Genomic DNA, 57,671 nt, shown 5'->3' on the forward strand with positions numbered 1-57,671 from the left:
ACACGGGCAGATAATGCCTGCTCACCATTCCGCAAGTCTCCTTCGCCCCACAATATCTGACCGGCCTCCAAGCTACGTTCCAAAGGTGGTTCCTGAATGCGGATAATTTCCCACTCACCTACCAAATCTTCTTTAGTGAAAGAGCGCGGAGCAGTACCCGCATAGCGTTCGGGAGAAACCACGGGCCATCCATTCACAGTAAAGAACACTTCACGCACATGCAGATCCATCAAATGGTTCTGAGGAGAGAGACGTCCCTGGTGAGCCATAAAATAACGGCCGTCACCGGCATCAATAAGACCGCAATGAGCCGTTCCCGCCCATCCCGGATGATTTTCGAAGCGATAAGGAGCTGTCAATATGGGAACATTATTCGTTGTATCTTTTATATCCTCTCCATAGAAATCCACAAAAGGTCCTTCGGGAGAATCGGAATAAGCGACACGTACATTATAGGTAGTCATCAACGGATCGTAGGATGTAAACAGATAATATTTGCCAAGTTCCGGCTGATACATGATTTCCGGCGCTTCCAAGTTGTCTTTCCGGTAATTGGCCCGGCGTGCTATCAAGTGCCCATGATCCTCCGACTGCTTAGTCATTCCTGTTTCGGGATTCAGTTCCACACAGTACAGACCGCCGAAATAAGAGCCATAATGCATCCACCACTTTCCGGTTTCCGGGTCCTCAATAACAGAAGGATCTATGGCATTCATCGCATCCCCTTCCCCTGTCTTGACCACACACCCTTTCTGTATCCAGGGACCTTCGGGAGAATCCGACTCGGCCATACCGATATAGGATGTATTCCTGCCGAATGCCGATACACAATAATACAAACGATAAATACCCTGATAAGGCATCAGGAAGGGAGCCCAAATGTTAGTCGCCCCTTTTCCCTCCGCCTGACTATGGACCCATTCTATAGCCGGAGCAGGTATTTCGGGAAAGGCCCATCCCACAAAATCCCAATGTACCAGATCTTTTGATTTGCGTACCTGGATAAAACCTAACGGTACATTCTTCTCTTCCGCCTCTTTCCGGTTCTCGGCAAAGATAGCATCAGTGGAATACATATAATAGGTATCCCCTATTTTTTTACAGGCCGGATCGTGTACATTATACGTTCCCCACTGCTTGTAATTTTCCATAGACGAAAGGGCGGTATAATCATCCACCCAAGGATTCGGTGAAGGAACAGGCACGAAAGCCGTAGGTGCATTGCATGATACCAATGCCCCTACGACCAACAGGCCTAAACCAACCAACCTATTTATTATTAACCTCTTCATGTCCATGAATAATCTTTGAGGAAAAAATTGCTGTTCCATAGTATTTTGTTTATTATATGACCATTTGCTAATGTACTAATTTGTCAATGGCCATGTGGCATATAGCGCAGCCAATCGGCACATTGACACATTGACTAATTATTATTAATGCAAATATAGCTGCAACCAAAAGCTCGCCAGGTGGACAATATCGCTTAAAGGGTGGACATTTGTACAGCAGAGGGATAAAAATGATTTGTTTGTTTTTAAGGAAAAACGAAAAGGTATATCTTTGTTTCCATAATGGTATATTCTTACGTCATTAATGAACTACACACTATGAAAAGACATTCTTTGCTATTTGCTCTGTTCATCTTTCTGTCGAGCCTGTCTATACAAGCTGAAGGGACCGCCGGAAAATGGTCCGAACGCTATAACGTCACCGCTATTACGATGGATGAAGGACTTCCTCACAACTTCGTGGACGATATATTGAAAGACAGCCAGGGCTTTTTATGGATTGCCACCCGTGGGGAAGGAATCGCCCGTTATGACGGTTATGAATTTACCGCCTTCAATATGGGAAGCACCCACACCAAACTACGAAGCAACTTCATAAACAAACTGTGTGAGGATAACTTCAAGCGTATTTGGGCTGTCAGTGAAATGGGTATTGACATATTGGATATACAAACCATGCAGACTGTACAAGTCGCTGATACGAAAGACAAACTTATTTCACTGTGCAACCGCCCCTCCCATCTCATTCTCCATAGCAAAGCGGGAAATATTTGGGTTTGTTCGGAAAACAATTTATTCAAAATTACCTTTGGCAAACAAGGAAATATAAGACAGATCATTAAAATATGCGAAGTGCCGGCAGGAGAATCCATCCGGACTATTTGTGAGGTGGAAGACTATCTTTGGATAAACTACAAAGACGGTATCTACCGCATCAAAGAATCGGCTATGGAAGTACAGGAACCCACATTCATTTCATCTGCCCTGCAATTACCCGGTGTGTCCATACAAGTAATCTGCCGGAAAGAAAATGAAATTTGGATTGGCAGCGCACAAGGCCTTTTCCGATACAATATGGATACGGAACTGATGAAGCATTATATGTACGATCCGAATGACAACAACTCGCTTTCCCAAAACTTTATCACAGACATAGCAGAAACAGGAGAACATACCATGCTGGTTGCCACCCTAAAAGGTATAAACCTTTATAATGCGTTGACAGACAATTTTGAGCGGATAAATAAAGATACCGGAGAAGGAGAAATTGTACAAAACACATTGAACTGTGACTTCGTAAACTGTCTGCTGACCGATGGTGACATTATCTGGGTAGGAACCGAAGTGGGAGGGCTGAACAAGATGAGCCGCCGGATGCTGTTGGTACAAAACTATTATCATATTCCCACCATTCCCGGAAGTCTTTCCCAAAATCCCGTCAATGCCATTTATGAAGACCCGTCGGGTGTTTTATGGGTAGGAACCGTAGAAGGAGGTTTAAACCGGCGGGCTCCCGGCAGCAACACTTTTGAACACTATACCACTGATGCACCCGCCCACCTAAGCCATAATACCGTCAGTTGTTTTACCAGCGATAACGATGGAAGGCTCTGGATAGGAACCTGGGGAGGAGGCATAGGATGGATAGACATGAAAAATCCGCAGAACAAACAATTCCACCACATAGAAATACCCGAATACGGAGACTTCTCATGGGGATGGGCCGGAAGTATCTGCTATGACCACTTGAATAATGCCATCTGGGTGGGAACCAGTACCAATATCTATGTTTACGACTTGAAAACACAAACGCTCACCGAACCATTCAAGGGTATGAACCTAGGTGGAATTGAAGGCTGTACAGGATACTATATAGATAAGGATAACCACCTGTGGCTGGGACTTACAGAAGGACTTTGCCGAATAGATCTAAGCAGTTTGAAAGCCCCCAGACTGATTTATCAACTCTGGAGGATCAAGCTGGACGAACCGGAATCAAAGTTGAAGGAAAGGGTAACCTACATCACCCAGTCTAAAGACGGAACCCTATGGATAGGCAGCAACGGATATGGTTTCTACAAATCCTCACCAACAGAAAACGGAGAATATACCTTCCGCTCCTTCACCACCGAAGACGGACTGATAAACAACAGTGTCCGCTGCATATCGGAAGATAAAGAAGGGTATCTTTGGATTACCACCACCAACGGACTCTCCCGCTTCAATCCTAACAACAACAGCTTCTTCAACTATACCCGGAAAGACGGACTATTATCCAACCAGTTCTATTGGAACGCAATATGCCGTGCCGCCAATGGAGATTTGTATGTAGGAAGTACTAAAGGGCTGTCTGTAGTCAAACCGGTCATAGACACAAATCCCAAGGAGGCTGTTCCTCTGGCATTCACCCATGTTCGTGTGGCCAATGAAGAACGATTGTACACAAACGGCACCCTACAGTTACACGAACGCGACAAATCTCTCTATATTGAATTTGCCGCACTGGATTATGATGCATCGACATTCGCCAATTATTATTACCGCTTGAAAGGATTTGACGACAAATGGATAAAAGTGCCGGCCAACAGGCGACAAGCCGCCTATACCAACCTGCGTCCCGGCAACTATACTTTCGAACTGCGTTATGCCCCCGACGACAAACAATGGCTGGAAGAAATGGCAGAACTCCACATTGCCGTATCACCTTATTTCTATAAAACCATCTGGTTCATTCTGTCCATATTGGTTCTTCTATCTTTCCTTATATATAAGGTATTATCATGGAGGCTTCGTTCGTTAAAAGAACAACAAGAAATGCTCCACATCAAAGTAGAGGAACGTACCCGTGAACTGGAAGAACAAAAAAAACTGCTTTCCACTCAGGCAAGCGAGCTCTATCGTCAAAACCAACTATTGAAACAGCAAAACGAAAAGATAACCAAACAAAAAGGGCAACTGATACAAATGTCAAAGAAAGTACAGGAATTGACGGTTGACAAACTCGCCTTCTTCACCAATATCACCCATGAATTCCGTACTCCGTTGACATTAATCGTAGGACCTATAGAAAGGGCATTGAAACTAAGCTACAATCCTCAAGTCATTGAACAATTACATTTTGTGGAGCGCAACTCAAAATATCTGCTCTCACTGGTCAACCAATTAATGGACTTCCGCAAAGTAGAATCAGGGAAAATGGAAATTGTCCGCAACCCGGGCAACTTTGCCAAGTTACTCAATGAACTGCTGGTTCCCTTCGACGCATATGCATCCGAAAGAGGAATAACCATCGAACGTCGTTTCCGCCTTCCTTCATGTGAAATCATGTACGATGAGGATGCCATGCATAAAGTGATTGTCAATTTGATAGGAAATGCTTTGAAATTTACCCCCAAAGGAGGACAAATTACCATCTATGCCACCCCCTTCCGCCAGGAAGAGCAGGAAAAGTTGTTCATCTGTATCCGGGATACGGGGCCAGGACTGCCCGAAGAAGAGATAGACAAAGTATTCAACCGCTTCTACCAATCACAAAACAAGACGCATTCCTCTATCAACGGACAAAGCGGGACCGGAATCGGCCTCTATCTATGCAAACGAATTGTCCAGTTGCATGGAGGTTCAATTTGTGCCAAGAATAATCAGAGCAAAGGATGTTCTTTCCGTATTTTACTTCCTTTGCAATATGCCGATGCAGACAGTCTGCCCGCACCAACAGAGCAAGTTAAAGAACCGGTAGAATCTCCGCTGGCCTTGCAACCTGCCACCAATGGAAAACTGACGATTCTGGTAGTAGAAGACAACAAAGATATGCGCGCCTATATCCGTTCCATTCTGGCCGAATATTATAACGTGCTCGAAGCATCCCAAGGTGAAGAAGCATTGACTGTGCTCCAATCCCAGAACGTGGATTTCATAGTCAGTGACTTGATGATGCCTGTCATGGATGGTATGGAACTGTCCCGCCGGGTAAAATCCAATTTCGCCATCTCACATATCCCCTTCCTGATGCTCACAGCCAAAACATCCAACGAATCGCGCATCGAAAGCTTCCGTATAGGTGTAGACGAATACCTGCTGAAACCATTTGATGATACTTTGCTGCTGGCCCGGATATCCAATATACTGGAAAACCGCAAACGTTTCCAACAAAAGTTCTCATACAGTATGGATGTGGATGCACTGAATATCGAAAAAGAATCCAGTGACAAGAAATTCCTGGACAAGGCGATGCAGATTGTGAAAGAAAACTATAAGAACTCCTATTACGAAATAAGCGATTTCATCGAAGCAATGGGGGTAAGCAAAAGTTTGATGAACAAAAAAATGCAAAATCTGACGGGACAGTCTGCCGGACAATTCATGCGTAACTACCGGCTGAATCTTGCGCGGGAACTTATTATCCGTAACCGGCTGACGCACAATATGAACATATCCGAAATAGCATACGAAGTGGGATTCAATGACCCCAAATACTTCACACGCTGCTTTACAAAACATTTCGGAACAACACCCAGTTCGATGATGGAGAATGGAACCGACTGACTTATTCCAGAGCGTAAAATGAACGGATTGTATACCATAAATGCTCCGTTTTTCTACGCTCTCACCTCGCTAAATAAATTATCTTTGCTCTACATTATAATAGCATATTTAATACCCATGAAAAAACAATTTATGACTTGGCTGCTTGCCATCACTACAATGTCAGCTTTTGCCCAACAAGCTACAGTTACAGGACCCGATTCCTTTTTGAAAGTAAATGTATCCGTAAAACAGGGTATCCCCGTTTATTCCGTTACCTATAAGGACAAGACCATCCTGGAAGATTCACCTTTAGGTTTCATTGCCAATGTGGGGGACTTCAGCCGAGATATGACTTTCACCGGACAAAAAGAGAATAAAATAGATAAGACCTATACACAAGACCGTATCAAACAATCACAAATTCATTATCAAGCCAATGAACTTACATGCACCTTTACCAATAAAGAAAAGAAAAATATAAATATAATATTCCGCGTAAGCAACAACGATATTGCTTTCCGCTACGAAATGCCCAAATATGGCGATACGGGAAGCATCGTGATAGAAAAAGAAACTACCGGTTTTGACTTCCCCTCCTTCACCACTACTTTCCTGTGCCCGCAAAGTGACGCCATGATAGGTTGGAAACGTACCAAGCCCAGCTATGAGGAAGAATATAAGGCTGACGCTCCTATGAATGTACGTTCACAATATGGGCACGGTTACACATTTCCTTGTCTGTTCCATGTAGGAGAAAATGGCTGGGCACTTATCAGTGAAACCGGAGTAGACAGCAAATACTGTGGTTCACACCTGAGCGATGCCACCGCCGACGGACTTTATACCCTCGCTTTCCCCATGCCCGAAGAAAACAACGGTAACGGTACGGCATCTCCCGGTCTTGCATTGCCCGGTTCCACTCCTTGGCGTACTATTACTGTAGGCGAAAACCTGAAGCCCATTGTAGAAACAACGATTCCATGGGATGTCGTGGAACCTCTTTACCCAACGGAGCATACATACCAAATGGGACGCGGAACCTGGAGTTGGATACTTTGGCAAGATGGCAGCATCAATTTCGACGATCAGAAAAAATATGTAGATCTTGCTGCCGCCATGGGATATGAATATGTATTGATAGACAACTGGTGGGATACCAACATCGGCCGTGAACGTATGAAAGACTTCATAGACTATGCACACAGTAAAAATGTAGATGTATTTTTATGGTATAGTTCCAGCGGCTACTGGAATGATATAGTGCAAGGTCCTACCAATTACATGGACAATCCCATTATCCGTAAAAAGGAAATGAAATGGCTGCATAATATAGGAGTAAAAGGAATCAAAGTAGACTTCTTCGGAGGTGACAAGCAGGAAACCATGCGTCTGTACGAAGCCATCCTGAGCGATGCGGATGATAATGGACTGATGGTCATTTTCCACGGCTGTACCCTTCCTCGGGGATGGGAGCGTATGTATCCTAATTATGTAGGAAGCGAAGCCGTGCTCGCATCGGAAAACCTGATTTTCCAACAACATTTTTGCGATGAAGAAGCGTTTAATGCCTGTCTGCATCCATTTATCCGCAACACCATCGGTTGCATGGAGTTTGGTGGCACATTCCTCAACAAACGCCTCAACCGCAACAATGACGGCGGAAACATACGCAAGACCACTGATGTATTCCAACTGGCAACAGCCGTTTTATTCCAAAATCCTATTCAGAATTTTGCGTTGGCGCCTAATAACCTGACCGATGCCCCCCAAGTTTGTTTGGATTTCATGAAGCAAGTTCCCACCACATGGGACGAAACAAGATTCATTGACGGCTATCCGGGCAAATACGTAGTACTGGCACGTCGGCATGCCGATAAATGGTACATAGCCGGAATCAATGCACAAAAAGAACCGCTGAAATTAAAGTTGAACCTTCCCATGTGTACTAAAGGAGATAAAGTGATGCTTTATCAGGACGATAAAAAACTAAATCCTCACGCTGAAGAGATAACATTAAAAAAGAATGATGAAGTCAGCATTACGATGCAGGCGGAAGGAGGATTTTTACTTGTGAAATAATTCCTTTCAGAGAATTTTATTTGTATTTTATCCCTTATGTAGCCGGACAGTCCTTCACCAGGTTGTCCGGCTACATGACTTTATATAAAAAAAGCCTTCTCCTAAGCCTATCTCACCACCCCCAAAAGACGCAAACTATAAGCGGAATAAATACATTTTTTCCATTATCCATTCGTCCACCCTATAAAACCGTTTGTCCACCCCTGTTTACGGTGTAAATTATACTTTTGTCATGCAATCGGTGCTCAATCTTTCGGAAGAGAACCCTGCTTTTAAAGTCTAATCCTAATCTTAAATATTATGAAGAATAGCTCCAGCATATTTATAAACTCTGTGGTTTGTCTACCTAGAGTATTCAACATTGGATTGTACAATAATCCAACATCTCAATTCAATACATCAGCAACAATTTAATCTACTAATTTAATACTTAAAAAAATGAGGAAACATTTATTATTTTCCGTAATGCTTAGTCTGTGTGCTATGGGTGGCATGATGGTGTATCCCACACCTGCTATAGCTACCGTGGCACAATCTCCGGCTATCAAGGTTCGCGGTCAAGTTATCGATGAACAAGGTGAGCCCTTGACTGGAGCTACTGTCAGAATTAAAGGAGGACAAGGTGGAACCATTACCGATGTGGACGGAAACTTCCAACTGGAGGTTGCCGGAAACGCTATCCTTTCGATAAGCTATGTAGGCTACAAGGAACGCGAAGTAGCTGTTCGTAACCGCGCTATCATTGAAGCCATCCAATTGCAACCCGACAACCAGATGCTGGAACAAGTTGTTGTCATAGGTTATGGCACACAAAAGAAATCCGATTTGACCGGTTCTGTAGCTGTAGTAGACACGGAAGCCTTGAAACAGACATCCCATTCCAATATCTCCACCATGCTCGAAGGTAAAGTATCAGGCGTACAAGTCACTTCCGACGGGCAGCCCGGTGCCGACCCTACCGTCCGTATCCGTGGCGTCGGATCTTTTGGTGACACTTCTCCTCTTTATGTTATCGATGGTGTCCCCATGGGTACTTCCATCCGCGATTTCTCTTCAAACGATATTGAAACCATCCAAATTCTGAAGGATGCATCGGCTGCTGCCATTTACGGTTCGCGTGCAGCCAACGGTGTGGTCATCATCACTACCAAACGCGGTCAGAAAGACCAACCGCTGAAAGTAGACTACAATGGGTACGTAGGTATGGACTACATTCCCAGTAGTGTCTATGACGTAATGGATGCCGACCAATACAGCCAGTACATCGGTCAGGCATGCGCCAACTCCAACACTCCGCTGCCCGGCGGTTACAAGCTGGACAGTACCACCGGAAAATATCATTTCCAGGATAACACCAATACCAACTGGTTTAAAGAAGTGTTCAAAACAGGTATCCGTCAAAATCACAATGTGAACCTCTCCGGTGGCGGTGCCCACAATACTTATAACGTTTCATTAGATTACTACAACCAGAAAGGTACACTGGAAGGCGCCGGTCCCAACTACGAACGTTACACGGCGCGTGTCAACAACACGATGGACACCAAATTCATCAAGTTCCATACCAGCCTGGTTTACTCTCACTCCGATCAAGACAACATGGGTTTGTCAAACGCTTCCGAATACGTTCAAGGTCTGTATGGAGACGTAACCAACATACTGCGTGGTACTTTGCTGATGCAACCCACCATCAAAGCCTACGACAACTCTACTTGGGTACTTGACAATCTGGTAGGGATCGCCAATAACTTCAACTATGACTCTTATGGTTATGGTGTTTACTACGACACCGTACATGGTGACATTTCAGCTTCCAACCCCTTGCTGGTCAATAACCTGTTAAAGCGCAATACCCGTGTAGACCGCTTTGTAGGAACAGCCTCTGCCGATGTGGATCTCCTGAAAATGATCGGTATTGACAGCAAAAACCACAAGCTCAACTATAAAGTCAATCTCTCTTACAGCAAAACCCATTGCAAGGACTTCACCTGGATTCCTGCATGGGTACAGAGCAACCGTGTCTATCTGGCCAAAAGCAACGAACGTCTCACCAAAGCTACCCGCTCTTATGCCGATGCTTTGATTGAAAACGTGCTGACTTATGATGCCACCGTCGGCAAACACCATTTTAACCTGGTAGCCGGCCAGACTTACGAAGAAGAAAACACCGACTTGCTGACAGGCTGGGGCGTCAACTTCACCGAGCCTTACTTCCTGCAACTCCAGAATGCCGCCAACACTTACGCTGAAAGCTTCGAATACAAACACACCCTCCTATCCTACATCGGGCGTATCAACTACAACTACGACGAGCGTTATCTGTTCTCGGCAACCGTGCGCCGCGACGGCAGTTCCCGCTTGTCCCAAAATATCCGTTGGGGCACCTTCCCCTCTGTTTCTGTGGGATGGCGTTTCGACAAGGAGTCTTTCTTCCCCTTCAACAGAAACATTGTCAACATGTTCAAGGTACGTGCCAGCTATGGCGAGCTCGGTAACGAAAACATTGGTGAATACATGTATCAGGCTGTAATGGCACGTAATAACATGACTTATAGCTTTGGCAACACGCCCATCACCGGTTCTGCCATTTCCACTTTCGTAGACAACAACCTTTCTTGGGAAAAGAAGAAAAGCTACAACGTGGGTATCGACCTCGCCTTGTTCAACAACCGTCTGGAATTCACTGCCGAATGGTACAAGAACACCAGTGAAGACCTGCTTTATGCTGTTCCCGTTCCCGAACAAGCCGGTGTATCCAATACCACCGTAACAATGAACGCCGCTTCGATGAACAATTCAGGTTTCGAATTTGCAGCTACTTACCGCAACCGAGACCACGACTTCAAGTATGAAGTGTCGGCTAACTTAAGTACTGTCCGTAACCGCGTAACCTCATTGGGCTTCGGTACCGATTCATACATCTCCGGCGCCTACATCACCAACGTAGGTGAAGAGATCGGCAAATTCTACGGATGGGTTTATGATGGCATCGCCCGCACACAAGCTGACTTGGACAACCATGCCACACAAGAAGGCGCCCAAATTGGTGACTGCCTCTATAAGGACGTAAGCGGTCCCGACGGAAAGCCTGACGGAAAGGTAGATGCCAATGACCAGGTAGTATTGGGCAGCGGTATGCCTAAGATCAATTTTGGTTTGAACGCCCGCTTCGAATACAAACGTTTCGACCTGAGCATCGCTACGTTCGGTGCACTCAACTATCATGTTAGCGACGACATCCACAACTCTCTGAACTCTTGCTATGGCTGGGGCAACAAAGACGTAGCCATGCTCGACGCCAATCGCTTCAGCGAAGACGGCAGCACCTATCTTTCCAGCGTACCACGTACCTATGTCACCAACAGTGCCAGCCTGGCCTGGAACGATCTCTTCAGCGACCGCAAAATTCAGAACGCAGCTTATTGGAAAATTGCCAATATAGAACTGGGCTACAACTTCCCCAACGAATGGTTTGGCAAATACGTATCGGATGTACGTTTCTACGTGTCGGCACAGAACCTGCACACCTTTACCGGCTACAAAGGTTACAATGTGGACTATGCAGGAGGTACCTTCACACCGGGATATAACTTCTGTTCTTATCCTACCGCACGTACCTTCATGTGTGGCGTTCATTTCACTTTCTAATCACTAAAAACATAACAATATGAAACTCAATAAATATGCATTGGTTCTCTTTTTGGGATTAGGCACATTGACTTCTTGCAATGATAATTTGGAGCTGTTAAATCCCAACCAGCAAACCTCAAACACATTCGGTTTCAATGCCGATGATTTGGAAGAGAGCGTTATTGCCGCCTATAACCATATCCGTATGGAAGGTTCTTACGCCCGTGTAGGCTACACCATTGATGTGTGTCGTGGCGATGAAGCCTGGAATTCATCACAAGTATGGTATCTGCCTTTCGATGACCTGAATGCGGAAGTAACCTCGGACATCACGTGGTGGCCCTGGCGCGAATGGTACTACACCGTTAATGTATGTAATTTTGCCATTTCCCGTTGCGATGAAGACAACAGCCAGCTTTCCGAAAAAATGAAACGCATCAAAGGACAAGTGCTCTTCCTGCGCGGTCTGTCATACTACAATCTGGTTGGTTATTACCAGAACCCGCCCCTCATCACAGATTATGCCACCTACTCTTCATTGGATGGACTTTATACCGGCAACAGCACCTATGATGCCGTGCTGGACCAAGTGGAAAGTGATTTCAAAGAAGCCATGGAATTGTTACCCTCACGAGATCAAGGTGGCGAATGGGAAAAAGGACGTGCCACCTGTGGTGCCGCAGCCGGTTACTATGCCCGTGCGCTCATGGTACGCCATAAATTCAAAGACGCCCTTACTGTACTGAAAGACATTATCGGCAAAAAATATGGTACTTATGAACTGATGGATAACTATGGCGACAACTTTCGTGAAGGTCCTGCCTATGAGAACAACAAGGAAAGCCTTTTCGAAGTGCAATTCCTTGACTTAGAATCACAAGGAACCGACGACGAGTGGACTCCGGTGAACACCAGCCCGAATGCCACCCAAGGTTCGGCCATCGAGAGTAACTTCGCTCCCGGCAATTATGGCGGTTGGGCCGACATTTCGGCTTCCCCCTGGCTCTACCATCTCTTCAAAGCAGAACGTACTACTGACGGCAAACTCGACCCGCGTCTGTACTGGACCATCGGTACTTACGAATCCGATTGGGAAGACTTTGAATATGGCAATGTAGCTTATACGAGCAAACTTACAGCCACCGACAACATCGTAACCAACAACACATACGGTGGTCTACCCATCGCCAAGTTCACAAACCTCCGTACCGGACTCTATAGCACCGTTATTACAGGTTTACACGATGGAATCAACTTGCGTCTGATGCGCTACTCCGACGTGCTGCTCCGTGCTGCCGAATGTGAAAACGAAGTCAACGGCCCCACACAACAGGCCATCGACTGGATTAACGAAGTACGCAACCGCGCTGACTTGCCCGATCTGGAACTGGCTGACTTCCCTACAGCCGACAAACTCTTCGAGCAGATTGCCAATGTGGAGCGTCCGAAAGAATTTGGTTGTGAGTTCGGACGCGGATTCGATCTTATCCGCTGGGGATTCTTCTATAAGAATGATCGTTTGCAACAACTTAAGGAGCACAGTGTCGTACGCCGTTCTGTAACCGGAACCAAAGATCCTGTAGACTACAACGATATCGCAACCGACTCCGAACTAAAAAGTTCTTTTGACACCTACTTACCCGGGCACGAATTTCTGCCCATCGTACAACAGTTGTTGAACAAGAACCCTAACCTAAGTGGTAACTCTGCCAACTTTAGCACGGACAACTCTACTTATTTCAGTGAGAACGGATGGACTGTTCATCCGGTGGTTGACTTAAGCAAATAAACAAACCTATTAAAATGTAAGACAATGAGAATACTCAATAAATTAGTATACGCTTGCTGTTCCATCGCCTTCGGGTTGATGGCATTGCCAAGCTGCGAGGGTGGCGAGCTGTATGATGTTAACGCCCCTGACTGGATTTCCGAGAAAGTGGACTCCATAGCAAATTCAAAGAAAGATCCGGAAGAAGAAGTGCTGGAGGGCATGCAGGAAGATGTCTACTCCTTCGGTAATACGGACTACACCTCCGGTTTCTGGACAGCTTTCTCCAAGTATTACGTCGTGCCCGATGGTCAGAAGTGGCATGGAGTGTTCAACCTCAACATCAACCCTGCCGACAATACCTATTATAAAAACTTCGCCCTAGTCATTACCAATGACGCAGACCGCGGAGGTGAAGGATACACGGAATATGGCGCTTATCGTTTTGATACCACAAACGATACTTTGGCCTATAACTCCCAATGGGGTTCCCATCTCTTCTTCAAATACACCTCCAGCACACTGATGCTGTCACCCGTTGACAATCTGGACGAAACTGTACAGAAATTGGGCGGCAAAGTAACACTCACCGTAGACCGCACCAATGAAAATGCCTTCTCTATCAAAATCCAGAACGCCTCGGCAACCAAAACCTACAAACAGCCGTACAAGTTACCCAATCTGAATGCAGACGCGAGCAATACCAACATCCGCTGCTTCCTGGTACCCGAAGGCTCTTACATCAACTTCTTGCAATCGAACATCGTTCCTATCGGCGGCCTTACCTCTGCCGAAGACAAGAATCCGCTCTCGATGGTACTGCAAAATGTACCCGATCAGGTCAATGCCGGCACCTCACTCGAAGAAGCCGTAGCCGGGATTACTGCCATCGTCAGCTTCGAAGAAGGGGTGACTAAGACCGTAACCGCAGAAGAACTCCAGTTCACTGCCATCCCCAATATGAACGAACTGGGCACGAAGACACTGGTAGTCATCTACAACAAGACCTTCAAGGGCGAGAATTGCAACCAGCCGGTGGTGGCCAATGCTACGTTTGAAGTAGTGGAAAAAATTGTATCCATCCAAGTGACGGCTCAACCTGCGCACACGCAGTATTACTATTATACTTCGGCAGCAACGGAAACGATGACCGACCGTACGCTGGCATTCCTTCCCGAAGGATTGGAAGTAACGGCTACTTATGCCGACGGAAGCACAAGAGTAGTAGACAACGCCAAACTCCATTTCTCTGCCATTCCTGCCAAAGCCGGTACGCAGACCGTAACCATTACTGCCGACGAAGTTACCGCTACCGTAGAAGTCAAAGTTGCCGAATCTGTGGTTGCCGCTGTGAGCAACTCAGCCGGTATCATAGGAGCCGAAGACAATTCAACGGGTTGGTGGACTGTCTTTTCTGACAATTTCAACGTGCCGGCAGGTGAAACCAGATCCATCAGCTTCACCAATTACACCAGCCAAGCTAATAACTGGAGCAACTTCGCTATCGTTCTCCGCAAAGCCGATCTTGCCGAATATGCAGTGGTACGCGCCGACAACTATGGATGGGGTGCAGGATACGATGGAAATGCCAGCCTCGTTCACAACGGTACACAAGGCGACTGGGCTGCTTGGCTTGCCGATATGAACGGAGCCAAAGTCACCGTCTACGTGACCAATTGCGGCAATGGTACAGCCGACATTCAAGCAGTAATGAAAGGCACTTCAGGTACTTCCTATGCCCAATACTATTTAGGGATCAACAAATTGGATATGAACGACTTGAACTTCGCTTTAACGATTGAAGGCGGCCATCTCGTCTTCTAATCCGAATCAGTAATCACACAAGCCATGCCGTTTTCCTCAGGAAGAAGCGGCATGGTCTTTAAACTATCAACAGATGAAAAAACTATTACCATTGTGGATGTTCTTGCCAATATTCCTTGTTTTAGCCGCTTGTTCTGACAACAGCGAAGATATAGACCGCTATTATGCAACTGTAAGTACTCCGAAAGTAACTACAACCACACCCACCTCGTTGACCGTCACCGCATCGGTTACAGGTGATCTGAACCAAATAGTCAAGAAAGGCTTCTGTTACAGTGCAGCAGCTTCCGTACCGACTATCAAAGACCACGTGGTGGATGCCGATGAGAATTTCAGTGCCTCCCTCTCAACCTTGACCTCCGGTACCTCCTACTATATCCGTGCATACGTCTACTGTGACAGCCGTTATGTCTATTCAGAGGTGGTCACGGCCACCACAGAAAGCTTAAGCTTAGACGATGAACTCAAGAATTACGTGGCCCCCACCTACTCCGATGACTATACCTCGATAAGTGACTGGAGCAAACGCTCTCAATGGAATCTTGCCAACGTACACGACCCCTCGGTTGTATTGGCCGAAGATGGTTATTATTACATGTATCAGACGGATGCTTCATACGGCAACGTCCACACCGCAGGCGGCCACTTCCACGGTCGTCGCTCCAAGGACCTTGTCAACTGGGAATACCTCGGCGGTACAATGAAGAACCTGCCCGAATGGGTAGTGCCCAAGCTCAATGAAATACGAAAAGAAATGGGACTTGCCGAAATCAATCCTAATGTTAATGACTTCGGCTATTGGGCTCCCGTAGTACGCAAGGTAAAGAACGGCCTCTATCGCATGTACTATTCCATTGTCTGCCCCGGCACACTCAACGGTGCCAACACCTGGTCGGAGCGCGCCTTTATCGGCCTGATGGAAAACAACGATCCCTCCAACAACGACGGATGGGTAGACAAAGGCTACGTCATCACCAATGCTTCCGACAAAGGACTTAACTTCAACGTGAAGCCGGATGATTGGGCCAATTGCTATTATAAATGGAATGCCATCGACCCCTCTTATGTCATCACGCCCGAAGGCGAGCACTGGTTGGTCTACGGTTCATGGCATAGCGGCATAGCCGCTCTCAAGCTCAATAGCGAAACAGGCAAGCCTGCCGAAACTTTGGGCCAACCTTGGGCTACAGGCCAAGCACCTGCCGAGTATGGTCAGTTGATCGCCACCCGCCAGACAGGTAACCGCTGGCAAGCCAGTGAAGGTCCCGAAGTCATTTACCGCGATGGCTACTACTACCTCTTCCTTGCCTACGACGCTCTCGACGTGCCCTATAACACCCGTGTGGTCCGCTCGAAAAGCATCACCGGTCCCTACGTGGGCATTGACGGCAAAGACGTGACCGCCGGTGCCGATGCACTGCCCATAGTGACTCATCCCTATAAGTTCAGCAAAGGCTACGGCTGGGTAGGCATCGCCCACTGCGCTATCTTCGACGATGGCAAAGACAACTGGTTCTACGCCTCACAAGGCCGTCTGCCTAAGGATGTTCCGGGCATCAACGCCAGCAACGCCATCATGATGGGGCACGTACGCAGCATCCGCTGGACGAAAGACGGTTGGCCTCTCGTAATGCCTGAACGCTACGGAGCCGTTCCCAAGGTAGCCATCACCGAAGAAGAATTGCCCGGCAATTGGGAACACATCGACCTTACATACAAATATGGAGAGCAGAGAACTTCAGCAACAATGACTCTCGCCGCCGACCACACTATCACCGAAGGTATCTGGAAAGGCAGTACGTGGAGCTATGATGCCGCCCAACAGATTCTGACTGTCAACGGAGTGGAACTTTATCTGCAACGCGAAACCGACTGGGAAGCCAGTCCGCGCACCCATACCATCGTCTATGCCGGCTATGCCAACAACAAGACGTATTGGGGAAAGAAGTCCAAATAAACATTCCCGCTCCGCACGCAAACTTCATATAGAAACACCACCACTGCCCCGTAAAACAACACCAAGGTTTATGAGGCAGTGGTCCTGTTTTACAAATCAATAGCAGAGATTAAAGATCATAAACAGAAACAAGAGAAACCTATTTCATGAAAAGGAAAAAGAGTTAGGTTCCCTAATCTCCATACAAAAAATCATCATTCTGTTCTTTTACATTCAAAGACAACCTACTTTTATTTATTACCATAAATCTCTATCCTTTAAACCAACAAACACCATTTGTAGACAAGCAGAGGACATCAGCATCAGATTTTTTGTTAATTATTAGCCAAATACACACTTTAATTTATAACTTTGCAATTCTAATAGAATGAATTATGGAAAATAAACTAACCATTTACAATACATTAAGCCGTCAAAAGGAACTTTTCGTTCCCTTGCATGCCCCTCATGTAGGTATGTATGTATGCGGTCCTACCGTATATGGCGATGCCCATTTAGGACACGCACGCCCCGCCATCACGTTCGATATCCTGTTCCGTTATCTTACCCATCTGGGATACAAGGTACGTTATGTCCGTAACATTACCGATGTCGGTCATCTGGAACACGATGCAGACGAAGGCGAAGATAAAATCGCCAAAAAGGCCCGTCTGGAGCAACTGGAACCCATGGAAGTAGTGCAATATTACCTCAATCGCTACCACAAGGCAATGGAAGCCTTGAATGTACTTCCACCCAGTATCGAGCCACATGCATCAGGCCATATCATTGAACAGATAGAACTGGTAGAAGAAATTCTGAAAAACGGCTATGCTTATGAAAGTGAAGGTTCCGTTTATTTCGATGTAGCAAAATACAACAAAGACCATCATTACGGCAAACTGTCCGGCCGCAACCTGGACGATGTGCTGAACACCACCCGCGAGCTGGACGGTCAAAGCGAGAAGCGCAATCCTGCCGATTTCGCCCTGTGGAAATGTGCACAACCCGAACATATCATGCGCTGGCCCAGCCCGTGGAGTAACGGATTCCCCGGTTGGCATTGTGAATGTACCGCAATGGGTAAGAAATACCTGGGCGAGCATTTCGATATTCATGGAGGGGGAATGGACTTAATTTTCCCACACCACGAATGTGAAATCGCACAAAGCGTGGCTTCACAAGGAGATGACATGGTTCACTATTGGATGCACAACAACATGATTACCATTAATGGACAGAAGATGGGAAAATCATACGGCAACTTCATTAACTTGGATGAGTTCTTCCACGGTACCCACAAGTTACTGACCCAAGCCTACAGCCCCATGACCATCCGTTTCTTCATCCTTCAGGCACATTACCGCAGTACAGTGGACTTCAGTAACGAAGCATTACAAGCAGCCGAAAAAGGATTGGAACGGCTGACAGAAGCTGTGAAAGGTCTTGAACGCATCACTCCGGCAACACAAACCACCGGCATAGAGGGGGTAAAAGACTTGCGTGAAAAGTGTTATACAGCCATGAATGATGACTTGAACTCACCGATTGTCATTGCCCATCTGTTTGACGGCGCCCGTATGATTAATACGGTTCTGGACAAGAAAGCCACTATTTCCGCAGAAGATCTGGAAGAACTGAAAAGTATGTTCCATCTCTTTATGTACGAAATCCTGGGTCTGAAAGAAGAAGCCGCCAATAACGAGGCACATGAAGAGGCATACGGCAAAGTAGTAGATATGCTGCTGGAACAACGTATGAAAGCCAAAGCCAATAAAGACTGGGCTACAAGCGATAAAATCCGTGATGAGCTGGCCGCTCTTGGCTTTGAAGTGAAAGATACCAAAGACGGTTTCACATGGAAACTGAATAAATAGAATACATAGAGCGACACTATATTTTTCACCACAGACTATACAGATTCACACAGATTACCCACCTGACAATCAATGATTTAAGAAGCATCTGCGTTTATTTGTATAATCTGTGGTGAACCTTTCAGATAACCATCAAAACTGAAAAATCTCCCTTCGGATGGTAATACTTATTTTTAAATAACTATTTTTGCGGAAATTATACAAAACTGCTTATCACACCAATCCAATGCTAGCTGAGAATAAGATAACTTTAGCGTCCCTGTATAAGATTTTGTTTGAAGAAGAGCCACTGACACTCTCCGACCAATGTATGCAAAAATTGGAAGAGAGTTTCCATTTTCTGAAAACATTCTCCAACGACAAGATCATCTATGGCATCAATACCGGCTTTGGACCGATGGCCCAATACCGTATTGAAGATGAATCCTTGTCACAATTACAGTATAATATCATCCGCAGCCATGCCACCGGAGCAGGGCAACCCCTTCCGGAACTCTATGTCAAAGCTGCCATGATAGCGCGTCTCTATACTTTTCTGCAAGGAAAATCCGGCGTACATAAAGAACTGGCATTGCTCATTACCGAGTTTATCAACCGGGGGATTACTCCATACGTACCCGAACACGGCAGTGTAGGGGCCAGTGGCGATTTGGTACAGCTTGCCCATATCGCCCTCACCCTGATTGGAGAAGGAGAGGTCTTTTACCAAGGCAAGAAAAGAGATACGGCATCCGTTTTGGCGGAAAACGGATTGCAACCCTTCAAAATGCATATCCGCGAAGGGCTTTCAGTGACCAACGGCACTTCGGTAATGACAGGTATAGGCATTGTCAACCTGATTTATGCCCGCCAACTGATGCATTGGGCAGTAGGCGCATCGGTCATGATGAATGAAATTGCCGCCTCGTACGATGATTTCATGTCTGAACCGCTGAACGAAGCCAAACGGCATGAAGGACAGCAAGAGATAGCCCGCATGATGCGCCAATGGGTGGAAGGCAGCCAATGTGTACGCAAAAGAGAGAATGAACTTTACAACGGAAAACACGAAGAGAAAATCTTCACCCATAAGGTTCAACCCTATTATTCGTTGCGTTGCATTCCGCAGATTCTAGGACCGGTTTATGATGAATTGCTCAATGCCGAAAAAGTATTGATAAACGAAATAAATTCAGCCTGTGACAACCCGATAGTGGACCCCGACACGCAAAACGTGTATCATGGCGGTAACTTTCACGGAGATTACGTTTCTTTTGAAATGGATAAACTGAAAATAGCGGTCACCAAACTGGCCATGCTTGCCGAACGGCAGATCAATTACTTGTTTCACGACCGCATCAACGGCATTCTGCCCCCCTTTGTCAATATGGGAGTGCTGGGATTGAACTATGGTTTGCAGGCGTCACAATTTACCGCGACTTCTACCACAGCGGAGTGCCAGACTTTGTCCAATCCGATGTATGTGCATAGCATCCCCAACAACAATGACAATCAGGATATTGTAAGCATGGGAACCAATTCCGCACTGCTGGCAAAAACAGTCATAGAAAATGCTTATCAGGTGATGGCTATCCTGATGATGGGTATTGTACAAGCTGTAGACTGTTTGGAAATAGCCGGTCGGCTAAGCCCCCGGTCACAACAAGTATATAAAGAGATACGAGCATTTTTTCCTGTGTTCCGGGAAGATACGCCTAAATATAAAGAGATAGAAAGAATGATGGTATATCTTAAAAAAGGGAGGTTGCAAGAAAAATGAAATACGCACTAGTAACAGGAGGAAGCCGGGGCATCGGACGGGCTGTATGTCTGAAACTGGCCGAAATGGGATATCATATACTGATAAACTACCAAAACAACGATACGGAAGCCGAAGCCACCCTGCAACAGATACGGGAACAAGGCTCGGACGGCGAACTGATGAAATTTGACGTGACAGACGCAGTAGCCACACACGCCGCACTGAACGGCTGGATGGAGAAGCATCCCGATACCTACATTGAGGTACTGGTGAACAATGCCGGTATACGCCGTGACAACCTGATGCTGTGGATGGAACAGGATGAATGGAGCCGGGTGTTGGATATCAGCCTGAACGGTTTCTTCAACGTCACCCAACCCTTGCTGAAAAATATGCTGGTAAAGCGATTCGGACGTATCATCAACATCGTTTCCCTGTCGGGTATCAAAGGAATGCCGGGACAAACCAACTATTCGGCAGCCAAAGGCGGAATGATAGCCGCCACCAAAGCACTGGCACAGGAAGTGGCCAGAAAACACGTGACGGTGAACGCCGTAGCACCGGGATTTATCCGCACGGATATGACCAACGGCATTGATGAAAATGAATGGAAAAAACAGATACCGGCAGGACGGTTCGGCGAACCCGGAGAAGTAGCCGCACTGGTAGGCTTCCTGGCATCGGAACAAGCCTCCTATATCACCGGAGAAGTAATTTCCATCAATGGAGGAATCTATACATAAGCAGAAGATGAGAAGAGTAGTGATTACAGGCATGGGTATTTATTCGTGCATAGGCAAGAACCAAGATGAGGTGAAAGACTCTTTGTTCCAAGGGCGTTCAGGCATCGGCATCGATCCGGCACGTAAAGAGATGGGGTATTTTTCCGCATTGACAGGACTTGTCGAACGTCCTGATTTAAAGAAGTTATTGGACCGCAAAAAGAGGCATAGCCTCGCCGAACAGGGAGAATATGCCTATATGGCTACCTTGGAGGCATTCCGTCAGGCACAAATAGACGAGGAGTTTTTATTAAATCATGAAGTAGGCATATTGTATGGAAATGACAGTAGCGCCGCTCCGGTAATCGAGGCCATTGATGTCATTCGTGCCAAGAAGAATACGGCTATGGTGGGCTCCGGTTCTATCTTCCAGTCCATGAACTCTACGATTACCATGAACCTTTCGGTTATTTTCCATTTGAAGGGAATTAATTTTACCATATCGGGAGCTTGTGCCAGCGGTTCACACGCCATCGGCATGGCGTATATGCTTATCAAATCGGGACTTCAGGACTGCATTCTGTGCGGAGGAGCACAAGAGGTAAATCCTTACTCCGTGGGTAGTTTCGACGGATTGGGCGCGTTCTCCACCCGTGAGGACGAACCGGAAAAGGCATCGCGCCCCTTTGACAAGGGACGGGACGGTTTGGTACCCAGCGGAGGAGGCGCCAGCCTGGTACTCGAAAGTTATGAATCAGCCGTAAGGCGCGGAGCTACTATTCTGGCAGAAGTCATAGGATACGGTTTTTCATCCAACGGAGATCATATTTCCGTACCGAATGTGGACGGTCCCAGACGCTCTTTACAGATGGCAATCAACGATGCGGGCATTCCCTTGGAAGAAATCCAATATATCAATGCACACGCCACTTCCACCCCCGTGGGAGATTTGAATGAGGCAAAAGCCATAGCGGAAGTGTTCGGAAACCATCGGCCCTATGTCACATCCACCAAGTCACAAACCGGACATGAGATGTGGATGGCAGGCGCCAGTGAAGTCATTTATTCCATCTTGATGATGAATAACGGATTTATCGCTCCTAATCTCAATTTTGAAGAACCCGATGAAGCCTCTGCTCTGCTGAACATCCCCTCCCGGAGGATAGAAACGGAATTTGACACCTTCTTGTCCAACTCATTCGGATTCGGAGGAACCAATTCCTCACTGATTATCCGTAAATTTAAAGAAAACAATTAATTCAAACCAATATATAAATTTATGACCAACGAAGAAATCATCGAAAAGATCAGAACCACCCTGGCCGAAGAATTTGAGATTGATGTAGAACAGATCCAACCGGACGCACCCTTGATGCAAACCTTGGAATTGGATAGCCTTGACCTGGTGGATATGGTAGTACTGATTGACAAGAATTTCGGTTTCACCGTTACAGCCAAAGATTTTGCCGGTATCAAAACCTTCCAGGATTTCTATAATCTGGTAATTTCACATATGCAAAAAGAAGACTGATGTCCGAAACATGGAAAGGTAAGACAAGAGGAGGCACATTCGGATACATGTTCTTTATCTACATGATCCGCTGTCTGGGGATAACTGCGGCCTACGGCTTCCTGGCATTGGTCGTCCTCTACTTCATACCTTTCGCACCGAAAGCAACGGGCAATACTTGGAGTTACGCACGGAACAGGCTGAAATACGGACGGCTGAAATCCGTCGCACTGCTCCTGAAAAACTATTACCGGCTGGGACAAATATTGATTGACAAAGTGGCCATCGGCAACGGAATGACCGGCAAGTATCATTTCAAGTTTGAGAACTATCAGGCATTTTTAGACGTACTAAACGGAAACACCGGAGTAATTATGATTGGCGCCCATGTGGGCAACTGGGAAATAGGCGCTCCTTTCTTCGATGAATATGGCAAAAAGATCAATATCGTCATGTTTGATGCCGAACACAAGCGGATAAAGGAGATTTTGGAAAAGAACGCCTCTACGCGAGACTACAAAATAATTCCGGTGAATGAAGACAGCCTGACACATGTATTCCGCATCACGGAAGCGCTGGACCGCCGGGAGTATGTCTGCTTTCAGGGAGACCGCTATCTGAATAAAGAGAAATTACTCACGACTTCTTTCATGGGAAAAGAAGCCAAATTTCCGATGGGCCCTTTCCTGCTGGCTTCGAAGTTAAAAGTACCCGTCGTATTCTATTTTGCCATGCGTGAAGCCCAAAGAACGTATCGTTTCCATTTCTTTATAGCCGAGACAGTAGTACGGACGAAAGAGAAACGGGCCGAACAGGCATTATTGGAGCAATATACACAAACGCTGGAAAAGATTGTCCGGCAGTATCCGGAACAATGGTTCAATTACTACCCGTTCTGGACATAAAAATAAATCTGGTATGATGCATAAAAGATATACAAAAGAACAATGTACGGCTGCCGAAGCGCAAAGACTGGCACAAGAGATAGCTTTCGGTCCTGTGGTATTCCAAGTATCGCGCCTGATGTTGAAATTCGGAATTTTCCAATTATTGTCCGGCAAACGGGAAGGATATACGCTGCAAGAAATCAGCGGGCGGACCGGACTGACACGCTATGCGGCACAAGTATTACTGGAAGCATCGCTGACCATCGGAACCATCCTGTTGGAAGAAGACCGTTATGTACTGGCCAAGGCAGGCTGGTTTCTGCTGAACGATAAAATGGCTCGTGTCAATATGGAATTCAATCACGATGTGAACTATCAAGGATTGTTCCATCTGGAAGAAGCTCTTTTAAACGGGCGTCCGGAAGGATTGAAAGTATTCGGAGAATGGCCTACCATTTACGAAGGTCTGTCCCAATTGCCGGAACAGGTACAGAAAAGCTGGTTCGGCTTTGATCATTTCTATTCGGACCAGTCATTCGGCAAAGCATTGGAAATCGTGTTCAGCCATCACCCGAAACGCTTGCTCGATATTGGCGGGAATACCGGCAAATGGGCCACACAATGCGTACAATATAATAAGGAAGTGGAAGTAACCATCGTGGACCTGCCTCAACAACTGGAAATGATGAGAAAGCAAACGGCCGGTTTGTCCGGTAGTGAACGCATACACGGTCACGGCGCCAATCTGCTGGATCGGGACGTGCCCTTTCCCACGGGTTTTGACGCTGTATGGATGAGCCAGTTTCTGGACTGCTTCTCGGAAGAAGAAGTCATCAGCATCCTGACCCGTGTGGCACAATCCATCGGCAAAGACAGCAAAGTCTATATTATGGAAACATTATGGGATCGCCAACGGTATGAAACAGCATCTTATTGCCTGACACAAATCAGCCTCTACTTTACAGCAATGGCCAACGGCAACAGTAAGATGTTCCATTCGGATGACCTGATCCGCTGCATTGAAAATGCCGGATTGGAAGTGGAAGAAATTCAAGATAACATAGGACTGGGACACAGTATCCTGCAATGCAGACTGAAATGAGCAGCAAAGAAATCATCTGTCAGGGAGAAGAACTGTTCCGGCTGATTCCCCAACGCCCGCCCATGGTAATGATAGACCGCTTCTATGGGATAGAAGAAAATACATCCTGGTCAGGGCTGACCGTCACTACCGACAACCTGTTCTGCCGGGACGGTGTATTACAGGAAACGGGAATCATAGAGCACATCGCCCAGTCGGCGGCGGCACGTGTAGGTTATATCTATATGCTGCGGAAAGAACCTGTACCATTAGGTTTTATCGGTTCGGTAGAAAAGATGAAACTATTCCGTCTTCCTTCTGCCGGAGCGGAACTATATACCGGTATAACCATCGTTCAGGAAGTATTTGATATCACCCTGATTACCGCCGAGGTAAAAGAAAACGATGAATTGCTGGCCGAATGCCGGATGAAAATATATCTGAAGAAAGAATGAAACGAAAAACAAGTCCACATCAAGCGGCACTGACGGACCGGACCACCATCAAAGTCCGCTTCAGTGAGATAGATTCCATGCAGATAGTATGGCATGGAGAATATGTGCGTTATTTCGAAGACGGACGCGAAGCTTTCGGAAAGCGGTACGGTCTGGACTATATGAGCATCTACCGGGAAGGATATGTAGTTCCTATCGTAGACCTGACCTGCCAATTCAAACAACCGCTGTCTTTTGGCGAGGAAGCGATTGTCGAGACACGGTATATTCATAGTGATGCTGCCAAAATCCTTTTTGAATACACCATCTACCGGGCATCGGACCAAAACATTGTGGCAACAGGAACCACTACACAGGTATTTCTGAATACAAATAGAGAACTGGAACTGGTTAATCCTGCCTTTTACATAGAGTGGAAAAAGAAATGGAACATCATCTGACTACCTATATCACCCATGATACCCTGATCAGCGCGCTGGGTTTCGGCACACAGGAAAATCTGGAAGCCATCCGGAGCTATCACAGCGGTATCACCCTGCAGACGGACAAACGGATTGCGGACACTCCCCTATTGGCAGCCACTCTCTCGCAAGAGAGATTGCAACAACAGGCGGAAGCCATAGGAGTAAGTGGCTATCCCCGGATGGAACAACTGTTCATACTGACTATCAACGAACTCATCCGTCAGTCCGGACAAACTTTGGAAGACAAAACCTGCGGACTCATCCTCTCCACCACCAAAGGGAACATCGATTTACTGGCCCGTCATACGGAACATCCCGATGAAGCGGTCTTTCTTTGGAAAATGGCAGAAAACATTGCCGGTTATTTCCATGCCGAGGAACGGGTGCATGTCATTTCCAATGCCTGCATTTCAGGAGTGTCAGCCCTCATAGCAGGAAAACGCATGATAGAGAACGGTATCTACCGCCGGGTAATCGTAGCGGGAGGTGACCTTCTCTCTCATTTCATCACCAGCGGTTTCGGGTCTTTCCGGTCTCTCAGCTCCCGCCCATGCCGTCCGTATGACAGCAGCCGTGACGGATTGAACTTGGGAGAGGCCTGCGGAGCCGTATTGCTCAGTTCAGAAGGAACAGAAGAACATGTTATCCTTTCGGGAGGAGCCGTCAGTAACGATGCCAACCACATCTCCGGTCCTTCCCGCACGGGAGACGGACTCTATTTCGCCATCCGCCAAGCCATGCAGGAAGCAGGGACAGCCCCTCAGGATATCAGCTTTGTCAATGCACACGGCACAGCTACCGTATACAATGACGAAATGGAATCCAAAGCCCTCACACTGGCTCATCTGGAACAAGTGCCCGTCCATAGTTTGAAGCCCTATTTCGGCCATACCTTGGGAGCATCGGGAATCATTGAAAGCATTGTCTGTATGCACGAACTGAAACAAGGCATCCTGTTCGGCACTCCGGGTTACGAAACACCGGGAGTTCCTATGCCGATACCGGTCTATGCCACCCACCGGAGCATCCCGATGAAACATTGCGTAAAAACCGCTTCGGGATTCGGCGGATGCAACGCAGCCATTGTCTTATCTTTACCGGAATATACTCCGTTCAAGGATGAGGACAACACCTTGCCCGAAATCCGATGTACACGGGAGGTTCGTATTGAAAACAGTTCTGTCTTCATAAACAACGAACTTATTTTTCATTCCGAAGAACCGGATTTCGGCACATTTATACGTGATACCTATAAAAAAACAGGCGGAAACAACCTGAAATTCTATAAAATGGATGACCTTTGCAAATTGGGATATGTGGCCGCCGAATACTTGCTGGAAGGTAAGACATTCGCTCCACTGGAAATGGGGATGTTACTTGCCAATGCCGCTTCCTCTCTGCATACGGACATCAGACACCAGCAACTGATAGACCGGGAAGGAGACCAGGCAGCCAGTCCGGCTGTATTTGTTTACACACTACCCAATGTAGTGTCCGGCGAGATTTGCATCCGCCACAAGATACAAGGGGAAAACACCTTTTTCATCACTGAAGCCTATCAGCCGGAAAAACTGGAAAGATACGCACGTATAGTCATGCAAAAAGGGAAACTGAACTATTGCATCATCGGGTGGTGTGAATTATGGAAGAACACCTATAAAGCAGTATTTAAACTGATCGAAAAACAATAAAGAATATGGAAGAATTGATTGATAAACTGAAAGTTGAATTAATAGAAGCATTGAACCTGGAAGAAATCACTCCGGAGGACATTGACAGTGAAGCACCTTTATTCGGAGATGACGGACTGGGGCTTGACTCGATTGACGCGTTAGAGATTATCCTGATTCTGGAAAGGAATTATGGAATCAAGATAGAGAACCCTGCCAAAGGCAAAGAAATATTCTATTCGGTACGTACCCTGGCAGACTACATCACCGCCCATCAGAAATGAGGAAGATCTATGTCACCGGTCTGGGAGTGATTTCGGGCATAGGGAAAGGAGTGGAAGAAAATCTGGATTCCTTGAAAGCAGGCAAACACGGCATGGGGAAAATCACCCTTTTCCCCACCGCACTTGACGTACCCGTGTCCGAAGTAAAACAGAGCAATGAAGAATTAAAGAAACTCCTCTCCCTTCCATCCGGCAAAACGTATTCACGTACAGCCTTGCTAGGCTTGTTGGCTGCCCAAGAAGCAGCCCGTGATGCGGAACTCGATTTCACTTCTCCTCGTATCGGGCTCATTTCTTCCACCTCCATCGGAGGAATGGATGCAAGCGAGCGGTTTTATGCCTCTTTCCGGGAAGATAACCGAAAAGGGAGATTGCGTGACATTATCTCCCATGACTGTGGGGCCAGTACCGAAATGATAGCCGCTTATTTAGGAGTCAAAGGGACGGTGACCACCCTCAGCACCGCCTGTTCTTCCGCCGCAAATGCTATTATGTTAGGAGCACGCCTGATTCGACACGGTTATCTGGACACCGTCCTCGTAGGCGGAACGGATGCCTTATGCCGTTTCACGCTCAACGGTTTCAATTCACTGATGATACTGGACAAAGAGCACTGTCGTCCTTTCGACCGCACACGTGCCGGATTAAACCTGGGAGAAGGAGCCGGATACCTTGTTCTTCAATCTGAAAAATCCCTGATTAAAGCTCCTTATTGTGAACTCAGCGGTTACGCCAATGCCAATGAAGCCTACCACCAGACAGGAAGTTCCCCCGACGGAGACGGGCCTTTCCTTTCCATGAGTCAGGCCATAGCCTCTGCCGGGCTGACAGCCGGAGCCATAGACTATATCAATGTACATGGCACAGGCACTCCCAGCAACGACGCTTCCGAAGGGAAAGCCATCCGGCGTATCTTCGGAACCCGCATCCCTCCCTTCAGTTCGGTCAAAGCATTCATCGGGCACACCCTGGGAGCCTCGGAAGGAATAGAAGCCGTATATTCCGTACTCTCCATCCGTCACGGACTGATTTACCCTAGTCTGAACTTCCATCTGTCCGATGAAGAAAGCGGCCTCATCCCTGAAACGATTTTCCGGTCGGGACTTCCCATACGACATGTATTATCCAACTCCTTCGGATTTGGCGGCAACAACTCATCTCTCGTATTTTCCACTCTAACCCAATAGCGTATGTGCCCAGTATATATCAACCGTATCGCCTCTATCCATGCGGAAAGCAGCAATGAAAAGCCTTATTTCTCCGCACAGGAACCTGATTATAAAGAAATGATCACCAACGCCAATCTGCGGAGGCGCATGAGCCGCATGATCAAGATGGGAGTAGCCTGCGGACTGGAATGTCTGAAAGATATCCCGCCGGAAAAGGTAGATGCCATTATCACTGCTACGGGACTGGGTTGTCTGGCCGATACGGAAAAGTTTATGAACGCCTTGATGGACAACCGGGAACAGATGCTCAATCCCACCGCTTTCATTCAGTCCACCTTTAATACGGTGGGTGCACAGCTAGCTTTGCTACTCAAAATACATGCTTATAATGTTACGTATGTACACCGTGGTTTAAGTTTTGAAAGTGCTCTGATAGATGGCATCATGAGCATTGCCGAAGGCAAACAGCATGTACTGGCAGGTGCTATGGATGAAATAACCCCTACCAGCCATATCATTCAGCAGCGTTTAGGACTGTTGAAAGGAACGACAGCCGGTGAGGGAGCACAATTTTTCCTGTTAAGCGCACAAAAAGAGGAACAGACTTTTGCCGAACTGAAAGGGGTAGATACTTTTATCACCCGGATGAGTGCTCCGGAAATCAGTAACAGGATGCATCATTTTCTAAAATCTCACAGGCTTGCACCCGAAGACATTGACTGGTTTATCAGTGGCAAGAACGGGCAGGAAGCAACAGATGCCGTTTATACAGAGCTGGAACACAGTCTGTTCCCTCATGCCCTGCATAGCAGCTTTAAAGAACAATGCGGAGAATATCAGACTGCTTCATCCTATGCTCTCTGGATGGCGGCAAAAGCCTTGAAAGAAGAAGCTTCATCCCGTTACGCATTGATTTATAACCAATATCAAGGTATCAATCACTCAATCATCTTAATCAAGCGATGCACATCCTAGTTTCCGTAACCATCATAGTAAGCGTCATGGCCTATTAAAAAGATGCTTTTAAGATACTGAAAACAGGAATAATGCTTAACTTTATCCCTCATAAAATAAAAGTAGTAGAAATAATGAAGAAAATAACTGTTACGAATATTGATATATCCATATCTGTAAGACCTGATAATAATGATTATATCTGCCTGACAGACATGGCACATTTCAAAGACAGAGAACGTACTAACTACATTATACAAAACTGGATGCGTCTACGTAGTACGATTGATTTTCTAGGGTTATGGGAAAAACTAAATAATCCAAATTTTAAAGGCATCGAATTCGATGCTTTTAAAATGGAGAGTGGAACAAACAGTTTCACCCTAACCCCCAAACAATGGATAGAAAAAACTAAAGCAATAGGGATTATATCCAAGCCCGGGCGATATGGGGGAACTTTTGCCCATAAAGACATAGCTTTTGAATTCGGGACTTGGCTCAGCCCTGAATTTAAACTATATCTCATCAAAGAATACCAAAGACTTAAAGAAGCAGAATCACACCCTTTATTAAGTGAATGGAACGTAAAAAGAATACTTAGTAAAGTAAATTATTCCATACATACGGATGCAATCAAAGACTTTATTATACCTAAAGTAGAAGATTTCAATCAAAAACTTGTTTATGCCGATGAAGCTGATTTGTTAAATCTCGCATTATGGGGATGTACCGCAAGACAATGGCGTGAAGCAAATCCACAATACGCAGATAAGAATATCAATATCAGAGATGTAGCAAGCATAAATGAATTAGTCGTATTATCGAATATGGAATCCTTCAATGCAGAGTTAATCAAGCATAAGGTGGACAAGTCTAAAAGGTTTACTCATCTTCGGCAGATGGCCAAAGAGCAATTAGCACACTTGAATACGATTGATACCGAAAAAAAGTTCAGAATACTGACAGATAATGACAAACAATTAGAATAATCTCTACAAGATCATTTATTAAAGTATCACTCAATCATCTTAATCAAGCAATGCACATCCTAGTTTCTGTAGTCATCATAGTAAGCGTCATGGCCTATTTCTTTTACGCTTCTTACAGCATCCGTGCCTGTATTTACATGTGTGTCTTCTGTTGCAAGAAAACCGAAGAGAAAATCATAGCCATCACTTTTGATGACGGGCCCGATCCGATACAGACTCCCAAAGTGCTGAAAGTGTTAAGAGAAAAACACATACCGGCCTGCTTTTTTTGCATCGGAAACAAGATAAAAGGCAATGAAGAGCTGCTCCGGCAAATCATCAAAGAAGGACATCGTATCGGGAATCATTCCTTCTCCCATTCCGGCTATTTTCCTCTCTATACCTTCAAACGGATGTGCCATGATTTAATTACCTGCCAGCAAGAATTGGAAAAAGTGACCGGCCAACCGGTCCTATGGTTCCGGCCGCCTTTCGGAGTGACTAATCCTACCCTGGCTAAAGCAGTGCGCAGGCTGGGATACATCCCCATTGGTTGGAACATCCGCACACTGGACACTCAGCAACCCACTCCTGAAAAAATTATCAAACGCATCAAGAAACGGCTCGTTCCGGGCTCCATCCTTCTGCTACATGACCGGATGCCCGATAGTGACAGGCTGCTGGTACAAGTTCTGGACTTTATAGAAAAAGAGGGGTATACGGTAGTAACATTAGACAGGCTGATAAAGGACATGACAAAATAAATTTCTTCTATATTTTCAACAGCAACATCACCAAGTTCCAAAAACGAGACCCAGTTCACACCTCATGATCAAACTGATAAAAAGATAACTTCGTCTTACGTAAAACATAAAATTCTTCCGCCACTTCATTCCACTCATTACCAACAACTTGCCGTGTAAAAAAGTCTGTAATACCCCCAAACCGGTATGTAAGCGATGGAGTGGAACATTCACCCGTTATTTGCAAAAGAAGCGTAGATATCAGATTAAATCTGACAGGATATGCTGTACTTTCGTTCAACTTAATAGGATGTCAGTGTGTAAACTTCCGATATATACTGTTGCTTCACCAGTGTGAAACGGTAGTTTCACACTGGTGACAACAGCTCTTCACACAGGTGAAAACCCATCTTCACCTAAGTGAAAATCATATCCTACCGTTCTCCTTGCAAGAATTCCAACAGACCTTCATCCTGCATAATGACGCTTTCTGCCAAACTGACTCCGACAGGGAAAACGGATAAACCGTTTCGAGGGGGATACAGGAGGATTCGTCACTATAAATTATTGATTAACAATAATATGCCGTGATGAAAAATATTGCAACGCAGAAATATAACTTTTTTATTCATTATAATTGCCCATGTGAACGATTGTAGAAACAGGTAAAAATCGTAAATAGCTGGTAAAGGTATGAATGGTTTCTCAAAATATACTATCTTTGCTTCCCATTACAAACGGATAAACCTCTATAAAGTATGACCTACATGAAAATACTTTTGCTCTTGATGTTCTGTACAGTCCTGCCGATGCAAGCCCAACAGATGAAGAAACTTACTGATTTGAAAGATTTTGAAGCCCGTCTGCTGCAAGAGGCTAAAAATATAGAGTCCATCGAAAGTAATTTCACTCAGATAAAATATCTGGATGTATTCGATGAGAAAATAACCTCGAAAGGAACGTTCTATTATAAAAAGAGCAATAAGATATGCATGGACTACGCACAGCCCATGAACTACCTTATCGTGATCAACAACAACCAACTGAAAATAGTATCGGACGGAAAGAAAAGCATCATGGACCTTCACTCCAACAAGATGATGAACCAAATGCAGGATATGCTTACCGCCTGCATGGTGGGCGACCTGTCCAACATGTCGCCCGGCTATGCTTTGGAATATTTTGAAGACACCCATTACTATCTCATTCAAATCAAGCCCGTCAGCAAAGCGATACAGGCATATATCAACCAGATTCAAATTTATTTAGACAAAAAAGATATGTCTGTCCACAAACTACGTTTATCGGAAACCGCAACCAACTATACCGAATACGAATTCTCGGACAAGAAATTCAATTCTTTGAACGATGAGGCAAAGTTTACGATACGCTAGCTGGCTGCTGTTGCTGTTTATACTGCTCTCCTGCTCACACCGGGTGACGGGGGAAGCTACGGCACTGCCTCCCATCCTGCAGGCAGAAGCACAGTCGCAAAAGTACAACCTGCAACTGGATTTCATGAAACACCATTTCAGCGGAATGCTCATTGTCCGCCAAATGCCCGATAACGAAATCCGTATCCTGGGCTCTACCTACTTTGGCCTCAGCCTTTTTGACTTCTCCCTGCACCGCGACACCTTCATAGTGAACAGTTGCATGGAACCGATGAGGAAGAAAAAGATGCTGAAAATACTGGAAACTGATTTCAAAAATCTATTTCTAAAGAGTGAAAAAGCACGTATTAAAAAGAAAAGTAGTACTTTTGAGCAAAGAATCAGTGGCAAAGGATTTGGAAAGACGGTATTCACCTTGTCCGGCTTTGTAAACGGACAGGCGGAGAAAGTACAAATCAAGCATCCGCTGATACGGTTAAGAATCCAATTGGACAAACTGAACATAAACAACCCTTGAAATGCTGCTGGAGAACTTTTATAAAATCATTCATATAAAGGAAAGAGAAGACGGGAAACAGGAAATAGAGATAGAGCTGAATCCCGGCCATGTGCTCTATCAAGGTCATTTCCCCGGACAGCCGGTGGTTCCGGGCGTCTGTACCTTACAGATAATAAAAGAAAGTGCCGAACAGATCGCCAGCCAACCTTTGCAGTATGTACAGATTGCTTCTTCCAAGTTCCTGTCTGCCATCAATCCGCTTGAAACTCCACTACTGCAACTATTTATCCGACTAGAAAAAACGGAAGAGCATCTTTTCAAGTTGCAGGCAGAAGGCATTTGTAATGGAAAAGAATTTATCAAGTTGAAAGCGGTACTGATGGCAAGTAAGTATCAATGAAGCAAGTCCTTCTGTTAAATATCCATAATAGCAAGAACAATAAGTCCATTTATAGTTGTCAACACCCATTAAACATCTTATATTCAGACAATTATAAATATGACACCTATGAAAACAAAATTCACAATGATTATGGCTGTTATTGCAACATTTGCAATAAGCTTGAACCTCCACTCTTCTAATGAGGAAGTAGTGTTTGGAGCACCTGCCGTGCAAATGCCACGAGGGGGTCCAAAGTACTGTGCTTTCGAAGCTGAATGGGAAAATTGCAAAATGGCTGCTACAGGCACTGTGTGTATCAGTGAAGATGGTAAATGCGGCACCGGAGTAGAGGTAGGTGCCCCCGGTGAAGGTTCAGGAGAAGGTGGGAATCATGGTGCTCCTACCAATTAACAACCAACAATTTATGTGGCCGGTTAGAAATCCGGTCACATAAATTACAAATATCATAAAACCGAAAATATTATGAATCGAACACTCCTTTTTATATCACTCTTTTCTATATTTACCCTCGTATCTTGCCAGTCCTCCCCAAAAAACGAAGCTGGCAAACAGAACGAAGTAGAACTGGTAGCAGAAAAACAGCTGGCTTTCCCTTTAGACGAACAGACCTATTACTTAAGCAAATCCATGTTCCAATTCGAAGAAAACGGGAAAGAATACCTTCACTTTGAGAATACACAAAAATCATTATATGACATTGTCATTTTTGATATAGAGAATCAACAGATAGCCAAACGGATACCTCTTCACAAGACAGGTCCCAACGGGCTACCAGCTGTATTCGGCAGTAGACCTTCCCCCGATTCTCAATATATATTAGTTGCACAGAATAATATCAGTCGGCTCAGTTCCATAAACTCTCAAGGGGAAATAATACGAAACTATAATTTCCAAACTCCTGAAGGCAGATTTACACCCTTGTCTTTTGGCAGTTACTACAATGCACCTGCTTTTATCAAAGACTCATGCATATTTCTACGCCAAGAAATTTTAAAACCCGATATGAAAAAGGAAGACTGGCCTAGAACCCATATGTTCGCCTCACAGGATCTGAGAACAGGAGAAGTTAAATGGATTCCTATTTTCTATCCACCCATCTTTAAAGAGGAATATGACAATATCGCAGGAGGATACGGTTTTAGTTATGATTACAACTACAAAGAGAGCCGTTTGGTCTGTGGATTTTTCGGATATGACAGCCTGATGGTTACAGATGACTTGAAACATATCCGATGGTATAACGCCAAAAGCAGATATCTGAAAAGCATGAAGCCCAAACTGGGTAATTCTATGGAAGGCATTAATGCTATTATAAAACTCAATGAAAATCCTAGATATTGGCATATCATGTATGACAAATACCGCAATGTGTACTACCGTTTTGCCGAAATGCCTTACAAACTGGCTCCCAACGAAAGCCCCTATGAAACGCCCAAAGGAAAGGAGTTCTCCGTCATTGTACTGAACGCGGATTTTGAAATCATCGGAGAAACAAAATTCCCCGGAAAGAAATATTTCTATAAAATGAGTTTTGTGGGAAGGGAAGGACTGTATATATCCGAGAACAATCTGGAAAATCCGCAATTCGACGAGAACAAGTTGGTGTTTACCTGCTTTAAAATTAAAAATGCATCTCCAAATAAATAATTAACGCCAGAATGCCCGCATCCGAAAATATACTATCTTTGTCACCCATTAGAAACCACATAAGTTCAGGTACGAAAACATTCATCCCAAACGTATCTGAATAGTTTGACTGAAAAACAAGATGAGTACAAACACAACATCGGTTTGGCGGAAGAAACTAAAGGAACTGGAGATTGTCGTCGTTATTCCCACCTACAACAACGGGAAGACACTGGCGGCAGTCATTGAGGAGGTATGCAGGTATGCAGACGATATCATTGTCGTCAATGACGGCTCTACGGATGATACGACCAACATTCTGGAACAATATCCGGCTATCCGCACCATTACCCATCCTGTCAATAAAGGAAAAGGAACCGCTTTGAAGCACGGTCTTTCCCAAGCAAAAAAAGAGGGTTTCCGCTATGCCATCACCATCGATTCGGACGGACAGCATTTCGCTTCCGATATTCCCTGTTTTATCGAAGCCATTGAAAAAGAGCCCGACACGCTGCTGGTAGGCGCCCGAAACTTAGCCTCCGACAATATGCCGGGCAAGAATACCTTTGCCAATAAATTCTCTAATTTCTGGTTCAGACTGGAAACCGGGCTGAAACTGGAAGATACACAATCGGGATACCGCCTTTACCCTCTGCGCAAAATGGATGTGCAAAGCTGCTGGTACACCGCCAAATACGAATTTGAGTTGGAAGCCATCGTCTTTGCCGCATGGGGAGATGTAGCGGTGAAGAACATTCCCATCCACGTGTATTATCCCCCGCAAGCAGAACGGGTATCCCATTTCCGGCCGTTCCGGGATTTTACCCGTATCAGTGTGCTGAACACGGTGCTGGTGCTGATTACCTGCCTTTGGATTGTTCCCCGTAACCTGCTCCGCAAACTGTCATGGAGCAACTGCAAGCGATTCTTCACCGACCATGTGCTGAATACACGGGAATCCAACCTGAAGATTGTACTCGCCATCATGCTGGGGATTTTTATGGGTATCGTTCCGTTATGGGGTTATCAGATGCTGATCACCCTCTTTCTTGCGCATCTGTTCAGACTGAATAAAGTGATTGCCCTTGTCGCCGCCAATATCAGTATTCCACCCATGATTCCCCTATTGCTGTACGGCAGTTACCGGACAGGCTGCATGGTACTGGGTAATCCTCCCGATTTGCATCTCGGAGACCTTTCTCTTGAAAATGTCAAATCAGTTTTAGAGCAATATTTAATAGGAAGCATTATCTTTGCAATGGCTTGCAGTCTGCTGTCTGGAGTAATCTCCACCGCGTTGCTGGCTATATGTAGGAGAAAAAACGGATATGACTAAATTCTTTGTTGGATTATATAACTATTTTGAAAGGCATAAAGTCTTGTTTTACCTGTCCCTCAGCGTATGCATCCTCTTTATGGCCCTTTTTGCCGCCCAAGTCAGATTCGAGGAAAACGTAACCAGTTTCTTTCCGGATACCAAGGACTCCCAAAATGCCATCAACGTATTTGAAAATCTGAAGATAAAGGATAAAATTATGATCATGCTGTCCGGCAAGGACGGTGTGGCGGATGCGGATTCCCTGATTGAAGCTGCCGAAACCATTAAACAGGATTTACAGCAACAAGCGGAAGGAACCCTGATTAAAGAGATCTTCTCAAAAGCCGACGAAAACCTGATCAACAGTGCCGGAGATTTTGTTTACGACAACCTGCCCCTGTTCCTTTCCGACGAGGACTACCAACGGCTGGACACCTTGCTTACCGCCGGAAACATTGCCGCCCTGATGCAGAAGAACTATTCCAACCTGATATCTCCGGCAGGATTCGCCCTGAAAAACTACCTTATGCGGGACCCGTTGGGACTGGGCAGCCAGACGCTGAAACACCTGCAAGACTTCCAGTTGGAAGCTAATTACGAACTGATCAATGAACATATCTTCTCACGGGACGGTTCCACCCTGCTGATGTTCATCACCCCGGTATTCAACACCGGAAGCACGGGCAAAAATGACAAACTCATCCGGCTGATTGAAGACGAGCTGCAAAAAGCGGAAAAGGAACATCCCCAATTGGTTGCCGAATATTTCGGAGGTCCTTCCGTAGGAGTGTACAATGCACGACAGATAAAGAAAGATACGCTGGTCACTTCTTCCATCGCGCTGATTATCATCATTGTCTTCATATCTCTGGTATTCAAGCATAAGAAATCCATTCCGCTTATCATCACCCCGGTGCTGTTCGGAGCTTTATTCGCCTTATGCCTCATCTACTTTATCAAAGGCGGCATTTCAGCCATTGCCGTAGGTGCGGGCTCCGCCGTAATGGGCATTGCCTTGAGCTACTCCATACACATGCTGGCGCATCAGAATCATGTATCATCGGTACAACAATTAATCAGAGAAATCGCCTATCCGCTTACCATAGGCAGTTTTACTACCATCGGCGCCTTTTTCGGCCTCCTCTTTACCAGTTCCAACCTGTTACGGGATTTCGGTCTGTTCGCCTCGCTTGCCTTGATAGGAACCACGCTGTTTTGCCTGGTCTATCTGCCGCATTTCCTGAAAGGGCAGGCGCATGTAAAACAAGGGGCGGTGCTACGCTTTATCGAGAAACTGAACGCTTATCCATACGAAAAGAACAAAGGCTTGGTAGGGGGCATTCTCGTGCTGACCATAATATGTTTATTCACCTCGCAGAACGTGCGTTTCAACGAGGATATGATGAGTCTGAACTATGAGCCTGCCCACTTGAAACAATCGGAAAACAAGCTGGCCGAACTCTTTGACAAGAAAGAAAAGACTGTTCTCTTTGTCAGTACAGGCAAAGATATGGGAGACGCTACCGGACAATACGCCGAAACGAACCGGCTGCTCGCCCAACTGAAAGAAGAAGGAAAAATAAAAGATTACGCCTCTGCCGGACAGTTTCTGATACCGGAAGAGGTGCAGGAAGCACGGTTGAAACAATGGCACAACTACTGGACTCCGGAAAAGAAAGCCCGGTTACGCGAAACCATCCGGACAAAGGCTGCCCGTTATCATTTCCGTGAACATGCATTCGAGCCGTTTTTCCAATGGCTCGACCGTCCGTTCCAGCCTTTGGACTACCAGAATGAAATCACTACCCGGCTTCTGAACGAATGGCAGACTTCCGCCGATTCCCTGACCATGCTGATTACTCAGGTACGGATGAACGAAACCGACAAGGAAGCGGTGTACCCCCTTTTCCAACCAAAAGAGAAGGTGGTTATCTTCGACCGCGGCTATTTCGCCAACCAATGGGTATCAGCCGTCAATCAGGATTTCTATCTGATTCTTTATATCTCCTCTTTTCTGATTTTCTTTGCCTTATGGATCTCCTACGGACGCATAGAACTGACCCTGATGAGTTTCCTGCCGATGTTGGTCAGCTGGATTATCATTGTGGGGTTAATGGGCATGCTGGGTATTGAATTCAATATCATCAACATCATTCTATCCACCTTTATTTTTGGAATCGGGGATGATTTCAGCATTTTCATTATGGACGGATTGCAGAATAAGTACCGCACAGGACGGCAGTTGCTGAACTCGCACAAAACAGCCATCTTCTTCTCCGCTTTCACCACCGTGATAGGTATGGGTACGTTGGTCTTCGCACGCCATCCGGCATTGCAGTCCATTTCCCTCATCTCCATTTTGGGAATGATTGCCGTCGTACTGGTGGCCTACACGCTGCAACCCATCCTTTTCCGGTTCTTCATCACAGCACCCGCTTCCAAAGGGTTGCCTCCTTATACATTGACAGGACTGGCAAGAACCGGCGGCTTGTTCCTGCTGTTCTTTATCGGATGCCTGTTCCTGCGCTTGCTAATAGCTGTCATGACCTTGCTTCCTATCCGCAAAGCCTATAAGAAACAAGTACTTTGCCAACTGATACATGTCACCTGCAAAGGCCTGATCCATATAGCCACATTTGTACATAAAGAAAAGATGAACCGGACAGGAGAAACGTTTAAAAAGCCTGCCATCCTGATAGCCAATCATCAGTCTTTCATCGATATACTGGTATTATTGGCACTGACTCCCAAACTGGTCATGGTTACCAATCACTGGGTATGGCACTCTCCTTTCTTCGGAGCCATTATCCGCTATGCCGATTTCTATTACGTAGGAGACGGTTACGAGCTTTACATGGAACGGATGCGCCAAAAGGTGAAAGAAGGATATTCCATCGCCATTTTCCCCGAAGGAACACGTACCTACGACGGACGGATGAAGCGTTTCCATAAAGGAGCTTTCTATCTGTCGGAAAAACTGCAACTGGATATCATTCCGGTCATCCTTTACGGCAACTGCAAGATCATAGCCAAGGCACAGCCGTTCAATGTACGGAAAGGCATCATGCTGACAGAGATTCTACCGCGTATCCCAGCCAACGATGCTACGTACGGAACCACTTATCAGGAACGTACCAAAAACATCTCCGCGCGGATGAAAAAAGAATATGCCCGTATCTGTCGGGAACAAAGCACAACGGACAATCCCGTCTTCTACGAAAATCTGGTACAGAACTATATCTATAAAGGACCGGTAGAGGAATGGTACATACGCATCAAGGTGAAAATGGAGGATAACTACCGGTTATTCAACCGGCTGGTTCCCGTCAAAGGACAGATTACTGATATCGGCTGCGGATTCGGACCGCTTTGCTATATGCTTTCCCAACTTTCCGAGGAACGGGAAATAACGGGGATAGATTATGATGAGGACAAAATAGCCGTGGCGCAGTATGGCTGGCTCCGCACTCCCCGCCTACAATTTGTATGCGCCAATGCATTGGAATACCCTTTGCCGGAAAGTGACGCATTCATACTGAATGATATCCTGCATTATATGAGCTATGAGCACCAGCGGACCTTATTGCTCAGATGCATGAAGCGGTTGCGCCCGGAAGGAAAGCTGATTGTGCGGGACGGCAATGCCGCCAACACCCGGAAACACCGCCTCACCCGTTTCACGGAACTGCTGTCTACCGGCATTTTCAGTTTCAACAAGACGACAGAACAACTTTGTTTCACATCCGAAGCGCAAATAAGGAGCATCGCGCAAGAAGGTGGGATGCAGCTGGAGATTTTACCTAATGACAGATATACCTCGAATACGATTTATATCTTCCAAAAAAACAAACCGGAGCATGAGTAAGTACGATATCATCATCATAGGCAGCGGACTGGGCGGTCTGGAATGCGGAGCCATCTTAAGCAAAGAGGGCTACCACGTCTGTGTGCTGGAGAAGAATGAACTGTTTGGCGGCTGCTTCCAGACTTATCAACGCAGCGGGCACCGGATGGATACCGGCATTCACTATATCGGCAGTCTGGATGAAGGACAAATCATGAATCAGTATTTCCGTTATTTCGGTATCATGGACAAGTTATCCATCAAACGGATGGATGAAGAAGTGTTCGACCGGATTTATTATAAAGACGCTATCTATGATTACGCCATGGGGCATGAACGGTTCATGGAAACCCTGTGCCACTCATTCCCCCATGAACGGGAGAACTTAAAACGGTATGTGGCAGCTATCCGATCGGTGGGAAACCTGATCAGCACAGACCACCTGAAAAAAGGCCGCCTGTCCCAAGAAGGCATGGATTTCTTTGCCACCTCAGCAGCCGGGATGATAGCATCCGTTACCACGAACAGGGATTTACAGAATGTACTTGCCGCAACCTCCCTGCTCTATGGCGGGATCAAAAATAAATCCACCTTCTATGAGCACGCCATGATTAACAACTCTTATCTGGAGAGCGCCTATCGTTTCACGGAAGGAAGTATGCAAGTCAGTCTGGAATTAATCCATATCATACGTGCCAACGGCGGCACGGTGCTGAACCGGAAAGAAGTGACCCGTATCCTTGTCAAGGATGAAGTCATACAAGGAGTGGAAGTGAACCATGAAGAGATACTGGAAAGTACCTACGTCATATCCAACCTGCATCCGCAACTCACCTTATCCCTGCTGGATAAGAACCATTCCATCAAACCGGCTTTTGTGTCTCGCATCAAGTCACTGGAAAACAGTTACGGGATATTCACGCTGAATCTGATGATGAAAAAAGACTGTTGCCCCTATCAGAACCATAATATATACCTGCACGGCAATGAGGATGTATGGTATGACAAAGAGATGCACAAAGGGAATACCCCCTGTTGCATGATCTCCATGCAAGTACCCCGCGGCAACAGCAAATTCACAGAGGTGGTTTCCATACTGACCCCCATGTATATGGATGAGGTCAGCAAATGGACGGATACGACCCCCGAACACCGTGGCGAGGCATACCGCCAGTTCAAAGAAGAAAAGACGGAACAGATCTTGCAGCTCCTGAGGCGGTTCGGATTTCACTGGAATCATTGCATTGAAAAGATCCATACCACGACTCCGCTGAGCTATCGGGACTATACCGGAACCATAGACGGTTCGGCATACGGCATTGTCAAAAACTACCAGTATCCGCAAATCAGTTTTGTTTCCACACGCACCAAACTGAAGAATCTGTTCCTCACGGGGCAGAATCTGAATGTACACGGCGCCTTGGGCGTGACGCTGACAGCCATGCTCACTTGTTCGGAATTTGTAGGTCAGGAATATTTAGCAAAGAAAGTAGGCAATGCATAAGATTCTGAAGAAAACCATAAAGTACGGGGCAGCTGTCCTGTTGACGCTGATAGCGGTGATCCTGACAGGAATCGGCTATCTCTATTTATCTGCCGATATGATGACTCCGCAATTCGCGTCTACCCCTGAAACGGATCGTGTGATACGGAAAGACAGTCTCCGGCAGTATGGCGGAAACTACCTGCGACACAGTGAGAGCGGACTTTGGGAACTGAAAGTCAGCGGACCTGCTTACGAAAGAGGCAAAGCCATCGGGCAACTGACTTCCGACTTACTTTATTTTCAGGAAAAAGTATTTGTGGATCAGATAAAAGAGATAGTCCCCTCTGAAAGTTATCTTAAATTCCTCCGTTTCTTCATTGTCCTTTTCAACCGGAATCTGGGGAAAAATGTGCCGGAAGAGTACCGGGACGAGATTTATGGCATCTCCCTCTCCTGCACCCATGAGTATGATTTCATCGGCACCCCCTACGAGCGTCAGTTGAATTACCACTCCGCTCACGACTTGGGACATGCCATGCAGGACTACATGCTGGTAGGATGCAGTTCATTTGCCTGCTGGGGTGAGAACAGTGCCGATTCTTCCCTTATCATCGGCCGTAATTTCGATTTCTACATGGGTGACGCCTTTGCACGCAACAAGCTCGTTTCGTTTTACCAACCCGAAAACGGATATCGCTTCGCATCCGTGGGATGGGCCGGAATGACCGGTGTCCTTTCCGGCATGAATGAAACGGGGCTGACTGTCACCATCAATGCCGCCAAATCGGATCTGCCTGCCGCATCCGCCACCCCTATTTCCATTCTGACCAGGGAAATATTGCAATATGCTTCTACCATTGAGGAAGCATACGCTATCGCCCGGAAACGGAAAACATTTGTCTCGGAGTCCATACTGGTGGGTTCGGCCAAGGACGGCAGAGCCGCAATTATCGAGAAATCGCCGGAGAAAATAGCCTTATTCACAGGAAACGGGCAGCAGATCATCTGTACCAACCACTACCAGTCGGAAACCTTCGGCCATGACAAACGGAACCTGGAAAACATAGAAACTTCGGACAGCCCCTACCGCTTTGCCCGCTTGCAGGAACTGCTGAAAGAAAACGCACCGATAGATGCCCCCAAAGCCGCCTCTATCCTGCGCAACCGGAAAGGAGTGGGAGAAGCGGAACTGGGCCTTGCCAATGAAATGGCCATCAACCAGTTCATCGCCCATCACTCCGTCATTTTCCAACCCGAGAAAAAACGGATGTGGGTATCCACCGCTCCCTGGCAATGCGGCAAGTACGTGGCATACGACCTGAACAGGATTTTCAGCGACTCCATCGATTTCAACCATGAAATCTATACCGAAAACCTGACAGTGCCTGCGGACTCCTTCCTGCAACAACAGGAATACCAACAGCTGATGACTTATAAAAGACTGGCTCCTGTACTACGGAAGCAGATTAAAAAGAAAGAACGGCTGGACGAACAGACCCTGCATGCCTTCCAACATGCCAACCCTCATTTCTTTTATGTGTACGAGTTGCTGGGAGATTACTATCATGCCACAGGACAGCAGGACAAAGCCCTGCGCAATTGGAAGAAAGCCCTCTTGCTTCCTATCCCCAAGCGAAGTGAATCAGAACGTATAGAACATAAAATAAACAACTAAAATGAATAAGAATCCGGAAATACAATTCCGCTCCCCTGAAGAAATCAAAGCCTATCAGGAAAGCAGGCTGGCTGAGGAACTGCTTTATTTGCAGAATCATTCACGATTCTACCAACATCTGTTCCAAGCATATCACATCGATATACAACAGATAAAAACCATAGAAGACTTGCAACAAATACCTGTCACGACCAAGACAGACCTGCAACTTCATAATGAAGATTTTATTTGCGTGAGCCGCGATGAGATTATTGACTATGTCACCACTTCGGGAACCTTGGGCGACCCCGTCACTTTCGTATTGACTTCCGAGGACCTTGACCGGCTGGCCTACAACGAATATCTGTCATTCACCACCACCGGATGCAGCAGACAGGATATACTACAACTGATGACCACCATAGACAGACGTTTCATGGCGGGCCTCGCCTACTATATGGGAGCCCGTGAGCTGGGCATGGGGGTAGCCCGTGTGGGAAACGGCATTCCCGAACTGCAATGGGACACTATCCGGCGCATCCATCCCACTTGCGGCATGGTAGTCCCTTCCTTTCTGATCAAACTGATTGAATTTGCCGAAAAGAACCATATTGATTACCATCACTGCTCCATGCAGAAATGTGTATGCATAGGCGAAGCACTCCGCAATCCCGATTTCACCCTGAACACACTGGGTAAACGGATACACGAGAAATGGGATTCCCTGCAACTTTACTCCACCTACGCATCTACCGAAATGCAATCCTCGTTTACCGAATGTAATGAATTTCACGGTGGCCACCTCCAGCCGGAACTGATTATCGTAGAGTTTCTGGATGATAACAACCAACCTGTAAAAGAAGGGGAAGCAGGCGAAGTGACCATTACGACTTTGGGAGTAAGAGGAATGCCGCTGCTCCGCTTCAAGACCGGAGATATCTGTTACCATTATACCGAACCTTGTGCCTGCGGACGTAACACCATCCGTCTCAGCTCCATACTGGGCCGTAAAGGACAAATGATAAAATATAAAGGTACGACCCTTTACCCACCCGCTTTATTCGATATTCTGGATAACATCCCCCATATCAAGAATTACATTGTAGAGGTTTATACCAATGAACTGGGAACGGATGAAATACTGATCCGCATCGGAAGTGAAAACCGCAGCGAAGCCTTCGCTAAAGAAATCAAAGACCTGTTCCGTTCCAAAGTACGGGTGGCTCCGAGTATCAATTTTGAATCGGCAGAGTATATCGCGAAAATACAAATGCCGCCCATGAGTCGAAAAATAGTTAAATTTATTGATTTGAGATAATATTTTTCTACCTTTGGCAGCAGCAAAACAACACTTAAAAAAGAACTAATATGAAACAGTTACTCGTTTTATTGTTCCTTGTAAGCAGCATGGCTTGCTTCGGGCAAAACAAAGACGCATTGAAAGACATCTCTTCCGTGACATTTTATGGCATAGACTTTACCCGTGCCAAAGTGTACGGAGCAAAAGAAGGACCCATGCAGTTCAAATATACTTTTGATGACATCAACAAGCTTTTCATCACTGAGCCGAAGAAGTATGATATTGGCAAAAGACTGGGTGTCAATGTAGAAGTAACCTCATTGGAGGCAGTAAACGATGCCAACAAGACCATCAATCCCGATGAGATCATGACGACCAACAGCGGATACACTCTGGATGAAAAACAGATAGAAGAAGTCATCAAGACACTTCCCATCCTCTCTCAAGAAGAAAAAACAGGATTGATTATGATTGCCATGCTTTTAAACAAGGCTGATGCAAGAGCGACCTATCAAATTGTATTCTTCAACACGAAAACCCGTGAGATTCTGTATAGTGCACCGACTAACGGCAAAGCACGCGGTTTCGGACTACGCAATTATTGGGCAGGTTCCGTACACAGCGCCATGAAGAAACTAGACTAACATATAATCCCGGTTCACTGTAGGGGTGAAATGCTCCCACCCGATACCACAAAATCAATGTATCCGGATGAACTCAATTCACCCCTACAGCTATAAACCTTTATTAATCAAACCCCTCTACGGTACCAGAATACTACCAGCCATTTCCTGATAAGGATAAGTAAACCAAAAGCAAGAGCCTTCTCCTTCTTCTGACTCCACACCGATAGTTCCACCCATCTGTTCCACCAGACTCTTACAAATAGACAAGCCAAGTCCCGTACCATGAACAAAACTGTTCAGTTTCACAAAACGGTCAAATACTGTTTTTATCTTATTCTTCGGGATTCCCATTCCTGTATCACGAACATAAAACCGCAGATACCCATCTGTCTGCCTATAATATCCTAACGTTATGCTGCCCGAAAAAGTGAACTTCAAAGCGTTATTAATGAAATTGGAAATGACTTGATTCAAACGATTCTTGTCTGCCCATACATGACATCCGGGCAAGCATTCTTCAAACACCAGCTCCACACCGGCCGGCACTTTCATGCGTAAAGAACGGATAATCTCACTGCAAAGCAGATTGACATCCGTATCACTCTTGACAAATTCAAAAGCTCCCGACTCCATCTTCGATAAATCAAGAATATCTGAAATAAGCTGAAGAAGCAACTCCGTATTCTCCTGTACAATAGCCATGTACTGCTTGCGGTCCTTCATATCTTCCGTTTCCGTTAAAAGGCTGGAAAACCCCACTATAGCATTCAGCGGAGTGCGGATCTCATGACTCATATTAGCCAGAAAAGCGGATTTCAAACGATCCAGCTCTTCCGCTTTATCTCTTGCCGCTATCAACTTCCGCTCCGTTTCTTTCAGTTCAGTTATGTCATAATTGACACAAACCATATCAATAATCCCGTCTTCCGGACGAAAATCGCGTACCATTACATTGACTCTTGTCCATGTATACGTGCCATCTTCACATAATATACGCACATCACGCCTCAGATGGCTGGCTTCCCGTATCAATACCTGATCAAAGAAGCGAAGCATCATCCTGCGATCATCCGGATGAAAATGAGAATGCACTTTGATAATCTCATTCAATGGAGTTCCTTCTTTCTCACCTACATTCCGATACCAGCTATTCACAGCATAGCCATCACATTTCAAGGCATTAAAATGGGCATATCCTACTTTGGCATAGTTACCAATCAATGTGAAAAACTCCTCAAAGTCCTGTATTTTGCTATATGCATTTGTTGTTTCCGTATTATCAATATTGATCAACAATATATTTATCAGATTGCCCAAAGCATCATAAAGTGGAGCGAATTTCGAGATCAAACTGATAGTACCGGTGCGAGAAGTAGAATAATAGCCGTCCAAACGGTCGAAATCATAATTAAACGACATATCAATAGGTGCTCCTGCTTTCAACTTATCTTTCAACCCCTGCGGCAGCAAAGGATTATCAAATAAATTCAATCCTATCACATCCTCCTTATGCCGGAGACCGAAGATTTCCATCTCCTTGTCATTCAAATCTGTCATAAACCCATCCTTATCATACAACTCGATACCAGCAGGAAGATTCTTATAAATATTCTGCAAATAAGCTTTTTCCAGCCGGGCTTCAGATTCAGAGCGTCTCAATTCCATACAAATACTGATAATATTACCCAAAGAGACAAACCATTGATAATCCTCATTGCACCAATTCCGGTGTTCACGCACCATATCCACCCCTATATACCCCCACACTCCGTCTTTTGAGTTCAAAGGCACCACCATAGTAGATTTCACTCCATATTCCTCTAATCTACGCTTATCCGCCCCGGCTGAATCAGGAAGCAAATTTAATGTAAAAAGAATGATAGGATTACCAGCCAATATCTGTCCTGTCCACCAAGAGGCATAATCAATAGAAGATTCCGACAATAAAACCTTACGTTCTTTTATACCCTCCACTGCTATTTCATAGGTACAGACTTCCGTATGCAATTTCCTGTCCAATTCAAAAATATAAGTACGATCTGCTTGAAATTGGCGCAATACCTCCTTTAAAATCTTATTGATAACCAAGGTAATATCATCAGAATGCAAAAAATCAAGCAATGACTTGGAAATGCCGTTCAAACGAGATAATAAAGAGTTCAACCGGTCTACCGTCTGCTCCTGCATATTCATCCGTTGCCGGGAAATACATTGCAACATACCCATGACGCGGACATGACCTTCTTTGGTAATACGCTTCTCACCGACCTTGGTACTGACCCACATCATCCCATATTTGGAATGTATCGGAAAAACCTGCTCATAAATCTCCATCATCCGGAAAGAGCGAAATTCCTCCAAAATACGCTCCCGATAATTCTCACAAATCAGATTCGCGAAATCTTTAGCAGAAATCTTATTCCCTTCTATTCCTAACAAATCGGCTACAAACTCAGAACAATAGTAAACTCCTTCATCAAAGTCCACCTCCCACCATCCTATGCGTGCCATTGATACAAGCTGCTGCAACCTTGCATCATTCTCTTGAATCTTCCCCATATACAAGCTACCTTTTAATTTATGCACCAAGATAATCATTATCTGTCAATACCAAATACTTAAACATGAAAAAATAAACACCGGCAATAAATAATCAATGCCCGAAATCTATTTTAACGCAGTTCACTTGCAAATAAACAGCGAACTGTGTATTTTCGTAAAAGAACTACATTACAAACCTTACAAATTCGTATAACCATGAAACGTAATATCCTATTATTAATAATTTTGACAGTCATATCCTTAGAAGCATCCGGACAAAAATATACGATTTATGTGGATGACTTCAATAGTGAGATCAAAATACCCAACAGGGCGATCAACCTGATTCGTCTCGCATTTATCGATGGTATCCGCAACACCAACCGCATCAATGTAGTGGACGCCGTTTCGGCTGGAAGTGATCTCAGTCTGAGCCCGCTGGAAGATGCACGCCGCTTCAGAGCAGAGTACCTGTTAAAAGGAAACCTGATACAAAGGGAAGCAACCGATGATGGAAGCTCTCACAGACGTTACCACAGCCGTGAGAACAGTTATAAAGAGAAATTCACCCTGCGCCTTGATTTAATACGGACCAGTGACGGAGTAACTATCAGCACACGCAATTATGAAGAGACAGGCTCAGCATCCGGTAAAGATGCCACCCAATATAGCGCTTTAGAGAATTCATTAATCAATGTGCCATACGAAATGGGACTTTTTGTAGAAAATCACTTCAAAGTATACGGTTCAATACTGAAAGTGGTATCTACCAAAAGAGACAAGGCAAAAACCATTTATATCAACCTGGGATATGATGATCCTATCAAAGAAGGATTACGCTTTGATGTAGTGGAAGATGGCATACTGGAAGGACATAATATAGAAACCAAAATCGGTGAAATACGGATTACCGAAATCATGGGACCGAAAATCTCTTTATGCAAAGTGAACAAAGGGGGTGAAACTATTCTTACTGCATTAAATGAAGGAAAGACCTTGAAACTTATTTCCAGACAGGCCAAACTGTTCGATGAATAACATACCATTCATAATGAATATACAACAACACAACCGCCGACCCGGCATCTGCCAAGGCCCGGCGGTATTACTATATCAAGACAAACCGCTACTTTTCTATAATGGAAGTTAGAGGATGACGGTTCCCCTTTATCTCTCTCAGAAATGCTTTTGCCGAACCAAAATTCAAATATAAATCCAAACGCACCGGCAAATGGTTTTTATCATCAGTTACATAAAAGGTTATTACCTCTTTTTCTTTTCCTTTTTTATACTCTACCAAGGAAAAGACCAAACAACGGTATTTCACACCATTCTCCGCCTTAAAATTCTTCCGGCCACGATAAATCAATGTTTGCTGCTCTACTTTAGTACCTGTAGCCATATCAAACAATATTTTATCGCCGACTTTATAGTCACTTACATCAAATGAACGTGCCCTCATCAATATGCTCAGCATATCAAAGATACACTCATCACTTTGGTCTTTCGATTTCACCGTATCCCGTTCCCTCCTCATACGACGCTGATCGGCAATACATTTCCCGTTTTTATAACTGAACCATACTTCGTCCACCGTATAGCGGTCGCCCTCTTCGGCTCCTTTACGAAAATAAACAGGTTCCAGACGACTGCTGGTAATACAAGTCAATGTATCACGCATCTTAAAAAAGAAATCAACTTGTCTGTTACTGACAGAAATCAAGTTACTACGAAAACAAGGTTTCCCCTGATAGGTAATAGCCTGCATGTCCATTTTTGCCTGTCCGGCAGCAACCCAAATGAATTTCCAGTTAAACTTTAAATCGTACACTAATTCTTCACCTGCCTGGATAGCTTCGTTTTGTGCCGCACATTGCGCCCTGGTTGCCATAATGGCAAACCAGCCGCACAATAATATGAGAATAGTTTTTTTCATCGGCCTAGTTTTCTAGCTCTTTCTTTATTTCTATCTTGCACCTTTTTGGTCTCTTCCGGTTTTTGTTTCTTTATTTCATCCAGCTTTTGCTTGTCTATAGGAATAGCATTCACATCCCAATTCTCTTCAAATTCAAAGTTAGCTTTCATTTCCCAAACTTTCGGGAAATAGAAAACCTCTTCAGGCTGAATCTTCTTATCATAATCTCCCGTATCCCAAACTCCGTTATTATTATGGTCGTTAAACAAACGTATATAATATTTCGTACTCGGATTCAAGAAATAGAAGTCCGCCGTTCCTTCCTCCGTTACCGGTTGTTGGCGCAATACATTTCCATTCGCATCCAACAACTCGGCAACAGCATGGGGAGCAGCTCCTTTTATATTCAACAAGATAGTTCCGTACTCGTCCATTTTCTTCACTTTCACCGTTTGCTGGACTTTGTCCGTATGCAGCCCATAAACACCAATAAACGCCAAAGAATCAATAGTCAACTGATATTCCTGCTCCGGTTGCCAATCTGCCAATATCTGATATTGACGTGGCATCAACGAGTCAGCCATAAAGAAGAAAGGAGCCGGTTGCCACACACTATCCACCTTTACTTCCATATGAATGGCCGCCGTGTCTATGCTTGCCACAGGTTCTTCAAAAGATAGATAGATATTCCTGTATATATCGAATGCTGACGGAGCATCGACGTTCATAGTCAGGAATTTAGTTGGTTCCACCCTGATGGTATCTCCTTTTTTCTCCCTTTTTTTACGTTCCTTCTCCTTTTCCTCATTCGCTTTTTTCTGCAATTTTTCCCGTTGCTCTCTTGTCAGTTTATTAGCCAGATAAATGGTATCGGTTTTGGGAACCAACCGGTTTAGTGTATCCGTATATAAATAATCCAACTGAACCTCCAGCGTATCCATCTGATAAACCAACGAATCCTTGATCCAATAACAAATTGAGTCGTTTCGTGGAGTCGTTTCTATAATAAACGCATCCTTCTCATCAAAGTTCAATCCTTTCAAAACAGGCAACGTATCGGCCGGCGCACTGAAAGATAATATAAAATGATTCTCTTTATCACGCTCGCTCTTGGACAGATACTGGCGGTTATTTATTCCCTTAAATGCTCTTAGAACAATATTATCCGGCAGAAAACGGGTATACCCCACTGTTTTAATCGTATCGATAGTCGCTGTATCCTTCCACAACGTATCCTGACGCACAGCAGCCTCCATGGAAGGAATAATAATAGAATCACAAAAAGCAATCATCTCGGTCTTGGAGTCATACAAATAATTCTGGTTACCATCCATCAAACCAAAGATATGATATTTACCAGGTGCGATACCGCGGATGGTAAAACGCCCTCGGCTATCAGTACGGGATACACGGTCAAACGGTTTCTTGACAAAAGCGCTATCGCTCAGATCTGCATGCAATCCCACCATCATACCTTTGACAGGTTCCAAATCAGCAGCAGCCAATACATTTCCGGAAACTTCCAGTGTATCAATGGCTTCTCCCGTAGAAAAAGAAAAAGCATAATTACCTAGCGGATTACCCTCATTGTTATCCACAATGGCATCCGAAAAATCAATGGTATAAGTGGTATTGGGTTTCAATGAGTCCATGAGGTTAACCAATACTCTTCTGCCGCTTGCCTTAATATCAGGTTGTTCCAATTGAGGAGGAGACACTACCACCTTCTCCGATGTTTTCTCTAATTTGATGAACTCATCAAATTCAATGGCAATCTTCTTATTCTTATTGTTTGTTGCATACGGCTTGGGAGAGCTTCTGATAAACTTGGGCGGCTCCTCATCATACGGACCTCCATCCGGTGTTCCCATGCTTGCGCAGGAATACACCACGATCATCAGCATCAACAAAGCAGGTAATTTATGTTTTTTCCAATTCATGTTCTTATTGGTTCAAGCTTAGCATTTCTTCTATATAATCACGCGTATTGCTCAATCTCGGCACTTTGTGCTGTCCGCCTAATTTGCCTTTTTCTTTCAGCCAATCGTGGAACAGATTAGGTCTCGCCACGATTATTTCCAACGGCTGCAAGGTAATATTTTTATGGCGTTTAGCTTCGTAATCGGAGTTAATTTGTTGTAAAGAAGTGTCAAGAACCCGACTAAAATTCTCTAAAGAATCCGGCATAACGGCAAATTCTATCAGCCACTGATGACGGCACTTGGCATGTGCATCCATGAAAACAGGAGCAGCAGAATAATCAATAATCTGTGCACCGGTCGCCTCGCAGGCTTTTGCCAACCCTTGTTCCGCATTATCCACCATCAACTCCTCACCAAATGCATTAATAAAGTGCTTGGTACGCCCTGTTATAACAAATTTATAGGGGTGTTTGTTGGTGAACTTCACGGTATCACCAATCATATAACGCCACAATCCGCAGGAAGTACTGATGACCATCGCATAATTTTTATTCAACTCCACATCTGTTAACGGAACAATATGAGGATTTTCAGTACCGACATCTTCCATCGGAATAAATTCATAAAATACCCCATAGTCAATCATCAGTAACATGGAAGGATCACTGAAATCATTTTGTAATCCGAAAAAACCTTCACTGGCATTGTATGTTTCCATATAATGCATCTTGTCGCTACGAATAAGCTGTTTATATTGTTCGCGATAAGGAGTAAAAGCAACCCCTCCATGAAAAAAAACTTCCAAATCAGGCCATACTTCCGCCAAATTATCCGTTCCCTTCACTTCCAGAATATGTTTCAGTACAGCCATCATCCATGACGGCACTCCTGAAAGATTGGTCACATTCTGATTCATTGTGGCACGAGTAATCCTTTCTACTTTTTCCTCGAAATCACTCAGCAACGCAATCTTTTTATCGGGCACCCGAATCAGATTGACCAACGGATTCACATTTTCAATCAATATGGCAGAAAGGTCTCCTACAAGACTTCGTTTCACATTATAGTTTGGTGCATGGCTTCCTCCAAGAATCAGACCTTTTCCAGAGAAAAAACGACTCTCAGGATTTTGTTGGAGATACAGCGCCACTGCATCCATACCACCCGCATAATGAATATCATGAAGTCCCTCCCTGCTGACAGGAATAAACTTACTTTTGTCATTAGTTGTTCCTGAAGATTTGGCAAACCACTGCACTTCTCCACGCCACAGGACATCTTTCTCTCCATGACGCATCCGTTCCACGTATGGCTTGATTTCTTCGTAAGTCTGTATAGGTACACGTTGAAAGTCTTGATATCTCTTTATGTCTTTATAGCCATATTTCAATCCCCACTCCGTATGGGCCGCATCCTTCATCAGCCGGCAAAACACTTTATGTTGGAGCGCCTCAGCCTGAGTTGCATACAAGGCTGTCGCTTTTTGTCTGGGCTTGAATAGCGTACTAATTAATCTGGTAGAATTCATTTGTCTTAGTATACGATTCGTTATATCTTGCAAAAATAGCTTATTTCTATATTATAATGGCTGATAACATTATTTTTTTTATAGTTTTCTACATTACTTTTATTTTTTGTTATCTTTACGGTCGCTTACAACTTAACATCAAAGGCTATGAAGATAGGAATATTGACATCAGGAGGAGACTGTCCAGGAATAAACGCCACAATTAGAGGAGTTTGCAAAACAGCGATAAATCATTACGGTATGGAAGTTTATGGAATTCATAGCGGATTCCGGGGATTGCTGGACAATGACGTAGAACCATTGACAGAAAAATCATTATCGGGCTTGTTAAATCTGGGAGGGACAATACTAGGCACTTCCAGAGAAAAGCCATTCAAGAAACGCCTGTCGGCAGCCTCGGAGGACAAACCGGCTTTGATGTTAAAGAATATCCATGATCTAGGTCTGGACTGTATCGTATGTATCGGCGGAAACGGAACCCAAAAGACCGCAGCCAAACTGGCCCAAGCAGGTGTGAACGTTGTTTCTGTACCTAAAACAATAGATAACGATGTTTGGGGAACAGACGTTTCATTCGGATTCGATTCTGCCGTGACCATTGCTACCGATGCCATTGACCGGCTGCATTCTACAGCCAGTTCACACCAACGTGTCATGGTTATTGAAGTGATGGGACATAAAGCTGGCTGGATTGCACTTTATTCCGGAATGGCGGGAGGCGGTGACGTGATTCTTATTCCGGAACTGTCTTATGATATTCATAATATAGGCAATACCATCATTGAACGCTTGAAAAAAGGGAAGCCCTATTCCATTGTTGTTGTCGCAGAAGGCATCAAAACCATGGACGGCAAAAAAGCCGCCGAATATATAGCCCAAGAAATAGAATATGAAACCGGATTCGAGACCCGTGAAACTGTACTGGGATATATCCAGCGTGGCGGCTCTCCTACTCCCTACGACCGTAATCTGGCCACTCGTATGGGTGGACATGCCACAGAACTGATTGCTTCCGGACAATTCGGACGAATGGTCTCTCTGCAAGGTGCGGAAATTGGCTCCATCCCTCTGAATGAAGTGGCTGGTAAATTAAAACTTGTCAATGAGAACCATGACCTGATTGTACAAGGCAAACGGATGGGAATCTGCTTCGGATAAGAAGCAGATTCAATCCTTTTCCATATACTTGGATGGAGACACTCCGAATTGCTCGGTAAAATGCTTTCGGAGCGTACGTGTATCACTATATCCTACCATTTCGGCTATTTCCTGAATGGAATACCTGTTCTCCATAATAAGGGAGGCAGCCTTGCTCATCCGTACACTCCGAATCATATCAATAGCAGCCAGTTCGCTACGTTGCTTTATTTTTCTATAAAGGGTAGGCTGACTCATATTCAATTGCTCCGCCAACATTTTTACATTAAAGTTCTCATTCGCCAGATTAGCTTCTATGACATGAATAATTTGCTGTATAAAATCATCCGGAGCATTATTCCCATCCGTTTCCGGTTCACTTTCCTGCTGCTTCAACATCAACGTCTTTGTATATATCCTCTTTAGGCGTTCCCGCTGGAGTATCAGGTTCCGGACTTTTGCCTTCAATACCTCCGGATTGAAGGGTTTCATCATATAATCATCCACACCTATTTTTGAAGCCTGCAACACATCCGCATCCTCAGCCTTTGCCGTCAGCATCAAAATAGGGATATGTGCTGTCCGAGGCTGCTCACGCAATTCCCGGCAACAGGTAAACCCATCTTTTACAGGCATCATTATATCAGAAATAATCAAATCCGGAATTTTACTCATTGCCACATCAACCCCCTCTTCACCGTTTGCCGCCTCATATACGGCATAATCTTTACAGAATAAAGAACAGACATAATGCCGGATTTCCTCATTGTCCTCAATAACAAGAAGAGATGTTTTTTTATTCGAAGGCTTGTCTTCCTGCCCTTCCGCCTGCATTACCGGTAACGGAAGAGCATATTCCTCCATCTCCGGAGCACCAACAATCTCATACCGGTCCTCTGCAAAATGTGCATTTCCCTCAGGAATCAATAATGTGAAAGTGCTACCCTTTCCGAGAGTACTGTCCAAATTCACCGTGCCATGATGAAGATCCATCGTAATTTTTAACAATACGCAAGCCTATACCTACCTTATTAGAAAACAAAGGTGTATTTTCTCCGGTAATAAATGATTCAAAAATCCTCCCCCGTAACTCTTCCGGTATTCCTTTACCTGTATCCGATATGATTATACTGCAAAATGAATATCCATCTATCTCGATACGGTTCATCTTAAAAATCACCTTTCCATTCGGAGATGTATACTTAAACGCATTAGATAATAAATTACGGATAGCCGAACTTATTTTTTCCACGTCTATCCATAGCAAAAGTGGCTCATTCAGCGATTCAACCGTAAAGTTAATCCCTTCTGTTTCTGCCAGTTCATGAAAAGGATCGGTTATCTGCTTTGCCAATACCACTATATCGACTTTCGAAATCCGGAGTTTAATCATACCTGCTTCAATCTTCTGCACATAAAGCAAATGATCGACCAATGTCTGCAAAGAGGTTCCATTGCGATACATGGCAGCCAGTTTAGTATAGACGGTGTCTGAAGGGCGGACGGTTCCTAACAATTCCTGCAGGGGAGATAAGATTAAAGTTAAAGGTGTACGCAACTCGTGAGCTGCATTCGTAAAGAAATTCTCGCGTTCCATCCGAATCTGCTTCTCCTTGTCACGCTCTACAGTAGCAGCAAATATCTCATGTTCCAAGCGCAACTCGTGCTCCAACCTCTTTTGCCGTAATTTAATACGCTGCATAACCATATAAACTATTATTCCTCCCAGCACCATCATACAGAAGCGGAAAAAGAAAGTTTCACTCCAATGAGGCAAAATCTCTACTCTCAACGAGGTTATTTTACTGTCTCTTTCATCCGGATAAATATTTTTCACCTCAAAAACATATTCCCCGGCAGGAAGGTTAGCATACGAAACTTTTTCCCCTCCGTTGGCCACAAGCCAATCAGGCTGATAAGGACGAAGCCTGTAACTATACTTCTGCTGGCTTTCAGAATAAGAAAGGTTATTGAACGTCAGCGCAAAGTCACGATTCGCATGATTCAACCGGACAAAAGGCGTATAGAAAATACTTTGTGAAAGAATGGTCTGCCCATTGACCTCTCTTCCTATCTCTACAGGTTTATTATTTACCTCCAATCCGGTAATCACGACAGATTCGGAAGTGGTAAACGCTTTAATGTCATCGGGGTTAAAATAAGTAAGATTTTTATTATTTCCCCAAAACAGGACATCCTCCCAATGCAGGACAGAACGGTTACTGCCCGCAATGTAATAATTATAAAACAAATGCTGATGACGGCTATAACGGGAAATACCTGAATTAGAGCCCAACCAGATTTGCCCGTCCGCATCCTCAGTCATGCAACCAATAAAGTTACTGCACAATCCATCCCGGGTAGTATATACATGAGTTATCGCATCCTGTCCGGGAGAGAAAACTGCCAGACCGGTCATGTATCCGACATACAGATTGCCATCGGACGAAGCTAATAATGAACGCACGGAATTCTCAGCCATACCGTACTTCTTTTCATAGCCGGTCTGCAATTCATTTTCATTTATCACTTTACATATACCATAATTCGCAGTGCCCAGCCAAAGCGTATGATCATCGGTTTCAGCCATAGCACGAATATAAAGAGGAGACAAGTTCTGTAATCCGGATACTTTAAAATGTATCTTCTTACCCCTGTTCGTTTCACGGTCGAATAACCAAAGTCCTTTATGTGTACCAATCCAAAAACGACCTTTGCTATCAAGAAATAGGGCCCAGACAGATGATTTGTTAAGGCCACCATCTTCCGTGATCAATCGCAATATCTTGAATGAGCGTTCTTTTTTACAATAACAGGTCAATGAACCATCTAAATTTCCAAACCATAAATTTCCTTTCTCATCTTTCAGACTGCACAACACTGTCTGTCGTTTTTTC

Annotated in this window: 39 protein-coding genes and 1 pseudogene (2 of these 40 running past the window's edge); 34 read left to right on the plus strand and 6 right to left on the minus strand. The window is 45.1% G+C overall.

What is annotated here, in order from left to right:
* Positions 1-1,331, minus strand: partial view of an arabinan endo-1,5-alpha-L-arabinosidase gene (locus tag BVU_RS05080; RefSeq protein WP_008666664.1) — the 5' portion only. The gene continues 205 nt to the left of window position 1, outside the view; the window shows 1,331 of its 1,536 coding nt (coding positions 1-1,331); the start codon lies at positions 1,329-1,331; its stop codon lies off the left edge, out of view.
* A 279-nt stretch (positions 1,332-1,610) separates the two neighbouring features.
* Here BVU_RS05080 and BVU_RS05085 point away from each other — a divergent pair, with 279 nt between their 5' ends.
* The 32 genes from BVU_RS05085 to BVU_RS05240 all read left to right on the plus strand — a co-directional run bounded on the left by BVU_RS05085 (position 1,611) and on the right by BVU_RS05240 (position 45,749).
* Positions 1,611-5,837 carry a two-component regulator propeller domain-containing protein gene (locus tag BVU_RS05085; protein ID WP_011964998.1) on the plus strand — a complete coding sequence of 1,409 codons (4,227 nt, stop codon included), beginning with the start codon at positions 1,611-1,613 and terminating at the stop codon, positions 5,835-5,837.
* 132 nt (positions 5,838-5,969) lie between these two features.
* Positions 5,970-7,898, plus strand: coding sequence for a glycoside hydrolase family 97 protein (locus BVU_RS05090; RefSeq protein ID WP_041174518.1), 1,929 nt, complete (start codon positions 5,970-5,972; stop codon positions 7,896-7,898).
* Between the two features lie 438 nt (positions 7,899-8,336).
* Positions 8,337-11,546, plus strand: coding sequence for a SusC/RagA family TonB-linked outer membrane protein (locus tag BVU_RS05095; RefSeq protein ID WP_005850211.1), 3,210 nt, complete (start codon positions 8,337-8,339; stop codon positions 11,544-11,546).
* A gap of 19 nt (positions 11,547-11,565) precedes the next feature.
* Positions 11,566-13,317 (plus strand): RagB/SusD family nutrient uptake outer membrane protein, encoded by a 1,752-nt coding sequence (locus BVU_RS05100; protein ID WP_005844363.1) that lies wholly within the window; start codon positions 11,566-11,568, stop codon positions 13,315-13,317.
* Positions 13,318-13,341: 24 nt separating this feature from the next.
* The gene (locus tag BVU_RS05105) at positions 13,342-15,120 is read left to right on the plus strand and encodes a bacterial Ig-like domain-containing protein (protein ID WP_011965000.1); all 1,779 of its coding nucleotides are present in this window, start codon (positions 13,342-13,344) and stop codon (positions 15,118-15,120) included.
* A gap of 73 nt (positions 15,121-15,193) precedes the next feature.
* Positions 15,194-17,077: an arabinan endo-1,5-alpha-L-arabinosidase gene (locus BVU_RS05110; protein ID WP_005850207.1), complete on the plus strand. Its 1,884-nt coding sequence runs from the start codon at positions 15,194-15,196 to the stop codon at positions 17,075-17,077.
* A gap of 374 nt (positions 17,078-17,451) precedes the next feature.
* Complete coding sequence (gene cysS / locus BVU_RS05115) at positions 17,452-18,933, plus strand: cysteine--tRNA ligase (protein ID WP_011965001.1); 1,482 nt, start codon at positions 17,452-17,454, stop codon at positions 18,931-18,933.
* A 226-nt stretch (positions 18,934-19,159) separates the two neighbouring features.
* Complete coding sequence (locus tag BVU_RS05120) at positions 19,160-20,692, plus strand: HAL/PAL/TAL family ammonia-lyase (protein WP_008781360.1); 1,533 nt, start codon at positions 19,160-19,162, stop codon at positions 20,690-20,692.
* Complete coding sequence (fabG, locus tag BVU_RS05125; RefSeq protein WP_011965002.1) at positions 20,689-21,417, plus strand: 3-oxoacyl-ACP reductase FabG; 729 nt, start codon at positions 20,689-20,691, stop codon at positions 21,415-21,417. Before BVU_RS05120 ends, fabG begins: the two co-directional genes overlap by 4 nt.
* Before the next feature lie 7 nt (positions 21,418-21,424).
* On the plus strand, positions 21,425-22,654 hold the full coding sequence (locus BVU_RS05130) for a beta-ketoacyl-[acyl-carrier-protein] synthase family protein (RefSeq protein ID WP_011965003.1): 1,230 nt from the start codon (positions 21,425-21,427) through the stop codon (positions 22,652-22,654).
* A gap of 21 nt (positions 22,655-22,675) precedes the next feature.
* Positions 22,676-22,927 carry an acyl carrier protein gene (locus tag BVU_RS05135; RefSeq protein ID WP_005844349.1) on the plus strand — a complete coding sequence of 84 codons (252 nt, stop codon included), beginning with the start codon at positions 22,676-22,678 and terminating at the stop codon, positions 22,925-22,927.
* On the plus strand, positions 22,927-23,811 hold the full coding sequence (locus tag BVU_RS05140; RefSeq protein WP_011965004.1) for an acyltransferase: 885 nt from the start codon (positions 22,927-22,929) through the stop codon (positions 23,809-23,811). The genes BVU_RS05135 and BVU_RS05140 overlap by 1 nt, the downstream gene beginning before the upstream one ends.
* A gap of 13 nt (positions 23,812-23,824) precedes the next feature.
* Positions 23,825-24,895, plus strand: a complete 1,071-nt coding sequence (locus tag BVU_RS05145; protein WP_011965005.1) for a methyltransferase — start codon at positions 23,825-23,827, stop codon at positions 24,893-24,895.
* Positions 24,892-25,329 carry a hydroxymyristoyl-ACP dehydratase gene (locus BVU_RS05150; RefSeq protein ID WP_005844343.1) on the plus strand — a complete coding sequence of 146 codons (438 nt, stop codon included), beginning with the start codon at positions 24,892-24,894 and terminating at the stop codon, positions 25,327-25,329. The genes BVU_RS05145 and BVU_RS05150 overlap by 4 nt, the downstream gene beginning before the upstream one ends.
* On the plus strand, positions 25,326-25,769 hold the full coding sequence (locus BVU_RS05155; RefSeq protein WP_011965006.1) for an acyl-CoA thioesterase: 444 nt from the start codon (positions 25,326-25,328) through the stop codon (positions 25,767-25,769). The genes BVU_RS05150 and BVU_RS05155 overlap by 4 nt, the downstream gene beginning before the upstream one ends.
* Positions 25,754-27,484 carry a beta-ketoacyl synthase N-terminal-like domain-containing protein gene (locus BVU_RS05160; protein WP_005844339.1) on the plus strand — a complete coding sequence of 577 codons (1,731 nt, stop codon included), beginning with the start codon at positions 25,754-25,756 and terminating at the stop codon, positions 27,482-27,484. The genes BVU_RS05155 and BVU_RS05160 overlap by 16 nt, the downstream gene beginning before the upstream one ends.
* Positions 27,485-27,489: 5 nt before the next feature.
* Positions 27,490-27,747 (plus strand): phosphopantetheine-binding protein, encoded by a 258-nt coding sequence (locus tag BVU_RS05165; RefSeq protein ID WP_005844336.1) that lies wholly within the window; start codon positions 27,490-27,492, stop codon positions 27,745-27,747.
* Positions 27,744-28,934, plus strand: coding sequence for a beta-ketoacyl-[acyl-carrier-protein] synthase family protein (locus BVU_RS05170; RefSeq protein WP_011965007.1), 1,191 nt, complete (start codon positions 27,744-27,746; stop codon positions 28,932-28,934). The genes BVU_RS05165 and BVU_RS05170 overlap by 4 nt, the downstream gene beginning before the upstream one ends.
* Positions 28,935-28,937: 3 nt before the next feature.
* The gene (locus BVU_RS05175; protein ID WP_041174414.1) at positions 28,938-29,891 is read left to right on the plus strand and encodes a beta-ketoacyl synthase chain length factor; all 954 of its coding nucleotides are present in this window, start codon (positions 28,938-28,940) and stop codon (positions 29,889-29,891) included.
* Between the two features lie 113 nt (positions 29,892-30,004).
* The gene (locus tag BVU_RS05180; RefSeq protein WP_008666646.1) at positions 30,005-30,859 is read left to right on the plus strand and encodes a KilA-N domain-containing protein; all 855 of its coding nucleotides are present in this window, start codon (positions 30,005-30,007) and stop codon (positions 30,857-30,859) included.
* 50 nt (positions 30,860-30,909) lie between these two features.
* A complete protein-coding gene (locus BVU_RS05185) occupies positions 30,910-31,602 on the plus strand; it encodes a polysaccharide deacetylase family protein (RefSeq protein WP_008666644.1) in 693 nt (230 codons plus the stop codon).
* A 737-nt stretch (positions 31,603-32,339) separates the two neighbouring features.
* On the plus strand, positions 32,340-32,975 hold the full coding sequence (locus BVU_RS05190; RefSeq protein WP_041174415.1) for a LolA family protein: 636 nt from the start codon (positions 32,340-32,342) through the stop codon (positions 32,973-32,975).
* Positions 32,950-33,492 carry a hypothetical protein gene (locus tag BVU_RS05195; protein WP_011965010.1) on the plus strand — a complete coding sequence of 181 codons (543 nt, stop codon included), beginning with the start codon at positions 32,950-32,952 and terminating at the stop codon, positions 33,490-33,492. Before BVU_RS05190 ends, BVU_RS05195 begins: the two co-directional genes overlap by 26 nt.
* Position 33,493: 1 nt before the next feature.
* Complete coding sequence (locus BVU_RS05200; protein WP_011965011.1) at positions 33,494-33,874, plus strand: hydroxymyristoyl-ACP dehydratase; 381 nt, start codon at positions 33,494-33,496, stop codon at positions 33,872-33,874.
* A gap of 108 nt (positions 33,875-33,982) precedes the next feature.
* Entirely contained in the window at positions 33,983-34,267 is a 285-nt protein-coding gene (locus tag BVU_RS05205) for a hypothetical protein (RefSeq protein WP_011965012.1), read from the plus strand.
* 72 nt (positions 34,268-34,339) lie between these two features.
* On the plus strand, positions 34,340-35,524 hold the full coding sequence (locus tag BVU_RS05210) for a DUF4221 domain-containing protein (RefSeq protein ID WP_011965013.1): 1,185 nt from the start codon (positions 34,340-34,342) through the stop codon (positions 35,522-35,524).
* 121 nt (positions 35,525-35,645) lie between these two features.
* Positions 35,646-36,839 carry a DUF2062 domain-containing protein gene (locus BVU_RS05215; RefSeq protein ID WP_011965014.1) on the plus strand — a complete coding sequence of 398 codons (1,194 nt, stop codon included), beginning with the start codon at positions 35,646-35,648 and terminating at the stop codon, positions 36,837-36,839.
* Positions 36,832-40,686, plus strand: coding sequence for a trifunctional MMPL family transporter/lysophospholipid acyltransferase/class I SAM-dependent methyltransferase (locus BVU_RS05220; RefSeq protein ID WP_011965015.1), 3,855 nt, complete (start codon positions 36,832-36,834; stop codon positions 40,684-40,686). Before BVU_RS05215 ends, BVU_RS05220 begins: the two co-directional genes overlap by 8 nt.
* On the plus strand, positions 40,679-42,169 hold the full coding sequence (locus BVU_RS05225; RefSeq protein WP_011965016.1) for a phytoene desaturase family protein: 1,491 nt from the start codon (positions 40,679-40,681) through the stop codon (positions 42,167-42,169). The genes BVU_RS05220 and BVU_RS05225 overlap by 8 nt, the downstream gene beginning before the upstream one ends.
* Positions 42,162-43,826, plus strand: a complete 1,665-nt coding sequence (locus BVU_RS05230; protein WP_005850163.1) for a C45 family autoproteolytic acyltransferase/hydolase — start codon at positions 42,162-42,164, stop codon at positions 43,824-43,826. The genes BVU_RS05225 and BVU_RS05230 overlap by 8 nt, the downstream gene beginning before the upstream one ends.
* Before the next feature lies 1 nt (position 43,827).
* Positions 43,828-45,123 (plus strand): phenylacetate--CoA ligase family protein, encoded by a 1,296-nt coding sequence (locus BVU_RS05235; protein WP_008666626.1) that lies wholly within the window; start codon positions 43,828-43,830, stop codon positions 45,121-45,123.
* A 50-nt stretch (positions 45,124-45,173) separates the two neighbouring features.
* On the plus strand, positions 45,174-45,749 hold the full coding sequence (locus BVU_RS05240; protein ID WP_005844307.1) for a hypothetical protein: 576 nt from the start codon (positions 45,174-45,176) through the stop codon (positions 45,747-45,749).
* 117 nt (positions 45,750-45,866) lie between these two features.
* Here BVU_RS05240 and BVU_RS05245 read toward each other — a convergent pair whose 3' ends face one another.
* Positions 45,867-48,290: an ATP-binding protein gene (locus BVU_RS05245; protein ID WP_011965017.1), complete on the minus strand. Its 2,424-nt coding sequence runs from the start codon at positions 48,288-48,290 to the stop codon at positions 45,867-45,869.
* A 198-nt stretch (positions 48,291-48,488) separates the two neighbouring features.
* Here BVU_RS05245 and BVU_RS05250 point away from each other — a divergent pair, with 198 nt between their 5' ends.
* Positions 48,489-49,310 (plus strand): hypothetical protein, encoded by an 822-nt coding sequence (locus BVU_RS05250; RefSeq protein ID WP_008666620.1) that lies wholly within the window; start codon positions 48,489-48,491, stop codon positions 49,308-49,310.
* A gap of 88 nt (positions 49,311-49,398) precedes the next feature.
* Here BVU_RS05250 and BVU_RS05255 read toward each other — a convergent pair whose 3' ends face one another.
* The 3 genes from BVU_RS05255 to BVU_RS05265 are packed head-to-tail and all read right to left on the minus strand — an operon-like array spanning position 49,399 to position 53,637.
* Positions 49,399-50,208 (minus strand): DUF3108 domain-containing protein, encoded by an 810-nt coding sequence (locus BVU_RS05255; RefSeq protein ID WP_005844302.1) that lies wholly within the window; start codon positions 50,206-50,208, stop codon positions 49,399-49,401.
* On the minus strand, positions 50,205-52,127 hold the full coding sequence (locus BVU_RS05260) for an Ig-like domain-containing domain (protein WP_011965018.1): 1,923 nt from the start codon (positions 52,125-52,127) through the stop codon (positions 50,205-50,207). The genes BVU_RS05255 and BVU_RS05260 overlap by 4 nt, the downstream gene beginning before the upstream one ends.
* A gap of 4 nt (positions 52,128-52,131) precedes the next feature.
* Entirely contained in the window at positions 52,132-53,637 is a 1,506-nt protein-coding gene (locus BVU_RS05265; protein ID WP_008781347.1) for a GH3 auxin-responsive promoter family protein, read from the minus strand.
* Between the two features lie 147 nt (positions 53,638-53,784).
* Here BVU_RS05265 and BVU_RS05270 point away from each other — a divergent pair, with 147 nt between their 5' ends.
* Positions 53,785-54,795, plus strand: coding sequence for an ATP-dependent 6-phosphofructokinase (locus BVU_RS05270; RefSeq protein ID WP_005844296.1), 1,011 nt, complete (start codon positions 53,785-53,787; stop codon positions 54,793-54,795).
* Positions 54,796-54,804: 9 nt separating this feature from the next.
* Here BVU_RS05270 and BVU_RS05275 read toward each other — a convergent pair.
* Positions 54,805-57,671 (minus strand): annotated as a pseudogene (locus tag BVU_RS05275) (two-component regulator propeller domain-containing protein) (it continues 1,208 nt past the right edge of the window).

It is taken from the genome of Phocaeicola vulgatus ATCC 8482 (assembly GCF_000012825.1).
GTDB classification, from domain to species: domain Bacteria; phylum Bacteroidota; class Bacteroidia; order Bacteroidales; family Bacteroidaceae; genus Phocaeicola; species Phocaeicola vulgatus.

Bases quoted from the DNA above. Each gene is read 5' to 3' on its own strand.
- BVU_RS05085 (WP_011964998.1), top strand. From the start codon at position 1,611: ATGAAAAGACATTCTTTGCTATTTGCTCTGTTCATCTTTCTGTCGAGC.
- BVU_RS05090 (WP_041174518.1), top strand. From the start codon at position 5,970: ATGACTTGGCTGCTTGCCATCACTACAATGTCAGCTTTTGCCCAACAA.
- BVU_RS05095 (WP_005850211.1), top strand. From the start codon at position 8,337: ATGAGGAAACATTTATTATTTTCCGTAATGCTTAGTCTGTGTGCTATG.
- BVU_RS05100 (WP_005844363.1), top strand. From the start codon at position 11,566: ATGAAACTCAATAAATATGCATTGGTTCTCTTTTTGGGATTAGGCACA.
- BVU_RS05105 (WP_011965000.1), top strand. From the start codon at position 13,342: ATGAGAATACTCAATAAATTAGTATACGCTTGCTGTTCCATCGCCTTC.
- BVU_RS05110 (WP_005850207.1), top strand. From the start codon at position 15,194: ATGAAAAAACTATTACCATTGTGGATGTTCTTGCCAATATTCCTTGTT.
- cysS (WP_011965001.1), top strand. From the start codon at position 17,452: ATGGAAAATAAACTAACCATTTACAATACATTAAGCCGTCAAAAGGAA.
- BVU_RS05120 (WP_008781360.1), top strand. From the start codon at position 19,160: ATGCTAGCTGAGAATAAGATAACTTTAGCGTCCCTGTATAAGATTTTG.
- fabG (WP_011965002.1), top strand. From the start codon at position 20,689: ATGAAATACGCACTAGTAACAGGAGGAAGCCGGGGCATCGGACGGGCT.
- BVU_RS05130 (WP_011965003.1), top strand. From the start codon at position 21,425: ATGAGAAGAGTAGTGATTACAGGCATGGGTATTTATTCGTGCATAGGC.
- BVU_RS05135 (WP_005844349.1), top strand. From the start codon at position 22,676: ATGACCAACGAAGAAATCATCGAAAAGATCAGAACCACCCTGGCCGAA.
- BVU_RS05140 (WP_011965004.1), top strand. From the start codon at position 22,927: ATGTCCGAAACATGGAAAGGTAAGACAAGAGGAGGCACATTCGGATAC.
- BVU_RS05145 (WP_011965005.1), top strand. From the start codon at position 23,825: ATGATGCATAAAAGATATACAAAAGAACAATGTACGGCTGCCGAAGCG.
- BVU_RS05150 (WP_005844343.1), top strand. From the start codon at position 24,892: ATGAGCAGCAAAGAAATCATCTGTCAGGGAGAAGAACTGTTCCGGCTG.
- BVU_RS05155 (WP_011965006.1), top strand. From the start codon at position 25,326: ATGAAACGAAAAACAAGTCCACATCAAGCGGCACTGACGGACCGGACC.
- BVU_RS05160 (WP_005844339.1), top strand. From the start codon at position 25,754: ATGGAACATCATCTGACTACCTATATCACCCATGATACCCTGATCAGC.
- BVU_RS05165 (WP_005844336.1), top strand. From the start codon at position 27,490: ATGGAAGAATTGATTGATAAACTGAAAGTTGAATTAATAGAAGCATTG.
- BVU_RS05170 (WP_011965007.1), top strand. From the start codon at position 27,744: ATGAGGAAGATCTATGTCACCGGTCTGGGAGTGATTTCGGGCATAGGG.
- BVU_RS05175 (WP_041174414.1), top strand. From the start codon at position 28,938: ATGTGCCCAGTATATATCAACCGTATCGCCTCTATCCATGCGGAAAGC.
- BVU_RS05180 (WP_008666646.1), top strand. From the start codon at position 30,005: ATGAAGAAAATAACTGTTACGAATATTGATATATCCATATCTGTAAGA.
- BVU_RS05185 (WP_008666644.1), top strand. From the start codon at position 30,910: ATGCACATCCTAGTTTCTGTAGTCATCATAGTAAGCGTCATGGCCTAT.
- BVU_RS05190 (WP_041174415.1), top strand. From the start codon at position 32,340: ATGACCTACATGAAAATACTTTTGCTCTTGATGTTCTGTACAGTCCTG.
- BVU_RS05195 (WP_011965010.1), top strand. From the start codon at position 32,950: ATGAGGCAAAGTTTACGATACGCTAGCTGGCTGCTGTTGCTGTTTATA.
- BVU_RS05200 (WP_011965011.1), top strand. From the start codon at position 33,494: ATGCTGCTGGAGAACTTTTATAAAATCATTCATATAAAGGAAAGAGAA.
- BVU_RS05205 (WP_011965012.1), top strand. From the start codon at position 33,983: ATGAAAACAAAATTCACAATGATTATGGCTGTTATTGCAACATTTGCA.
- BVU_RS05210 (WP_011965013.1), top strand. From the start codon at position 34,340: ATGAATCGAACACTCCTTTTTATATCACTCTTTTCTATATTTACCCTC.
- BVU_RS05215 (WP_011965014.1), top strand. From the start codon at position 35,646: ATGAGTACAAACACAACATCGGTTTGGCGGAAGAAACTAAAGGAACTG.
- BVU_RS05220 (WP_011965015.1), top strand. From the start codon at position 36,832: ATGACTAAATTCTTTGTTGGATTATATAACTATTTTGAAAGGCATAAA.
- BVU_RS05225 (WP_011965016.1), top strand. From the start codon at position 40,679: ATGAGTAAGTACGATATCATCATCATAGGCAGCGGACTGGGCGGTCTG.
- BVU_RS05230 (WP_005850163.1), top strand. From the start codon at position 42,162: ATGCATAAGATTCTGAAGAAAACCATAAAGTACGGGGCAGCTGTCCTG.
- BVU_RS05235 (WP_008666626.1), top strand. From the start codon at position 43,828: ATGAATAAGAATCCGGAAATACAATTCCGCTCCCCTGAAGAAATCAAA.
- BVU_RS05240 (WP_005844307.1), top strand. From the start codon at position 45,174: ATGAAACAGTTACTCGTTTTATTGTTCCTTGTAAGCAGCATGGCTTGC.
- BVU_RS05245 (WP_011965017.1), bottom strand. From the start codon at position 48,290: ATGGGGAAGATTCAAGAGAATGATGCAAGGTTGCAGCAGCTTGTATCA.
- BVU_RS05250 (WP_008666620.1), top strand. From the start codon at position 48,489: ATGAAACGTAATATCCTATTATTAATAATTTTGACAGTCATATCCTTA.
- BVU_RS05255 (WP_005844302.1), bottom strand. From the start codon at position 50,208: ATGAAAAAAACTATTCTCATATTATTGTGCGGCTGGTTTGCCATTATG.
- BVU_RS05260 (WP_011965018.1), bottom strand. From the start codon at position 52,127: ATGAATTGGAAAAAACATAAATTACCTGCTTTGTTGATGCTGATGATC.
- BVU_RS05265 (WP_008781347.1), bottom strand. From the start codon at position 53,637: ATGAATTCTACCAGATTAATTAGTACGCTATTCAAGCCCAGACAAAAA.
- BVU_RS05270 (WP_005844296.1), top strand. From the start codon at position 53,785: ATGAAGATAGGAATATTGACATCAGGAGGAGACTGTCCAGGAATAAAC.